The sequence below is a fragment of the Micromonospora sp. NPDC023644 genome, from assembly GCF_040640115.1.
Lineage (GTDB): Bacteria > Actinomycetota > Actinomycetes > Mycobacteriales > Micromonosporaceae > Micromonospora.
Genome location: NZ_JBFABA010000048.1, coordinates 1 through 43,762, shown reverse-complemented (window position 1 = coordinate 43,762; position 43,762 = coordinate 1). Strand labels below are relative to the sequence as shown.

The window sequence follows — 43,762 nt, the reverse complement described above, 5'->3', positions numbered from 1 at the left end:
TCTGCGCTACCCCCCCTCTGTGTGTTCCCCCCCCGCGCCGTCCGGGGCAATCTCCCTGCCCGGGCCCACCCGTACTTCTTTAAAAGAGGTCTGAGGTGAGCGGTCGGGAGCCGGCTCGCCGGCTCCCGACCCCACCCACTAGCTAGCAGTACAGACGACGACATAGGGGACATAGTGCTCGACGTCAACTTCTTCGACGAGCTGCGCATCGGCCTCGCCACCGCTGACGACATCCGTCAGTGGTCGCACGGTGAGGTCAAGAAGCCTGAGACGATCAACTACCGCACCCTGAAGCCGGAAAAGGACGGGCTCTTCTGCGAGAAGATCTTCGGTCCGCAGCGGGACTGGGAGTGCTACTGCGGTAAGTACAAGCGGGTCCGGTTCAAGGGCATCATCTGTGAGCGCTGCGGCGTCGAGGTGACCCGGTCGAAGGTCCGTCGTGAGCGGATGGGGCACATCGAGCTCGCCGCTCCCGTGACCCACATCTGGTACTTCAAGGGCGTGCCGAGCCGGCTGGGCTACCTGCTGGACCTCGCCCCCAAGGACCTCGAAAAGATCATCTACTTCGCCTCGTACGTCGTGACCAGCGTGGACGCCGAGTCGCGTCACCGTGACCTCTCGACGATCGAGAACGAGATCCTGGCCGAGAAGCGGCAGGCCGAGAACAGCCGCGACTCGGAGATCGAGAAGCGGGCCACCAAGCTCGAGGCCGACCTGGCCGAGCTGGAGGCCGAGGGTGCCAAGGCGGACGTCCGGCGCAAGGTCAAGGAGGGCGGAGAGCGCGAGATGCGCCAGATCCGCGACCGGGCCCAGCGCGAGATCGACCGCCTGGACGAGGTGCTGGACACCTTCCGCAAGCTGGAGCCGAAGCAGCTCGTCACCGACGAACTGCTCTACCGTGAGCTGCGGGACCGGTTCGGCGAGTACTTCACCGGCGGCATGGGCGCCGAGGCGATCAAGGCGCTGGTCCAGAACATGGACCTCGACGCCGAGGCCGAGAACCTGCGCGAGACCATCCGCTCCGGCAAGGGCCAGCGGAAGATCCGGGCGCTCAAGCGGCTCAAGGTCGTCGCGGCGTTCCTGAACACCCGCAACTCGCCGCTCGGCATGGTGCTCGACTGCGTGCCGGTCATCCCGCCGGACCTGCGCCCGATGGTGCAGCTCGACGGTGGCCGCTTCGCGACCTCCGACCTGAACGACCTGTACCGCCGCGTCATCAACCGGAACAACCGCCTCAAGCGGCTGATCGACCTCGGCGCGCCCGAGATCATCGTCAACAACGAGAAGCGGATGCTCCAGGAGGCCGTCGACGCGCTGTTCGACAACGGCCGTCGCGGCCGGCCGGTCACCGGGCCGGGCAACCGCCCGCTGAAGTCGCTCTCCGACATGCTCAAGGGCAAGCAGGGCCGGTTCCGGCAGAACCTGCTGGGCAAGCGCGTCGACTACTCCGGCCGTTCGGTCATCGTCGTCGGCCCGAAGCTCAAGCTGCACCAGTGCGGCCTGCCCAAGCAGATGGCGCTGGAGCTGTTCAAGCCGTTCGTGATGAAGCGGCTGGTCGACCTCAACCACGCGCAGAACATCAAGTCCGCCAAGCGGATGGTCGAGCGGCAGCGGCCGGTCGTGTGGGACGTGCTGGAAGAGGTCATCGGCGAGCACCCGGTCCTGCTGAACCGGGCGCCGACCCTGCACCGCCTGGGCATCCAGGCCTTCGAGCCGCAGCTCGTCGAGGGCAAGGCCATCCAGATCCACCCGCTGGTCTGCACCGCGTTCAACGCCGACTTCGACGGTGACCAGATGGCGGTGCACGTGCCGCTGTCCGCCGAGGCCCAGGCCGAGGCGCGGATCCTGATGCTGTCGTCGAACAACATCCTCAAGCCCGCCGACGGCAAGCCCGTCACCATGCCCACCCAGGACATGGTCATCGGCCTCTACCACCTCACCCACCTCACGGCGGGCGAGAAGGGCGAGGGCCGGGCGTTCAGCTCGGACGCCGAGGCGCGGATGGCGTACGACAACGGCGAGCTGCACCTCCAGGCCCCGGTGAAGATCCGCCTGCGTGGCGTGGTCGGGGTCGACAACGGTGCCGGCGCCGAGGCGTGGACCGCCCCGGAGGGCTGGGTCGAGGGCGAGCCGCTGACCGTGGAGACGACCCTCGGCCGGGTGCTGTTCAACGAGACGCTGCCGCAGGGCTACCGCTTCGTGAACTACGAGATCCGCAAGGGTCAGCTCTCCGCGATCGTCAACGACCTCGCCGAGCGCTTCCCCAAGGTGGCGCTGGCCGCCACCCTGGACGGGCTCAAGGAGGCCGGCTTCCACTGGGCCACCTGGTCCGGCGTGACGATCGGCATGGAGGACGTCATCGCCCCGCCGCGCAAGCGGGAGATCCTGGAGCGGTACGAGAAGGAAGCCGACCAGATCGACAAGCAGTACCAGCGCGGTCTGATGACCCCGGAGGAGCGTCGCGGCGAGCTCATCCAGATCTGGACCAAGGCGACGAACGAGGTCGCCAAGGAGATGGACACCGCCCTGCCGCAGGAGAACCCGCTGTGGAAGATGATCAACTCGGGCGCCCGCGGTAACCTCCTCCAGCTCCGGCAGATCGCGGCGATCCGTGGTCTGGTGGCCAACCCGAAGGGCGAGATCATCCCGCGGCCGATCAAGGCCAGCTACCGGGAGGGTCTGTCCGTGCTGGAGTACTTCATCTCCACGCACGGTGCCCGCAAGGGTCTCGCGGACACCGCCCTGCGTACCGCCGACTCGGGTTACCTGACCCGTCGTCTGGTGGACGTCTCGCAGGACGTCATCATCCGCGAGGAGGACTGCGGCACCGACCGCGCCATCCCGATGCAGATCGGCGAGCGGCTCGACGGGAAGCTGGTCGTGCACGAGCACGCCGAGACCAGCGTGCACGCGCGGACGCTGGCCGACGACATCAAGGGGCCGGACGGCGTCGTCGTCGCCGAGCGCGGCCAGGACATCAACTCGATCCTGGTCGACAAGATCGTCGCCGCCGGGGTGGAGACGGTCCGGGTGCGCAGCGTGCTCACCTGCGAGTCGAAGTTGGGCGTCTGCGGTGCGTGCTACGGCCGTTCGCTGCCGACCGGCAAGACCGTGGACGTCGGCGAGGCGGTCGGCATCATCGCCGCCCAGTCGATCGGTGAGCCGGGTACGCAGCTGACGATGCGTACCTTCCACACCGGTGGTGTCGCGGGTGAGGACATCACCCAGGGTCTGCCCCGTGTGCAGGAGATCTTCGAGGCCCGGGTCCCGAAGGGCAAGGCGCCCATCGCCGACACCCCGGGTCGGATCCGGATCGAGGACGGCGAGCGCTCCCGGAAGATCATCGTGGTGCCGGACGACGGCAGCGACGAGATCGTCTACGACAAGATCTCCAAGCGGGTCCGGCTGCGGACCCACGACGGCGGTCACGTCGCGGTCGGCGAGAAGCTGACCGAGGGCACCATCGACCCGCACGAGCTGCTGCGGATCATGGGCCCGCGGGCGGTCCAGGTCCACCTGACCAGTGAGGTCCAGGAGGTCTACCGCTCGCAGGGTGTGCTCATCCACGACAAGCACATCGAGATCATCATCCGCCAGATGCTCAAGCGGGTGACGGTCATCGACTCCGGCTCGACCGAGTTCCTGCCGGGCGTGCTGGTCGACCGGGCGCTGTTCGAGTCGGAGAACCGCCGACTCGTCTCCGAGGGCGGCGAGCCCGCCGCCGGTCGTCCGGTGCTGATGGGTATCACCAAGGCCTCGCTGGCCACCGACTCCTGGCTCTCGGCGGCCTCCTTCCAGGAGACCACCCGGGTGCTGACCGACGCGGCGATCAACTCGCGCAGCGACTCGCTCGTCGGCCTCAAGGAGAACGTGATCATCGGTAAGCTCATCCCGGCCGGTACGGGCATCAGCAAGTACCGCAACGTCCGGGTCGAGCCGACCGAGGAGGCGAAGGCCAAGGTCTACTCGATGACCGGCTACCCGGAGACCGACTACGGCTTCGGGCCGGCCAGCGGCCAGGCGGTTCCGCTGGACGACTTCGACTTCGGGTCGTACCGCTAAGCAGCACGATCGACGAGGCCCCCGGCACCCGCCGGGGGCCTCGTCGCGTCCCGGGACCGGGGTGGCCCGTGCGGGCGCCGCGGCGGACCGGGCCGGGGCATGATGGGGACATGACGACCGCACCCGGGCAGGCGCCCGTCGCCCAGCCGGGGCTGCCCCGCCATCCGCTCGACCCGGACCCGGCCCGGGCCACCAAGGCGCGGGCGGTCTTCGCACTGGGCCTGATCGGGGCGCTGACCGGCCTGTTCGTCGGCGGCGTGGTGCCGGCAACGGTGGCGCTCCAGCTCGCCCGCCAGGCGCGTCGGGAGGCGTACGCCTCGGGGGGTTTCCTGACCGGTGCCGCCTGGCTGCGTCGGGGGGAGCGGCTGGCCTGGGCGGGCCTGGTGCTGGCCGCCGTCAGCGTGGTGGCCGCGGTGGTGCTCGGGGTGGTCCGCCTCGCCGACACGCCCTACGGGCAGGACTTCGCACCGAACGTGGACTGACCGACCGCCCGGAGGTGCCGGGTCGCGCCGGGCGCGGGCCGTCGGGCCGGCGGCGGTAGCCTGGCCCGGTGTCCGTCGCGCGGCGGTGGACGCCGAGACGTCGACAGGAGGACCCGTGACGGAACCGGCGCGCTACCCGGGCAGCGATCCCGTGGCGCCCCCCGCCGCGAATTCCGACGCCCCGCCCGGCGGGACGCAGTGGGCGCGGCCAGACGCGGGCCAGGGCGCCCCGTCCGTCGCGCCGGGGTACCCGCCGCCGGCGTCGCCCTGGGGCGCCCCGTCCGGGGGTGGGGACCCGCGCCCCTCGTCGGTGTCCCCCTGGGGGGCCTCGTCCGGGGCGGTGGCCCCGTCGCCGGCCGGAGGCTGGGGCCCGGCCCCGATGCCCCCGCCGCCGCGCGAGGCCGCCCGGCCGCCGAAGCGGGTCGACCCGGTCGCGGGTACGCCGTTCGGCGTGGTGCACCTCGACGTGCCGCCGGTCACCTCCGGCCTGGCCGTGGGCTCGCTCGTCGCCGGGATCGCCTCGACCCTGGTCGCGCTGCTGGTGATCTGCGTCGGCGCGGTCGGCGGTGTGGACGGCGGTGTGGACGGCGCCTGGGCGGCCGGCGCCTTCACGGTGCTGGGTGTCTTGGCCGGCGCGGGCGCCGTCGTGGCCGGCCTGCTGGGGATGCGGCAGATCCGACGCCCGGCGGCCCCGCCGGCGGTCCGGTTCACCGGGCGGGGCCTGGCGGTGGCCGGGGTCGGCTGCGGCGGGGCGGGGCTGCTGCTGAGCCTGCTCGGCCTGGGGTTGGCGTTGCTGCTGGCGCTCGGGTGACGCCCGCGCCCCGCCGGGAGGCGTGACCACGGCCGTGACGGGGTCGACGGGCCGGTCGCCGGGGAAGCCGGTACACTTGGATCCGTAGGTGCCCACCACGGGCGGGTAGGCGTGACGGGTTCGATCGGCGGGCGGTGGACGCCCTGCCAGCCGCTCCGTTTTGACCTGTGCGGTTGTGGTAGGTACTCTTTCCCCTTGTGCCCGGGCAAGCCCGGGCAACTCGTGCGTGCGCTGGATCCGGTGAGCCGGAGATCGCGTGGGAGCACGACAAAGAGCCAAAGACCCGGCGCGCGGCCTGCCGTGCGCCGGTGCAAGACCCGGTCGACATGCGCGAGCGTCGGCGCCGGGGCCGTGAGCTGGGCGACACGCCCGACCGCGGGTGCCGGGACCACCGCGAGGTGGCCCTGGTCGGAATGTAGGAGAGTCGGCCATCAGGTCGGCTACGGCAGACGGTGCGGCCGCCACCAGGCGGTCGAAGGGAGCGGAGAAACCCGGTGCCCACGATCCAGCAGCTGGTCCGAAAGGGCCGCCAGGCGAAGACGAGTAAGACCAAGACCCCGGCGCTGAAGGGTTCCCCTCAGCGGCGCGGCGTGTGCACCCGCGTGTACACCACCACCCCGAAGAAGCCGAACTCGGCGCTGCGCAAGGTCGCTCGTGTCAAGCTCAGCAGCCAGATCGAGGTGACCGCCTACATCCCGGGCGTCGGCCACAACCTGCAGGAGCACTCGATCGTGCTCGTCCGTGGCGGCCGTGTGAAGGACCTCCCCGGCGTGCGTTACAAGATCGTCCGCGGTTCGCTGGACACCCAGGGTGTCCGCAACCGCAAGCAGGCTCGCAGCCGTTACGGCGCGAAGAAGGAGAAGAGCTGACATGCCGCGCAAGGGACCCGCTCCGCGGAAGCCGCTGGTCGCTGACCCGGTGTACAACTCGCCGCTGGTCACCCAGCTGGTGAACAAGATCCTCCTGCGCGGTAAGCGTCAGCTCGCCGAGCGCATCGTCTACGCCGCCCTCGAGGGCTGCCGTGAGAAGTCCGGCACCGACCCGGTCGTCACCCTCAAGCGGGCGATGGACAACGTCAAGCCGACCCTCGAGGTGCGCAGCCGCCGCGTCGGTGGCGCCACCTACCAGGTCCCGGTCGAGGTCCGCCCCGCCCGGGCGACCACCCTGGGCCTGCGCTGGCTGGTCACCTACTCCCGCGCCCGTCGCGAGAAGACCATGATCGAGCGGCTGATGAACGAGCTGCTGGACGCGAGCAACGGCCTCGGTGCCGCCGTCAAGCGGCGCGAGGACACCCACAAGATGGCCGAGTCCAACAAGGCCTTCGCGCACTACCGCTGGTAACACCCTGGTTCCGGCGCCCTCGTGGCGCCGGAACCGCCACCAGTTGTGTCGAGACGACGATAAGTAGGGATTGAAGTGGCCGCCGCAGACGCGCTCGCCAACGTACGCAACATCGGCATCATGGCCCACATCGATGCCGGTAAGACCACCACCACCGAGCGGATCCTCTTCTACACCGGCATCACGTACAAGATCGGTGAGGTCCACGAGGGCGGTGCCGTCATGGACTGGATGGAGCAGGAGCAGGAGCGTGGTATCACCATCACCTCCGCTGCTACCAAGTGTGAGTGGAAGGGCCACACGATCCAGATCATCGACACGCCCGGCCACGTCGACTTCACGGTCGAGGTCGAGCGGTCGCTGCGGGTGCTGGACGGCGCGGTCGCGGTCTACGACGGCGTCGCCGGCGTGGAGCCGCAGACGGAGAACGTCTGGCGGCAGGCGGACAAGTACAACGTCCCCCGGATGTGCTTCGTCAACAAGCTCGACCGGACCGGTGCCGACTTCTTCCGCTGCGTGCAGATGATGATCGACCGGCTCAACGCCACCCCGCTGGTCCTCCAGATCCCGATCGGCGCCGAGTCCGACTTCATCGGCGTGGTCGACCTGGTCGAGATGCGGGCCCTCACCTGGCGCGGCGAGACGCAGAAGGGTGAGGACTACGCGATCGAGGACATCCCGGCCGACCTCGCCGACTCCGCCGCGGAGTGGCGCGAGAAGCTGATGGAGACCCTGGCCGACGTCGACGACGCGGTGATGGAGAAGTACCTGGAGGGCGAGGAGATCTCCGTCGAGGAGATCAAGGCCGCCATCCGTCGGGCCACCATCGACGGCAAGGCCAACCCGGTCCTCACCGGCACCGCCTTCAAGAACAAGGGCATCCAGCCGATGCTCGACGCGGTCGTCGCGTACCTGCCGTCGCCGCTGGACATCCCGGCGATCGAGGGTACGGCCACCGACGGCGAGACCCCGATGCAGCGGAAGCCGTCGAAGTCGGAGCCCTTCTCGGGCCTCGCCTTCAAGATCCAGACGGACAAGCACCTCGGCAAGCTCACCTACGTCCGGATCTACTCCGGCACGCTCGAGTCCGGCTCCCAGGTGGTCAACTCCACCAAGGACCGCAAGGAGCGGATCGGCAAGATCTACCAGATGCACGCCAACAAGCGGGAAGAGCGCAGCTCGGCCCAGGCTGGCGACATCATCGCGGTGCAGGGTCTCAAGCAGACCACCACCGGTGACACGCTGTGCGACCCGGCGAACCCGGTCATCCTGGAGTCGATGACCTTCCCGGAGCCGGTCATCGAGGTCGCCATCGAGCCGAAGACCAAGGCCGACCAGGAGAAGCTCAGCACCGCCATCCAGCGGCTGGCCGAGGAGGACCCGACCTTCCGCGTCAAGCTGGACGACCAGACCGGTCAGACGGTCATCTCCGGCATGGGCGAGCTGCACCTGGACATCCTGGTCGACCGGATGCGCCGCGAGTTCAACGTCGAGGCCAACATCGGCAAGCCGCAGGTGGCGTACCGCGAGACCATCCGCCGCAAGGTGGAGAAGGTCGAGTACACCCACAAGAAGCAGACCGGTGGTTCCGGCCAGTACGCCCGGGTGATCATCAGCCTGGAGCCGCTGCCGCTGGGCAACGACGCCCCGACCTACGAGTTCGCCAACGCGGTGACCGGTGGCCGTATCCCCCGGGAGTTCATCCCGTCGGTGGACGCGGGCGCGCAGGACGCCATGCAGTACGGCATCCTCGCCGGCTTCCCGCTGGTGGGTGTCAAGCTGACGCTGGTGGACGGCCAGTACCACGAGGTCGACTCGTCGGAAATGGCATTCAAGATCGCCGGCTCGATGGCGATGAAGGAGGCGGCCCGCAAGGCCGATCCCGCGCTGCTCGAGCCGATGATGGCCGTTGAGGTCACCACTCCTGAGGAGAACATGGGTGACGTCATCGGCGACCTCAACTCCCGCCGCGGCATCATCCAGGCGATGGAGGAGCGCAGCGGCGCCCGCGTCGTCCGGGCTCTGGTGCCGTTGTCGGAGATGTTCGGCTACGTCGGCGACCTGCGGTCGAAGACCCAGGGCCGGGCTAGCTACAGCATGCAGTTCGACTCCTACGCCGAGGTTCCGGCCTCGGTCGCCAAGGAGATCATCGCCAAGGCGACGGGTGAGTGACCCTCACCTGAAGTGATCGATGATCCGGGGCGGTCGCGGGAGGGTGTTCCCGCCCGCGGCCACCTCGGTCGGGATGCGTGAGACCGGGCCTGTAGGCTTCATCGCCGCAGAACCCACCAAAGCTCTCCGGCCGCCAGGCCGGAAAGGCTGTCGACAGAGTCCTAAGCGCCGACCGGCGCGCCGGGGCGAACGAACCAAGAAGTCCACAGGAGGACCCAGTGGCGAAGGCGAAGTTCGAGCGGACTAAGCCGCACGTCAACATCGGCACCATTGGTCACATCGACCACGGTAAGACGACGCTGACGGCGGCCATCACCAAGGTCCTGCACGACCAGTACCCGGACCTGAACCCGTACACGCCGTTCGACGAGATCGACAAGGCGCCGGAGGAGAAGGCCCGCGGCATCACGATCTCCATCGCGCACGTCGAGTACCAGACCGAGGCGCGGCACTACGCGCACGTCGACTGCCCCGGTCACGCCGACTACATCAAGAACATGATCACCGGTGCCGCGCAGATGGACGGCGCGATCCTGGTGGTCGCGGCGACCGACGGCCCGATGCCGCAGACCCGCGAGCACGTGCTGCTGGCCCGCCAGGTCGGCGTGCCGTACATCGTCGTGGCGCTCAACAAGAGCGACATGGTCGACGACGAGGAGCTCCTGGAGCTCGTCGAGCTCGAGGTTCGTGAGCTGCTGTCGAACCAGGACTACCCGGGTGACGACCTGCCGGTCGTCCGGGTCTCCGCGCTGAAGGCCCTCGAGGGTGACCCCGAGTGGACCGGCAAGCTGCTGGACCTGATGACCGCGGTCGACACCGCGATCCCGCAGCCGGAGCGTGAGACCGAGAAGCCGTTCCTCATGCCGATCGAGGACGTCTTCACGATCACCGGTCGTGGCACGGTCGTCACCGGTCGCGCGGAGCGCGGCGTGCTCAAGCCGAACGAGGAGGTGGAGATCGTCGGCATCCGCGAGAAGTCGATGAAGACCACCTGCACCGGCATCGAGATGTTCCGCAAGCTGCTCGACGAGGCCCGCGCGGGCGAGAACGTCGGTCTGCTGCTGCGTGGCATCAAGCGCGAGGACGTCGAGCGCGGCATGGTCGTCATCAAGCCGGGCACCACGACCCCGCACACGGAGTTCGAGGCGACGGTCTACATCCTCTCCAAGGAGGAGGGCGGCCGGCACACCCCGTTCTTCCAGAACTACCGTCCGCAGTTCTACTTCCGGACCACGGACGTCACCGGTGTCGTCACGCTCCCCGAGGGCACCGAGATGGTCATGCCGGGTGACAACACCACCATGACGGTGAAGCTGATCCAGCCCATCGCCATGGAGGAGAACCTCAAGTTCGCGATCCGCGAGGGTGGCCGCACCGTCGGCGCCGGGTTCGTCACCAAGATCATCAAGTGAGCTAGGTAACCCCGATTAGACCCGCCGCCGGTCGTGCGGCATACTAGTCAGGTTGCGTAACGACAGTTCGCTGCCTGTGTTCGGCTTTCGCTGAACCTCCGGGTGGCAGGACGGTCGAGCGTAGGGTGGTTGGCGGCCCGTCCGCCAACCACCCTCGCACGGCGTTCAGGTCGCGGTAGTGCGATCGACGCCTTGACCCACCGCGCGGTCAGAGTCGCTCCGGAGTCCCGGGGCGGAGTCTGGCCCGAGGGCGCGACACGCCCGACCGCGGGGGTCGGCGAAGTGGGCCTGTGCCAGCCGGTACAGGCGCCCGCAACACAGCGGCATCGAGAGAAGGAACAGAAGCCACCATGGCGGGACAGAAGATCCGCATCCGGCTCAAGGCCTATGACCACGAGGTCGTCGACTCCTCGGCTCGGAAGATCGTCGAGACGGTGACGCGTACCGGGGCGCAGGTCGCGGGCCCGGTGCCGCTGCCCACGGAGATCAACCGTTTCTGCGTTATCCGCTCGCCGCACAAGTACAAGGACTCGCGCGAGCACTTCGAGATGCGCACGCACAAGCGGCTGATCGACATCATCGACCCGACCCCGAAGACGGTCGACTCGCTCATGCGCCTCGACCTGCCGGCTGGCGTCGACATCGAGATCAAGCTGTAGGGACCGGACAAATGGACAGGCAAGTCAAGGGGATCCTGGGCGCAAAGCTCGGCATGACCCAGGTCTGGGACAACAACCGTGTTGTCCCGGTGACCGTGGTCGAGGCCGGCCCGTGCGTCATCAGCCAGGTTCGTAGCGCCGAAAAGGACGGTTACTCCGCGGTCCAGCTGGCGTACGGCACGATCGACCCGCGCAAGGTCAAGAAGCCGATCAGCGGGCACTACGCGAAGGCCGACGTCGCGCCGCGTCGCCACATCGTCGAGCTGCGCACCGCCGACGCGGCGGACTACACGCTCGGCCAGGAGATCACGGTCGAGGAGTTCCCGGCCGGCGTCTCGATCGACGTGACCGGCAAGACCAAGGGCAAGGGCTACGCCGGCCCGATGAAGCGGCACGGCTTCCACGGTCTGCGCGCCAGCCACGGTGTCGAGCGCAAGCACCGCTCGCCGGGCTCCATCGGCGCCTGCGCCACCCCGGGTCGTGTCTTCAAGGGCACCCGGATGGCCGGCCGGATGGGTGGCGTGCGCTACACCGTCCAGAACCTGACCGTCCAGGCGGTCGACACCGAGAACAACCTCCTGCTCGTCCGCGGCGCCATTCCCGGCCCCAAGGGCGCGCTGGTCCTGGTCCGTACCGCGGCCAAGACCAAGGCGAAGAAGGGCGGTGCGGCCAAGTGACCACCGTTGACGTCCTCACCGTCGAAGGCTCCAAGAGCGGCTCCGTCGAGCTGCCCGCCGACATCTTCGACGTCCAGGCCAACGTCGCGCTGATGCACCAGGTCGTGGTGGCTCAGCTCGCGGCGGCCCGGCAGGGCACGCACAAGGTCAAGACCCGCGGCGAGGTCGCCGGTGGCGGCAAGAAGCCGTACAAGCAGAAGGGCACCGGTCGCGCCCGGCAGGGCTCGATCCGCGCGCCGCAGTTCGCCGGCGGTGGCGTCGTGCACGGCCCCGTGCCGCGCGACTACAGCCAGCGGACCCCGAAGAAGATGAAGGCCGCCGCCCTGCGTGGCGCCCTCTCCGACCGGGCCCGCGCCGGGCAGGTGCACGTCGTCGAGGCGTTCGTCTCGGGCGAGAAGCCGTCGACGAAGGCCGCCCTGGCCACGCTGGCGAAGCTGACCGAGTCCCGCCGGGTCCTGGTCGTGCTGAGCAGCACCGACGAGCTGAACTGGGTGTCGCTGCGCAACGAGCCGCGGGTGCACCTGATCGAGGCCGGCCAGCTCAACACGTACGACGTGCTGGTGGCCGACGACGTGGTCTTCACCAAGGACGCCCTGGACGAGTTCCTGGGTGTTCCCGCCGAGACCACCGAGGAGGGTGGCAAGTGAGCACGATCGCCGACCCGCGCGACATCATCGTGGCGCCGGTCGTCTCGGAGAAGAGCTACAGCGAGCTGAACCGCAACTGGTACACCTTCCTGGTGCACCCGGACGCGAACAAGACCGAGATCAAGATCGCGATCCAGCAGATCTTCGACGTCCGCGTCCTGACGGTCAACACGCTCAACCGCCAGGGCAAGCGCAAGCGGACCAAGACCGGTTTCGGGCAGCGTAAGGCCACCAAGCGGGCGATCGTGAAGCTGGCTGACGGTGACCGTATCGAGGCCTTCGGCGGCCCGGTCAGCTGAGGGGTGTAGACAATGGCTATCCGTAAGTACAAGCCGACGACGCCGGGCCGGCGTGGCTCCAGCGTCGCCGACTTCGCTGAGATCACCCGGTCGACGCCCGAGAAGTCGCTGCTGGCTCCGCTGCCGAAGAAGGGCGGGCGTAACGCCCACGGCCGGATCACCGCGCGGCACCACGGTGGCGGTCACAAGCGCCAGTACCGTCTGATCGACTTCAAGCGGGTCGACAAGGACGGCGTGCCGGCGAAGGTCGCCCACATCGAGTACGACCCGAACCGCACCGCGCGCATCGCGCTGCTGCACTACGCCGACGGCGAGAAGCGCTACATCCTCGCGCCGAAGGACATGAAGCAGGGCGACCGCGTCGAGTCGGGTCCGGGCGCGGACATCAAGCCGGGCAACAACCTGCCGCTGCGCAACATCCCGGTCGGTACCACGATCCACAACGTGGAGCTGCGTCCGGGCGGCGGCGCCAAGCTGGCCCGCTCGGCCGGCGTCGGCATCCAGCTGCTCGGCCGTGAGGGCGTGTACGCGACCCTGCGCATGCCGTCCGGCGAGATCCGGCGGGTCGACGTCCGCTGCCGCGCCAGCATCGGCGAGATCGGCAACGCCGACCAGTCGAACATCAACTGGGGCAAGGCCGGCCGCATGCGGTGGAAGGGCAAGCGCCCGACCGTCCGTGGTGTCGCCATGAACCCGGTCGACCACCCGCACGGTGGTGGTGAGGGTAAGACCTCCGGTGGTCGCCACCCGGTCAACCCGCAGGGTAAGCCCGAGGGCCGCACCCGTCGTAAGGGCCAGCCGAGTGACCGGCTGATCGTCCGCCGCCGCTACGCCACGCGTAAGCGCGGCTGAGGGAGATAAGACATGCCTCGCAGCCTGAAGAAGGGCCCGTTCATCGACGACCACCTGCTCAAGAAGGTGGAGACGCAGAACGACAAGGGCTCGAAGAACGTCATCAAGACCTGGTCGCGGCGCTCGACGATCATCCCGGAGATGCTGGGTCACACGATCGCCGTGCACGACGGACGCAAGCACGTCCCGGTGTTCGTGACTGAGGCGATGGTCGGGCACAAGCTCGGCGAGTTCGCGCTGACCCGCACGTTCAAGGGTCACGAGAAGGACGACCGGAAGAGCCGTCGGCGCTGACGCCGCGGGCATACGGATAGAGGAACAAGGGGTTACAGCGATGCCAGGAAAGGGCGACGCTCCGGTGCTTCCGGGCGCGCGGGCGGTTGCGCGGCACGTGCGCATCTCGCCGATGAAGGCGCGCCGGGTGGTCAACCTCGTCCGCGGCCTGCCCGCGAAGGAGGCGCTCACGGTGCTGCAGTTCGCGCCGCAGGCTGCGAGCGAGCAGGTGTACAAGGTGCTCGCTAGCGCGATCGCCAACGCGGAGAACAACGAGCGGCTGGACCCCGACGCGCTGCTCGTCAGCGAGGCGTACGTGGACGAGGGCCCGACCATGAAGCGGTTCCAGCCGCGGGCCCAGGGCCGGGCGTACCGGATCCGCAAGCGCACCTGCCACATCACCGTCGCGGTCGAGGCGGTGGCGCCGGCCGCGCCGAAGAAGGCGGCCGCGAAGAAGGCGGCCCCGGCGAAGCAGGCGGAGCCGGCCGAGACGCAGAGCAAGACGGAGGGCGCCGAGTAATGGGTCAGAAGGTTCACCCGCACGGGTTCCGGCTCGGCATCTCGACCGACTGGAAGTCCCGCTGGTTCGCGGACAAGCTCTACAAGGACTACATCGGCGAGGACGTCAAGATCCGCCGCATGATGTCCAAGGGCCTCGAGCGCGCCGGCATCTCCAAGGTCGACATCGAGCGCACCCGCGACCGGGTCCGCGTCGACATCCACACCGCCCGGCCGGGCATCGTCATCGGCCGTAAGGGTGCGGAGGCCGACCGGATCCGCGGCGAGCTCGAGAAGCTGACCGGCAAGCAGGTCCAGCTGAACATCATCGAGGTGAAGAACCCCGAGTCGGACGCGCAGCTCGTCGCACAGGGTGTGGCCGAGCAGCTCTCCAGCCGGGTCAGCTTCCGTCGGGCGATGCGCAAGGCCATGCAGTCCGCGATGAAGAACCCGGTCTGCAAGGGCATCCGGGTCCAGGTCTCGGGTCGTCTCGGCGGCGCCGAGATGAGCCGGACCGAGTTCTACCGCGAGGGCCGGGTCCCGCTGCACACGCTGCGGGCCAACATCGAGTACGGCTTCTTCGAGGCCCGTACGAGCTTCGGCCGGATCGGCGTCAAGGTCTGGATCTACAAGGGCGACGCGGTGCCGGGTCGGGAGACCCCGGCCGAGGCGCCGGCACGCCCGCGCCGTGACCGTGGCGACCGTCCGGAGCGGCCGCGCCGTGGCCGGTCCGGCTCGTCCGGCACGACCGCCGGCGGCACCGAGGCCGGCAGGGCCGCCGCCGCGACGACCATCGCGCAGCAGGCCGAGACGCCGAGTGGTGACGCGGTGGATCCCGCCGCCGTCGCCGCCGCGGCAGAAACGCAGCAGGAGGGCTGACAGATGCTGATGCCGCGCAAGCCCCCGAAGGGCTTCCGCAAGCCGCACCACCCGGACCGCAGTGGCGCGTCCAAGGGTGGTAACCGGGTGGTGTTCGGCGAGTTCGGGATCCAGGCTCTCGAGCCGGCGTACGTGACCAACCGCCAGATCGAGTCGGCGCGTATCGCGATGACCCGCCACATCAAGCGTGGTGGCAAGGTCTGGATCACGATCTTCCCGGACCAGGCGCTCACCAAGAAGCCGGCGGAAACCCGGATGGGTTCCGGTAAGGGTTCGCCCGAGTGGTGGGTCGCCAACGTCAAGCCGGGGCGGGTTCTCTTCGAGATGTCCTTCCCCAACGAGCAGATCGCGCGAGAGGCGATGCGTCGCGCGATCCACAAGCTCCCGATGAAGTGCCGCATTGTTACGCGCGAAGTGGGTGAATCCTGATGGCAGCGGGCGTTAAGGCCTCCGAGCTGCGTGAGCTCTCCGAGGAGGAGCTGGTCACGAAGCTGCGCGAGGCCAAGGCGGAGCTGTTCAACCTCCGCGTGCAGGCCGCGACCGGCCAGCTGGACAACAACCGGCGGCTGCAGGTCATCCGTCGGGAGATCGCCCGGATCTACACGATCATGCGTGAGCGCGAGCTGGGTCTCTCGGCCGCGCCGACTGAGGTGACTGCATCATGAGCGAGAACACCACCGCCGCCGCGCGGGCCCGCCGCAAGGTGCGTGAGGGCCTCGTGGTCAGCGACAAGATGGAAAAGACCGTCGTCGTCGAGGTCGAGGACCGGGTCAAGCACGCGCTGTACGGCAAGATCATGCGCCGTACGCGCAAGTTGAAGGTGCACGACGAGCAGAACACCGCCGGCATCGGCGACCGGGTCATGATCATGGAGACCCGGCCGCTGTCCGCCACGAAGCGGTGGCGGCTCGTGGAGATCCTGGAAAAGGCCAAGTAGCGAAGGCTCGAGCTCGCCCGGCGTCAGTCGGGCGCGGGTTCCGCCAGGCTCCGGCCGCCGTGCGCGGCCGGAGAACCGGCAGACATAGGAGATAGACGTGATTCAGCAGGAGTCGCGACTGCGCGTCGCCGACAACACGGGTGCTCGGGAGATCCTGTGCATCCGGGTTCTCGGTGGCTCCGGTCGGCGCTACGCGAGCATCGGCGACGTCATCGTGGCCACCGTCAAGGACGCGATCCCAGGTGCCGGTGTGAAGAAGGGCGACGTCGTCAAGGCCGTCGTCGTTCGCACCGCCAAGGAGAGGCGGCGGCCGGACGGGTCGTACATCCGCTTCGACGAGAACGCCGCCGTCATCATCAAGGACGGCGGGGACCCGCGCGGTACCCGTATCTTCGGCCCGGTGGGCCGGGAGCTGCGGGACAAGCGGTTCATGAAGATCATCTCTCTCGCGCCGGAGGTGTTGTGACCGTGAAGGTCAAGAAGGGCGACACGGTCGTCGTCATCGCCGGCAAGGACAAGGGTGCCAAGGGCAAGGTCATCGCGGCCTACCCGCGGCAGGACAAGGTCCTGGTCGAGGGCGTGAACCGGGTCAAGAAGCACACCCGCATCAGCACCACCCAGCGTGGCGCCAAGACCGGTGGCATCGTCACCCAGGAGGCCCCGATCCACGTCTCGAACGTGCAGGTCCTGGACTCCGACGGCAAGCCGACCCGCGTCGGTTACCGGATCGACGAAAACGGCCAGAAGGTCCGCATCGCGCGTAGCACCGGTAAGGACCTGTGATGACCACGGCTACCGAAACCAAGACCATGCCGCGCCTCAAGGAGCGGTACCGCAACGAGATCGTGGCGCAGCTGCAGGAGCAGCACAAGTACGGCAACCCGATGCAGGTGCCGCGGCTCGTCAAGATCGTCGTCAACATGGGTGTCGGCGAGGCTGCCCGGGACGCCAAGCTGATCGACGGCGCCGTCCGGGACCTGGCCACCATCACCGGCCAGAAGCCGCAGGTGCGGCGGGCGACCAAGTCCATCGCGCAGTTCAAGCTCCGCGAGGGCATGCCGATCGGTGCGAAGGTGACCCTTCGCGGCGACCGGATGTGGGAGTTCCTGGACCGGCTGCTGTCGATCGCGCTGCCGCGTATCCGTGACTTCCGGGGCCTGGACGGACGCAAGCTCGACGGGCACGGCAACTACACGTTCGGTCTGACCGAGCAGTCGGTGTTCCACGAGATCGACCAGGACAAGATCGATCGGCAGCGGGGCATGGACATCACGGTGGTCACGACCGCCACGACCGACGACGAGGGCCGGGCGCTGCTCAAGCTCCTGGGCTTCCCGTTCAAGGAGAACTGAGATGGCCAAGAAGGCGCTGATCATCAAGGCGGCCGCGAAGCCGAAGTTCTCGGTTCGCGCGTACACCCGCTGCCAGCGGTGCGGGCGTCCCAAGGCGGTCTACCGCAAGTTCGGTCTCTGCCGGGTCTGCATCCGGGAGATGGCCCACCGCGGTGAGCTGCCGGGCGTGTCCAAGGCTTCCTGGTAAGGGCGACCGCGTCCCGGCCTTCGGGCCGGGACCCCTTGCACCGATCACGTATTGCTCTTCGCCGTAGGCCCGGGCGCATCGCCTCGGGAACCCCGGCGAGAAAGGCTGACGAAATCCATGACGATGACCGACCCGATCGCAGACATGCTCACGCGTCTGCGTAACGCCAACCAGGCGTACCACGACCGGGTGACGATGCCCTACTCGAAGATCAAGGCGAACATCGCCGAGGTCCTCAAGGCCGAGGGCTACATCGCCACCTGGTCGGTCGAGGAGCCCGAGGAGGGCGCCGTCGGCAAGCGACTGGTCGTCGAGCTGAAGTACGGCCAGAACCGGGAGCGGAGCCTGGCCGGCATCAAGCGAGTGTCCAAGCCCGGTCTGCGGGTTTACGCCAAGTCGGACGGGCTCCCGCGGGTGCTCGGCGGGCTGGGCGTGGCGATCATTTCGACGTCCCAGGGGCTGCTCACCGACCGGCAGGCCCGCAAGCGGAGCGTTGGCGGGGAAGTCCTCGCCTTCGTCTGGTAACGGGAGACAGGTAGAAATGTCGCGTATTGGACGTAAGTCGATCCCGGTGCCAGCCGGCGTCGACATCACGATCGACGGGCAGACCGTCAAGGTCAAGGGCCCGAAGGGCGAGCTCTCGCACACCCTGGCCGAGCCGATCACGATCGACCGGGCCGAGGACGGGCAGCTGAACGTCAACCGCCCGAACGACGAGCGCAAGGCCAAGGAGCTGCACGGCCTCAGCCGTACCCTGGTCGCCAACATGATCGTCGGCGTCACCGAGGGCTACCGCAAGAGCCTGGAGATCGCCGGCACCGGTTACCGCGTGACCGCCAAGGGCCAGGACCTGGAGTTCGCGCTCGGGTTCTCGCACCCGGTGCACGTGGCAGCGCCCGCCGGCATCACCTTCACGGTGGAGAAGCCGACGCTGTTCCACGTGGCCGGCATCGACAAGCAGCTTGTCGGTGAGGTTGCCGCCAACATCCGGAAGATCCGCCCGCCGGAGCCCTACAAGGGCAAGGGCGTGAAGTACCAGGGCGAGGTCATCCGCCGCAAGGCTGGAAAGGCAGGTAAGAAGTGAGCGCCACGCTGCTCAAGCGCCGCCGCGGCGTCGCCGCCAAGCGTGCCGTCGGGCGTGCGCGCCGGCACTTCCGGGTCCGCAAGAACGTCAGCGGCACCGCCGAGCGTCCCCGCCTCGTGGTCACCCGCTCCCTGCGGCACATCGTCGCCCAGATCGTGGACGACACCAAGGGTCACACCCTGGCGTCGGCCTCGACCCTGGACGCCTCGCTGCGCGGCGCGGAGGGCGACAAGAGCGCCCTGGCCGGCAAGGTCGGCGCCCTGCTCGCCGAGCGGGCCAAGGCCGCCGGCGTCTCCAAGGTCGTCTTCGACCGCGGTGGCAACCGGTACGCGGGGCGGGTAGCCGCGCTTGCCGACGCCGCCCGCGAAGCCGGGCTCGAGTTCTAGAAACCCCGTCACGAGAGAGAAGGAAGGCTGCTGATGCCAGGTCAACAGCGCCGTGGCGGCGGGTCCGGTGGCAACGAGGGTGGTCGCCGCGACAACCGCCGTGAGGGCGGCCGCGGAAACGCGCCCGTCGAGAAGACCCCGCACCTCGAGCGGGTCGTCGCGATCAACCGCGTCGCCAAGGTCGTGAAGGGTGGTCGTCGCTTCAGCTTCACCGCCCTGGTGATCGTGGGCGACGGCGACGGCACCGTCGGTGTGGGCTACGGAAAGGCCAAGGAGGTGCCCGCGGCCATCGCCAAGGGCGTCGAGGAGGCCAAGAAGCACTTCTTCAAGGTGCCGCGGATCGCCTCCTCGATCCCGCACCCGGTGACGGGTGAGGCCGCGGCCGGTGTGGTGCTGCTCAAGCCGGCTTCCGCCGGTACGGGTGTCATCGCCGGCGGTCCGGTGCGTGCCGTGCTGGAGTGCGCGGGTATCCACGACGTGCTCTCCAAGAGCCTCGGTTCGTCGAACCCGATCAACATCGTGCACGCCACCGTGGCGGCGCTGAAGGGGCTCGAGTCCCCCGAGGCCGTCGCCGCCCGTCGTGGCCTGCCGGTCGAGGACGTCGCGCCGGCCGCCATGCTGGCGTCGCGGGCGGGGGTGGCTTCCTGATGGCTCGCCTGAAGGTCACCCAGGTCCGGTCCGGGATCGGGACCAAGCAGAACCAGCGTGACTCGCTGCGTTCGCTCGGTCTCAAGCGGATCAACGACGTGGTGGTCAAGGAGGACCGTCCGGAGATCCGCGGCATGATCTTCACGGTCAACCACCTCGTGAAGGTCGAGGAGGTCGAGTAATGACGATCAAGGTCCACCACCTGCGCCCGGCGCCCGGTGCCAAGACCGCGAAGACCCGCGTGGGTCGCGGTGAGGGCTCCAAGGGCAAGACCGCCGGTCGCGGTACCAAGGGTTCCAAGGCCCGCAAGAACATCTCGGCGGCGTTCGAGGGTGGGCAGATGCCCATCCACATGCGCCTGCCGAAGATGAAGGGCTTCAAGAACAAGTTCAAGGTGGTCTTCCAGGTGGTCAACCTGGACCGGCTCGCCGAGCTGTTCCCGAACGGCGGCCAGGTCGGCCCGCTCGAGCTGGTCGAGGCCGGCGCGGTCCGCAAGGGCCACCCGGTCAAGGTCCTCGGCACCGGGGACCTCGGCGGGGTCGCCCTCCAGGTGTCGGCGCACGCGTTCAGCGCGTCGGCCAAGGAGAAGATCACCGCCGCCGGTGGCTCCGTCACCGAGCTGTAAGGGCTGTACGACCATGGCGCCCGCTCAGTTGTCGCAACTGGGCGGGCGCCATGGTCTGCCTGGCACGTGTGCGCCGGGTAACATCGGATTCGGTTTATGTAGCCGGGCACATCTGCCCGGACCGGGATCGGGCTGTTAGAGTCCCTTCCCAGCCATGGATATCGGGCACTCGCCCGGCACCCGACCCGCTCCGCCAGGGATCACCGGCGGCCCGCCTCGCGCAGGAGGAAGAAGTTGCTGTCCGCCTTTCTCAGTGCGTTCCGTACGCCTGACCTGCGCAAGAAGCTGCTGTTCACAGTAGGCATCATCGCGGTCTACCGGCTCGGGGCGACGCTGCCCAGCCCGGGCGTCTCGTACGGCAACGTCCAGAAGTGCATCGACGCCATGGAGAACGGCTCCACGGGCGTGATGAACCTGCTCAACCTCTTCTCCGGCGGCGCGCTGCTGCAGCTCTCGGTCTTCGCGCTGGGCATCATGCCCTACATCACAGCGTCGATCATCCTGCAGCTGCTGACCGTGGTGATCCCGCGGCTGGAGCAGCTCCGCAAGGAGGGCCAGTCCGGCCAGGCGAAGATCACCCAGTACACCCGCTACCTGACCCTGGGCCTGGGTGTCCTCCAGGCGTCGGCGTTCGTGGCGCTGGCCCGCTCCGGGCAGCTCTTCAACAACCAGTGCGACCAGTTCCCGATCATCCCCGAGGGGACCGGAATCCCGGACTGGCTGACGCTGAGCCTCCTGGTCATGACGATGACCGCCGGCACCGGCGTGGTGATGTGGCTCGGTGAGCTGATCACCGACCGGGGCGTCGGCAACGGCATGTCCGTCCTGATCTTCACCTCGATCGCCGCCCGGCTCCCCAGCGAGGGCTGGCAGATCAAGCAGACCGGCGGCTGGGGCAAGTTCCTGCTCGTCATCGCGCTGGTCCTGGTGGTCATCACCGCGGTCACCTTCATCGAGCAGGCGCAGCGCCGGATCCCGGTGCAGTACGCCAAGCGCATGATCGGCCGGCGGATGTACGGCGGCACCTCGACCTACATCCCGCTGAAGGTCAACCAGGCGGGTGTCATCCCGGTCATCTTCGGCTCGTCGCTGCTCTACCTGCCGCAGCTGGCGCTGCAGTTCTTCGACCAGAACAACCCGGGCAAGACCCAGGCGTGGATCCAGAACAACCTGGTCGACCCGACCAGCCCGATCTACATCGCGGTCTACTTCCTGCTGATCATCTTCTTCACGTACTTCTACGTCTCGATCACGTTCAACCCGACCGAGGTCGCGGACAACATGAAGAAGTACGGCGGCTTCGTGCCGGGCATCCGCCCCGGCAAGCCGACCGCCGACTACCTCGACTTCATCCTCAGCCGGATCACGCTGCCGGGCGCCCTCTACCTGGGCATCATCTCGATCCTGCCGAACTTCTTCTTCATCTGGCTGGACAAGCAGCAGTACCTGAACTTCCCGTTCGGCGGCACCGCTGTGCTGATCATGGTTGGCGTCGGTCTGGAGACCACGAAGCAGATCGAGAGCCAACTGATGCAGCGGAACTACGAAGGGTTCCTGCGGTAGATGAGACTCGTTCTGGTTGGCCCGCCGGGTGCGGGCAAGGGCACGCAGGCCGAGTTCATCGCCGCGCACCTCTCGGTCCCGAAGATCTCCACCGGCGACATCTTCCGGTCGAACGTCTCGCAGGGCACCCCGCTCGGCGTCGAGGCGAAGCGCTACATGGACGCCGGCGAGCTGGTGCCCGACGAGGTCACGATCAACATGGTGCGGGACCGGCTCGCCGAGCCGGACGCCTCCGAGGGCTTCCTGCTCGACGGCTTCCCGCGCACCACGCCGCAGGCCGCCGCGCTGGACAAGCTCCTCGCGGACCTGGGCACCGCGCTGGACCTGGTGCTGGAGCTGGTCGTCGACGACGACGAGGTGATCCGGCGGCTCTCCGGTCGGCGCACCTGCCGGGGCTGCGGCAAGATCTGGCACGTCGAGTTCGACGCCACCTCGCGTGAGGGCATCTGCGACCGGTGCGGCGCCGAGCTGTTCCAGCGCGACGACGACAAGCCGGAAACCATCGCCACCCGCCTGCGGGAGTACGCGGACAAGACCGCGCCGCTGGTCGACTACTACGGCGCCCAGGGCAAGCTGGTGGGCATCGACGCCACAGGCCCGGTGGAGGACGTCACCGTCCGCGCCATCGACGCCCTGCGGTCCTACGGCGGCTGACGTCCCGCCGGGCTCCGGCGGATAGAGTGCGAGGAGCGGGGTACGTCCGACGTGCCCCGCTCTTCGGCATCGGCAACGAAAGGTAACGGCTCCATGCGTCGTCCCCAGCTGGACATCCAGCTGAAGACCCCTGACCAGATCGAGAAGATGCGCGCCGCCGGGCTGGTGGTCGCCGCCGCGCTGCGTCGGATGCGGGAGGCGGTCGCCCCCGGGGTCACCACCGCCGACCTGGACGCCATCGCCGAGTCGACCATCCGCGAGGCCGGTGCCGTCCCCTCCTTCAAGGGCTACCACGGCTTTCCCGCGTCGATCTGCTCGTCCGTCAACGAACAGGTCGTGCACGCCATCCCGTCGGCGCAGCAGGTGCTCCGCGACGGCGACCTGATCTCCATCGACTGCGGCGCGGTGCTCGACGGCTGGCACGGCGACGCCGCCATCACCGTCGGCGTGGGCGAGGTCGACCCGGCGCTGCTGAAGATGGCCGCGGTGGCCGAGGACGCCATGTGGGCGGGCATCGCCGCCGCCGCCCGTGGTGCGGCCAGCGGCAAGGGCCGGCTCACCGACATCTCGCACGCCGTGGAGGACGCGGTCCGCAAGGGCGGGCGGTACGGCATCGTCGACGGCTACGGCGGGCACGGCATCGGCACCGAGATGCACCAGGACCCGCACGTGCTCAACCACGGGCGGCCGGGCAAGGGCCCGCGCCTGGTGCCGGGCATGGCGCTGGCGATCGAGCCGATGATCACGATGGGTTCGCCCCGGACGGTCGAGCTCTCCGACGGCTGGACCGTGATCACCCGGGACCGGTCGATGGCGGTGCACGTCGAGCACACGATGGCGCTGCTCCCGGACGGCGTCTGGGTGCTCACCGCGCCGGACGGCGGGCGCGCCCGCCTGGGCGAGCTGGTCACCTCCCGCCAGCCCGCGGACTCGCCGGCCCGCTGAGCCCGCAGCGGCGTCCCGCCGGCCCCGCGTCCCACCCACCCTCCCGCCCGCTGAGGCCCGCGCCGCCCGCCCCAGAGGCCCGCACCGCGACCCGCACCCGGGGTTCGAGGCGCCGGGGCCCTGGGCGCGATTCCGGCCCCGGCTCCCGCCGGCTCGTGTCCGGCCCAGGTGGCGTCCGGCTCCGGGCGGCGCCCGCCCCGGCTCGTCACCGGGTTCCGGTGACGCCCGCCCCGGGTGCCGCCCGGCTCCCGCCCCACCCCGCCTCCGCCCGCCGGGTGCGGTCGCGGCCCGGCGGGAGAGGGCGGGCGTTGGTGGGGCGGTGGCATGCTTGCGGGCATGGAGGGACGCGACGGGATGCGGGCCGCCGACACCGACCGTCAGGCGGTGGCCGAGCGGCTGCGGGTCGCCGTCGACGAGGGCCGGCTGGACCTGCACGAGTACGACGAGCGGTTGCGGCGGGCGTACGCCTCGCGCACGTACGGCGAGCTGGACGTGCTGGTGGCCGACCTGCCGGGGCCGGCGGCTCCGGCGGCGTCGGAGCTCGCCACGCGGCCGGGCGCCGGCCCGCCGACGTCGAAAGGTGTCCGGTCGGCGGCGACCTCGTCGGTGACCGCCCGTTGGCTGGCCGAGGTCTGGCTCCCGTACCTGCGGGTGGTCGCGATCGTGGTGACCGTCTGGGCGGTGACGTCCGTGCTCTCCACGGACCTGCTCTACTTCTGGCCCGTCTGGGTGGCCGGGCCGTGGGGCGGGGTGCTCCTGGTGCGCACGGTCGCCGGCCTCGTCGGCGGGGAGCCGCAACAGCAGGCCGCGCAGCGGGAGCGTCGGCGTGAGCGCCGCCGAGCGAAGCGGGCACGTAAGCGGGAACTGGCCGCCGGCGACGAGCCCCAAGGGCCGGAGCGGGAACTGCCGTCCGCCGGGGATGAGCCCCAACGGTCGGAGCGGGAACTGCCGTCGGCCGGGGATGAGTCCCAACGGTCGGAGCGGCGGGAACTGCCGTCGGTCGGAGATGAGCGTCGGAACCCGGAGCGGGGGCTGCCGGCCGCCCGGCGGGAACGTCCGCGTGGCGGGGCCGACGCCGCGGTCTGAATGGCCCGTTCTGTCCGGTCCGACGCACCGATTCCCGGCCGGTTTGGCGACGGCCCGCAGGCGGGCGTACACTTTCTGATCGGCGCACAGCGTCCACTCCGGCATGCCCACCCTGCGCTTCGGTGGGAGCCGGAGCCGCGGCTGGCGCGGGCAAACCGATCTTGATCGGTGGCCCGTGTAAGACGTTGTGGGCCGTCCGGAGTAACCGACGTCAGGACAGCGGAGGACATGCCGAAAAAAGACGGAGCCATCGAGATCGAGGGTCGGGTCATCGAGCCCCTGCCGAACGCCATGTTCCGGGTGGAGCTCGCGAACGGTCACAAGGTGCTGGCTCACATCAGTGGCAAGATGCGGCAGCACTACATCCGCATCCTGCCGGAGGACCGGGTCGTCGTCGAACTCTCGCCGTACGACCTGACCCGCGGGCGCATCGTCTACCGCTACAAGTAAGCCTGACGGCGGCCGGGACGTCCCCGTGTCCGTCTTCGACGTCCGGTGTCGCGCCTCGGCGCGTCGTCGGGCCAGATGGGAAGTAAGGCAACCGTGAAGGTCAAGCCGAGCGTCAAGAGGATCTGCAACAAGTGCCGGGTCATCCGCCGGCACGGCCGGGTCATGGTCATCTGCACCGACCCGCGCCACAAGCAGCGCCAGGGCTGAACCAGTTCCGGCCGGCCGTGTGACAACGGTCGGTCGAAATCGGTCCGGGCCGCAGATCCAGACACCGAATCACATGCTCGTTCCAGCCGCGAGCGGTGCGCAGCGCGTACCTCATCGTGGTTGACCCCCGGTCGGAGGCCGGGGCCCGCTCGGGCAGCGACCGACCCCGGTCGCCGGCGCACGTCGCCGGAAGGACAGGGGCGGCCGGTAGCGGGGTGGGACGGGTCCACACCTCCGCCACACATCACGAGGAGTACGCCCGCACATGGCACGTCTAGTCGGCGTCGACCTCCCCCGCGAGAAGCGGATGGAGATCGCGCTCACCTACATCTTCGGCGTGGGTCGCACCCGGGCCCTGGAGACGCTCTCTGCCACCGGCATCTCGCCGGACAAGCGCGTCCGGGACCTCACGGACGAGGAGCTGGTCCAGCTCCGCAACCACATCGAGGGCAACTACAAGGTTGAAGGCGACCTGCGCCGCGAGGTCGCCGCTGACATCCGCCGCAAGGTCGAGATCGGCTGCTACGCCGGCATCCGGCACCGCCGGGGCCTGCCCGTGCGTGGCCAGCGGACCAAGACCAACGCGCGGACCCGCAAGGGCCCGAAGCGGACCGTCGCCGGCAAGAAGAAGCCCGGCAAGAAGTAATAGGAGCGCACAGACTTATGCCACCGAAGGCTCGTGCCGGAGCCGCCGTCAAGAAGGTCCGGCGCAAGGAACGCAAGAACGTCGCCCACGGGCAGGCGCACATCAAGAGCACCTTCAACAACACCATCGTGTCCATCACGGACCCGACCGGTGCGGTCATCTCCTGGGCCTCCTCCGGCCAGGTGGGCTTCAAGGGCTCCCGCAAGTCGACCCCGTTCGCCGCGCAGCTGGCCGCCGAGGCCGCCGCGCGTCGGGCGATGGAGCACGGCATGCGCAAGGTCGACGTGTTCGTCAAGGGCCCCGGCTCCGGCCGGGAGACCGCCATCCGTTCGCTGCAGGCCGCCGGTCTCGAGGTCGGACAGATCTCCGACGTCACCCCGCAGCCGCACAACGGGTGCCGTCCGCCCAAGCGTCGTCGGGTCTGAGAGGTAGAGAGAGATGGCTCGTTACACCGGTGCTGACTGCCGCCGTTGCCGGCGGGAGAAGATGAAGCTGTTCCTCAAGGGCAGCAAGTGCGATGGCCCGAAGTGCCCGTTCGAGTCCCGGCCGTTCCCGCCCGGGCAGCACGGCCGCGGCCGCACGAAGGAGACGGAGTACCTGCTTCAGCTCCGTGAGAAGCAGAAGGCCCGCCGCGTCTACGGCGTGCTGGAGAAGCAGTTCCGCGGCTACTACGAAGAGGCCGTGGGCAAGAAGGCCAAGACCGGCGAGGTTCTCCTGCAGATCCTCGAGTCGCGGCTGGACAACGTGGTCTACCGGGCCGGCTACGCCAAGTCCCGGGACATGGCCCGTCAGCTGGTCAAGCACGGTCACTTCACGGTGAACGGCAAGAAGGTCGACATCCCGTCGTACCGCGTCAAGGAGCACGACATCATCGAGGTCCGGGGCAAGAGCAAGGAGCTCACCCCGTTCATCGTGGCGCAGGCCGAGGCCGGCTCGAAGTCGGTTCCGGCGTGGCTGGAGGCTATCCCCAGCCAGATGAAGGTGCTCGTGCACTCGCTCCCGGCCCGTCAGGTCATCGACACGCAGGTCCAGGAGCAGCTGATCGTCGAGCTCTACTCCAAGTAGTCGGAGCTCGTTGCGGTGGCCCGCCCTTCCGGGGCGGGCCACCGGAACAGTTTGTCGTGGGCGTCATATGGCGGGCGCCCCGGAAGAGAAGAGAAGACATGCTCATCAGCCAGCGACCGACTCTCTCCGAGGAGTCGATCAACGAGACCCGGTCCCGGTTCACCATCGAGCCGCTGGAGCCGGGCTTCGGCTACACCCTGGGCAACTCGCTGCGGCGTACGCTGCTGTCGTCGATCCCGGGTGCGGCGGTCACCTCGATCAAGATCGACGGCGTGCTGCACGAGTTCACCACGATCCCCGGTGTCAAGGAGGACGTGGTCGAGCTCGTCATGAACATCAAGGAGCTCTGCGTCAGCTCCGAGCACGACGAGCCGGTCAGCATGTACCTGCGCAAGCAGGGCCCGGGCGACGTGACGGCGGGCGACATCCAGCCGCCGGCCGGCGTCTCGGTGCACAACCCGGACCTGAAGCTCGCCACCCTCAACGGCAAGGGCCGGCTCGACATGGAGCTGACCGTCGAGCGGGGTCGTGGCTACGTCACGGCGGCGCAGAACAAGCAGGCCGGCGCCGAGATCGGCCGGATCCCGGTCGACTCGATCTACTCGCCGGTGCTGAAGGTGACGTACCGCGTCGAGGCGACCCGTGTCGAGCAGCGGACCGACTTCGACCGGCTCATCATCGACGTCGAGACCAAGCCGTCGATGGGCCCGCGCACCGCGCTGGCCTCCGCCGGCTCGACGCTGGTGGAGCTGTTCGGCCTGGCCCGGGAGCTGGACGAGACCGCCGAGGGCATCGACATCGGGCCGTCCCCGCAGGACGCCCAGCTCGCGGCCGACCTGGCGCTGCCGATCGAGGAGCTGGACCTGACCGTCCGCTCCTACAACTGCCTCAAGCGCGAGGGCATCAACTCCGTTGGTGAGCTCATCGGGCGTACCGAGGCCGACCTCCTCGACATCCGCAACTTCGGTCAGAAGTCGATCGACGAGGTCAAGATGAAGCTCGCCGGGATGGGTCTGGGGCTGAAGGACTCGGCCCCGAACTTCGACCCGGCGCACGTCGTGGACGCCTTCGGCGAGGCCGACTACGACACCGACGACTATCGCGAGACCGAGCAGCTCTAGTCCGCGCTGCCGCCACACCTGAGGAGCACCAAGCATGCCCACGCCCACCAAGGGCCCCCGCCTCGGCGGCAGCCCCGCGCACGAGCGGCTCATGCTGGCCAACCTGGCCACTGCGCTGTTCCAGCACGGCAAGATCCAGACCACCGAGACGAAGGCCCGGCGGCTGCGTCCGCTGGCCGAGCAGCTCATCACCAAGGCCAAGCGCGGCGACCTGGCGTCCCGCCGGCGGGTGCTGGGCGTCGTCAAGGACAAGGACGTGGTCTACGCCCTGTTCGACCAGATCGCGCCCCGGTTCGCCAACCGCAACGGTGGCTACACCCGGATCGTGAAGACCGGTCCCCGCAAGGGTGACGCCGCCCCGATGGCGATCATCGAGCTGGTCGAGGAGCTTCAGGTCGCCGAGCCGAAGGCGAACAAGAAGACCGCCGCCCGCAAGGCCGCGCAGCAGGACAAGGTCGAGGCGCTCGCCCCGGCCGACGAGGCCCCGAAGTCGAACTCGGGCGACCAGGACGCCGAGCCGCCCGTGTCGGCGTCCGGCGACACCGCCGCCGCCCGCGAGGACAGCGACGAGGCCGGCGAGAACGACAAGGCCTGATCCAGGCCACCGTCGGGCCCGGCACCCCTTCGTGGGGTGCCGGGCCCGACCCCGTGAGGCGGAGGTACGAGTGGACGAGCGCACCCGGCTGCGGCTGGACGTCGCGTACGACGGGTCGGGCTTCTCCGGCTGGGCCGCCCAGCCGACGCGGCGCACGGTCGCCGGGGTGCTCGTGGAGGCCCTCGACCTGGTGCTCGGCGCGGGCACGGCGACCGGGCTGACCGTGGCGGGCCGCACCGACGCGGGGGTGCACGCCGCCGGGCAGGTCTGCCACGTCGACCTGCCGACCGCCGTGTGGCGGGAGCACGAGGGGCGGCTGCTGCGCCGGCTGGCCCGGCTGCTCCCCACCGACGTCCGGGTGCGCGCGATGGCCGAGGTGCCGGCGGACTTCGACGCCCGGTTCTCGGCCACCTTCCGCCGCTACGAGTACCGCGTCACCGACGCGCCCTGGGGCGCCGAGCCGCTGCGCCGGCACGAGATCCTGGCCTGGCCGAAGCCGCTGGACCTGGCCGCGCTGAACGCCGCCGCGGCGGGGCTGGTGGGGGAGCACGACTTCGCCGCGTACTGCCGGCGCAAGGAGAACGCCACCACGCTGCGCGAGGTGACCCGGCTGGACTGGCGGCGGGACCCGGACGGGATCCTCGTGGCCACCGTGCAGGCCGACGCGTTCTGCCAGGCGATGGTGCGCAGCCTCGTCGGCGCGATGCTGGTCGCCGGGGACGGGCGTCGGCCGGTCGAGTGGCCGGGCAGCCTGCTGGCCCACCGGGAACGCTCCAGCGAGGTGACCGTGGCGCCGGCGCACGGGCTCACCCTGGTCACCGTCGGCTACCCCGAGGACCCGGCCGAGTACGCCCGCCGCGCCGAGGCGACCCGCCGGCTGCGCGTACCCGTGGAGGGCTGACCGTCCGGGGCTCGCCTCGCCGGCTGCCGGATCGGCGGACCGGGCTCGCCTCGCCGGCTGCCGGCAGTCGGCCGCCGGAGCGGGGGACCGGCGGTCCGGGGGCGGGGCCGGGGTGGTCGCCCAGCGGGGGGCCGCGCGCCCGTCCGCCGCAGAGCATCATCGACCGTCAGGGGAGTGGAAGCCGTGCAGGAACCTCGCCGTGGCCGGGACCTCGGCATCGTCGTCGGGACGCTGCCGACGGGACCGCTGAACGCCGTCACCGACGTGCCCGGCGTACGGGTGGGCCACACCACGTTGGTCGACGGGGACAGCATCCGGAGCGGGGTGACGGCGATCGTCCCGGACCAGCTGACCGACCGCCGGTCGCTGCCGGCGGGGCTGTTCGTGGGCAACGGGCACGGCAAGATGGTCGGTTCGACCCAGGTAGCCGAGCTGGGCGAGATCGAGACCCCCGTGGTGCTGACCGCGACGCTGTCGACGTTCCGGGCGGCGGACGCGCTGGTCACCTACATGCTCCGCCAGCCGGGCCGGGAAGCGGTCGAGTCGCTGAACCCGGTGGTGGCGGAGACCAACGACGGGTTCCTGTCCGACATCCGGGCGCGGCCGGTGCGGGCGGAGCACGTCCTCGGCGCCTTGGCGGAGGCCCGCGGCGGGCTGCCCGCGGAGGGCGCGGTCGGCGCCGGTACGGGCACCGCGGCCCTCGGTTTCAAGGCCGGCATCGGGACGTCCTCGCGGCTCGCCACGACGTCCCGCGGCACGGTCACCGTCGGTGTGCTGGTGCAGGCCAACTTCTCGGGCGTGCTGCGGGTGTGCGGGGTGCCGATCCGGCCCGAGCAGGTGGGCGTGCCGACCCCGCCGCCCCCGGGCCGGCCCGAGCAGCCGGGGAACTCCTGCGTGATCGTGGTCGCCACGGACGGGCGGCTCGACGCGCGGCAGTTGGGTCGTGTCGCCCGCCGGGCCATCTTCGCCATGGCACTGGTCGGTTCGGACTTCGCCGGCGGCAGCGGCGACTACGCCCTGGCGTTCTCCACCGCCGACCCGCGGACACCGACGGTGCCGGAGTCCGACCTGGAGCCGGTCTTCGCGGCGGTGCTGGAGGCCGTGGAGGAGGCGCTGCTGAACTCGCTGTTCATGGCGCGCACCACCGTCGGCGTCAAGGGGCGGGTCAGGTACGCGGTCCCGCACGACCGGATGCTCGACCTGCTACGGGAGCACCGGGTCGCACTCCGGGCGTGAGAGGCCGGTGGCGACACGCGAAACGGGTGCGCGGCCGTGGCCCACGCACCCGTCCCCGTCGCGATCCGGTCACTCGCCCCCGTCCTGGGTGCCGGTGTCGCCCGCGCCCTCGTCGGTCGGCTGGCCGGCCGTACCGCCGTCCGCCCGGCGCTCCAGCACGCCCCGGTTGAGGTGCAGCTCGATCGTGTCGAAGAGGATCTCCCGGGCCTTCGTGTCGCCGGACCTGATGCTCTCCCCGTCACTGCGGACGACCACCGCGTACGCGAGGTAGTGGCCGCGCACCTGCCAGCCGACGCGGGCCGGCGCGGTGGCGATCGCCGCGCTGTCCGCGTCGGCCGCCATGCCCCGGAACCGGCCCTCCCGCTCGTCGAGCAGCAGCCGGATCCGGTCCCGGGCGCGCTCGGCGTTGGCCCGGTCGGTCAGGTTGAACAACCCGGTGGTGACGAGGTGGTCGCCGTCGGGCGTCCGCAGCGTGGCCCGGACCACCTGGGTGCAGCCGAGGCGGACCAGCAGGTCGGCGACCTCGCCGGTGGCGGCCACCGCGCAGCTGGCGCTGGACTGGCTCTTCAACACCCGGTAGGCGGGCTCCCCGTCGGCGACGACGAGCTGCTTGCCGGGGAAGAGCTCCTTGGCGGTCAGCGGCGCCTGGTCGGTCTCCCGGGAGTCGAGGGCCTGCGCCTCGACCTCGGCGGACCCGGGCTGGGCGGTGGGGGTGGCCTGTGGGGTCCTGTCGCGCTCGGCCAGCAGGGCGGCGGCGCCGAGGCCGCAGAGCGCGAGCAGCGCGAGGACGGCCGCGCCGCCGACCACGACCTGCCACAGCCGACCGCCGCCACCGCGCGGCGACCGCCCGGCCGGCAGGGGCGGCTCGACCGGCGACAGCGGCTGGACCGGCGGGGGCGGCTCGACCGGCGGCAGGGGGGCCGGGGGCTGCTCCTCGGCGGGCGCGCGCAGCTGGGCGGGCGGCGGCGACACCTGCGCCGCGGCGCGGACCGGCGCCGGCGCGGCGGAGGGCAGCGCGACCGTGTTGGCGCGGGGCAGCGACGGCGTCGGGAAGCGGGAGGGGGAGGGGCCGGCCGGGGGAGGCGGACCGGCACCGAGCACCGACCGGTCGGACCCGGGCTCCGGGTACTCCATGAATGCGTCCTCATCGGACTCGTACCGATACACCATGTCGCCCAGAGTAGGAGGCATTGTCCCTTTAGGCGTGAATAATGGGAAATTGGCGCGGGGTCGTTCCGCCTCGTGTTGCGCACCCGCGCCGCCGCGCCGGGCCCCGTGCCGCCGGGCCGCGGACGCTGTGCCGCCGCGCCGGGTCCTGTGCTGCCGGGCCACGGCCGCTGTGCTGCCGGGCGGGCCCTGTGCCGCCGTGCCGGGCCCGCGGCGTCGTGCCGGGCGGCGGTGCGAGAATTGCCGGCGTGACCGGCGAACACTACTTCACCGCTGAACCCACGACCGCCGCCAACCCGCGCGAGGTCGAGTTCTCCGTCGCCGGCCGCGACTACGCCCTGGCCTCCTCCGCCGGCGTCTTCTCCGCCGCCCGCCTCGACCCCGGCACGGCGGTGCTGCTGCGCAAGGCCGACCTGCCGTCCGCCGGGACCACCGGTGCCCTGCTCGACCTTGGCTGCGGCTTCGGGCCGATCACCTGCGTGCTCGCCAACTCGGCGCCCTCGGCCACCGTGTGGGCCGTCGACGTCAACGAACGGGCCCGGGAACTCACCGCGGCCAACGCCGCGCGGGTCGGCGCGGCCGACCGGGTACGCGTCGCCGCGCCGGACGACGTACCCGCCGACCTGTCCTTCGCCCAGCTCTGGTCCAACCCCCCGATCCACGTCGGCAAGGACGAACTGCACGGGATCCTGCTGCGCTGGCTGCCCCGGCTCGCCCCGGACGGCGTCGCCTGGCTGGTGGTGGCCCGCTACCTCGGCGGGGACTCGTTGCAGCGCTGGCTGGTCGAGCAGGGCTGGCAGGTGGGGCGGCACGCCAGCCAGAAGGGCTACCGGGTGCTGCGGGTCACCCGGTAAATGGTTGGGCCGTCGGGCCCGTGCTCGGGCAGGATGCCGACGTGGGATACGTGGACGTGGCAGCGGTCGGGCACATCCTTCCCGACGGTCGGGAGCTCTTCGCCGACGTGTCGTTCCGGGTCGGGGAGGGCGCCAAGGTGGCCCTGGTCGGGCCCAACGGCGCCGGCAAGACGACGCTGCTGCGGATGGTCGCCGGCGACCTGCCGGTGAAGACCGGCGCGGTCGCGCGCTCCGGCGGGCTGGGCGTGATGCGCCAGTTCATCGGGATGATCGGCGACGAGTCCACGCTGGCCGACCTGGCCCTGTCGCTGGCCCCGCCGGCGCTGCGCGACGCCGGCCGCCGCCTGGTCGAGACCGAGGGGGCCATGCGCGCCGCCGAGGTCCGCGGCAAGTACAGCACCGCCGCCGGCAAGGCCCAGCTGGCGTACGCGGACGCGCTCGCGGCCTGGGGCGAGGTCGGCGGCTACGACGCCGAGGTGCTCTTCGACACGGTCGCCACCATCGTGCTCGGCCTGCCCTGGGACAGCGCCCGGGAACGGCCCGTCCGGACGCTCTCCGGCGGCCAGCAGAAGCGCTTCGCCCTCGAGCTGCTGCTCCGCGGCCCCGACGAGGTGCTGCTCCTCGACGAGCCGGACAACTTCCTCGACGTGCCGGGCAAGCGCTGGCTGGAGGGGCGGCTGCGCGAGTCCGGCAAGTCGGTGCTCTACGTCTCGCACGACCGGGAGCTGCTCGCCCACACCGCCGACCGGGTGGTCGCCGTGGAGGGTGGCAGCGCGTGGGTGCACCCGGGCGGCTTCGCGAGCTGGCACGAGGCTCGGGTGGCCCGGCACGCGCGCCTCGACGAGCTGCGCAAGCGGTGGGACGAGGAGCACCAGAAGCTGCGCGAGCTGATGCTGATGTACAAGCAGAAGGCCGCGTACAACGACGGGATGGCGTCGCGCTACCAGGCGGCGCAGACCCGGCTGCGCAAGTTCGAGGAGGCCGGGCCGCCGCCCGTACCGCCGAAGGACCAGGACATCCGGATGAAACTGACCGGTGGGCGGACCGGCAAGCGCGCGGTGGTCTGCGAGCAGCTGGAGCTCGACGGCCTGACCTTCCCATTCGACCTGGAGATCTGGTACGGCGACCGGGTCGCGGTGCTCGGCGCCAACGGCACGGGGAAGTCGCACTTCCTGCGGCTGCTGGCCCGGGGCGGCACCGACCCCGACCCCGCCAACGGCCCGGTCGACGGCGCCCTCGCGCTCGCGCCGGTGGCCCACGACGGGGTGGCCCGGCTCGGCGCGCGGGTGCGCCCGGGGCACTTCTCGCAGACCCACGACCGGCCGGAGCTGATGGGGAAGACCCTCGTCGAGATCCTCTGGCGGGGCGACGAGCACCGGGCCGGCATGGACCGGCACGCCGCGATGGCGGCGCTGAGCCGGTACGAGCTGGCGGGGCAGGGCGACCAGCGCTTCGGCACCCTCTCGGGCGGTCAGCAGGCACGCTTCCTGGTGCTGCTGCTGGAGCTGTCCGGCGCGACGTTGCTGCTGCTCGACGAGCCCACCGACAACCTCGACCTGGCGTCGGCGGAGGCGCTGGAGGCCGGGCTGACCGCGTTCGAGGGGACCGTGGTGGCGGTGACCCACGACCGCTGGTTCACCCGCTCCTTCGACCGGTTCGTGCTCTTCCGGGGCGACAACGAGGTGGTGGAGACCCCGGAGCCGGTCTGGGACGTGGCGTGATCCCCGCCGGCCTGGCCGACCGCCTCTGCACGGTCGGCGGGGTCGTCGCCGTCGCCCTCGGCGGCAGCCGGGCCCGGGGCGAGCACCGGCCCGACTCCGACTGGGACCTCGGCCTCTACACCCGCTCGGTTTCTATTCGTCCGCGTACGCCGGCGAGGTGGCGCTCTGCCGGGTGCTCGGCGACCCGACCGGTGAGCTGACCGCGTTGCGCGAGGAGACCCGCGCGTACCCGCCGGCCCTGGCCGACGCCCTGACGGCCGGCGGGTGGGAGGCCCGGTTCCTGGTCGACGGCGCGGCCAAGGCGGTCGCGGCCGGCGACGGCGGGTACGTGGCCGGCTGCCTGTTCCGGGCGGTCGGCGTACTCGCCCAGGTGCTGCACGCCCGGGCCGGACGGTGGCTGGTCAACGAGAAGGGCACGCTCGCCGCCGCCGGGCGGCTGCCGGGCGCGCCACCCGACTTCGCCCGGCGGGCGCAGGAGCTGCTCGGCGCGGTCGGACACACGCCGGACGAGCTGGCCGGCACGCTCGCCGCCGCCCGGCGGCTCGTCGCCGACGTGCTCGACTGACCGTTCGCGACGTACGCCGGATGGGCTTCGTGGTCTGCGGGGCCTGGTTCGGCTTCGCGGTCCGTGCGTGTGGTGGGCTTCGTGGTCCACGGCGTGGCGCGGCCGGGCGGCATAGGGTGGATCTCGTGACTGAGATGACCTACCGCCGGTTGGGCGACTCCGGGCTCGTGGTGTCCGTGGTCGGCATCGGCTGCAACAACTTCGGCCGCAAGCTCGACCTCGACGGCACCCGGGCGGTGGTCGACGCCGCGCTCGACGCCGGAATCAACTTCTTCGACACCGCCGACATCTACGGCGAGCCGCAGGGCGGCTCCGAGGAACTGCTGGGCCAGGCGCTCAAGGGCCGGCGCGACGACGTGGTGGTGGCCACCAAGTTCGGCATGGACATGAACGGCATGAACGGCCCCGACTTCGGCGCCCGGGGCGCGCGTCGCTACATCGCCCGGGCGGTCGAGGCGTCGCTGCGCCGCCTCGGCACCGACCACATCGACCTGTACCAGATGCACGAGCCCGACCCGGGCACCCCGATCGACGAGACGCTCGCCGTGCTCGACGACCTCGTCCGCGCCGGCAAGGTCCGCTACCTGGGCAACTCCAACTTCGCCGGCTGGCAGATCGCCGACGCGGACTGGGTGGCGTCGTCGAACGGCCGGTCCCGGTTCATCAGCGCCCAGAACCACTACAGCCTGCTGGAGCGCGGCGTCGAGGCCGAGGTGGTGCCGGCGTGCGAGCGGTTCGGCCTCGGGCTGCTGCCGTTCTTCCCGCTGGCCAACGGGCTGCTCACCGGCAAGTACAAGCGCAACGAGGCCCCGCCGGCCGGCAGCCGCCTCGCCGGTGGCGGCCGGTACGCCCAGCGACTCGCCGCCGCCGACTGGGACACCATCGAGGCGATCGAGGCGTACGCCGCCGAGCGGGGCCTGTCGATGCTCCAGGTGGCGATCGGCGGGCTGGCCGCCCAGCCGGCGGTGACCTCGGTGATCGCCGGCGCCACCACGCCCGAGCAGGTACGCGCCAACGCGGAGGCGGGCACCTGGCAGCCCACCGACGAGGACCTGGACGCCCTGCGCGCTGTCCTCTGACGAGGGTGCGCCCGGCGGGCTATGTCCCGTTCGGGGCAGGGCCCCGGCTTCCACGGGTGGAACGCCAGGTACGTTTCCCACACCGGGAGGCAGCCCTGGTGTTCCACCCGTCCGGTCGGCCTTCCGCGGGTGGTCGTCCGTGGATGCGTGTCGGGCGGACTGGCCGCCGCGTCACCTGCCGGCGCGTTCATGCAGAGCGGCGGTGACCAGGCGTACCGTCCGGGTCCGGTACCGGAGCACGTCGTCGGCGGTGAAGCGGAGGACGACCCAGCCGGCCGCGCGTAACGCGTTCAGCCGGGCGACGTCCTGCCGGAAGTGGGCGCGCTCGCGGTGGTGGTCGCCGTCGTACTCGACCGCGACGCGCAGCTCCGGCCACGCCAGGTCGACCCGACCGACGAACCGTCCCGTGGCGTCGCGCACGTCGTGCTGTGCCGTGGGTGGGGGGAGCCCGGCGTCGAGCAGGAGCAGCCGCAACCGGCTCTCCATCGGAGATTCACTCAGGGGCTCGGCCAGCGCCAGCACCTCCCGCAGCAGCGGCAGTCCGGGCCAGCGGGGTTGAGCGTCGGCGTACGCCCGCAGGGCCGGCAGCTTGACCACCCGGCGGTGCAGCAATGCGTCGACGGCGACCAAGGCCTCGGCGCGCGGTCTCTGCCGTCCGAGGTCGAACGCCGTCCGCAGCGGTGTGGTGACCGGTAGGCCACCGAAGCTGGTCAGGTCGCTTTCCGGCAGCGTCGAACGGGTGACGGAAAGCCGCGGGTGCGGCCGCAGCCTTGCCGACCGCGGCAGTAGGACGCTGACCGGCGCATCCCGGACCAGCAGGTCGACGCCCCACAGGTACGCGGCGCTCGCCCCGGCGATGGCGGCACCGGCGGGCAGGAGCAGGGCGGCCGCGTCGCACCAGAGCCGATGATCGGATGCGCTCTGAGCGTTCCGGTGCACGTATACGTCGGGGAAGAGGCGTTGCCAGGTCGACCCGCGCAGCATGGCGCGGGTCAGCAGCCCTTCGGCGACGGCGGTGCTGCCCCGGAACGGCAGGAAGGCGAGCCGGGGCGGTACCCGGGCGGCGGAGGGCATCCGGACAGCATGGCGTGACGGTACGGTCACGCGCCGCCCCGGCCGTCGGGATCGGGCGGTCGGTGTGAAATCCGCATCCCGACCTTGGCGGATCCGGCGATCCGTCGTACGGTGACACCCGCAAGTGACCCACGGGAGCCCGGTGGACCGGGCTGAGAGGGGGGCTGTGAGCCCCCGACCGTCGAACCTGATCCGGGTAATGCCGGCGCAGGGAGGAGTGTTGCCGTGCCGTCCCTCGGGCGACTGCATCTCATCACCGACACCCGACCCGGGCGGGATCCGCTCGCCGTGCTGCGGGCCGCCCTTCCGGTGGCCCGCGCGGAACTGGTCGTGCAGGTCCGGGTGACCGACGACGCCACCGACCGGGAGGCGTACGACCTGGCCCGCCGGGCGGTCGCGCTCTGCGGCCGGTACGACGCCACCTGCCTGGTGAACGACCGGCTGCACGTGGCGCTGGCCGTGGGCGCCGCCGGTGGGCACGTCGGCGCGGACGACCTGCCCGTCGGCGCGGCCCGCCGGGTGCTCGGCGCGACCGCCGTGCTCGGCGCCACCGCGCGCGATCCGGGGACGGCCGCCGAGGCGGTCGCCGCCGGGGCCAGCTACCTGGGCGTGGGCCCCTGCCACGCCACCAGCACCAAGGCGGGGCTGCCGGCGCCGATCGGCCCGGCGGGGGTACGCGCCGTCGCCGACGCCGTGGACGTGCCGGTCGTCGCGATCGGCGGGGTGACCGCCGCCAGGGTGCCCGCGCTGGTGGCCGCGGGGGCGTACGGGGTGGCGGTGGTGGGGGCGCTATCCGGGGCGGCCGACCCGGCCCGGGCGACGGCGGAGCTGCTGGGAGCGCTGGGGTGCTGACCCGACCGGACGTCGCCGTGGTGGGGGCGGGACCGGTCGGGCTGGCGATCGCCTGGCGCTGCGCGGCGCGCGGGCTCCGGGTCGTCGTGCACGACCCCGCCCCGGGCTCCGGCGCGTCCCACGTCGCCGCCGGGATGCTCGCGCCGGTCGCCGAGGCGTACTTCGGCGAGCACGAGCTGACCGGGCTGCTGACCGCCTCCGCCGCCCGCTGGCCGGCGTTCGCCGCCGAACTGACCGCCGCCAGCGGTGTGGACGTCGGCTACCGGACCGAGGGCACGCTGATGGTCGGGCTCACCGCCGACGACCTGGCCGAGGCGCGCCGGCTGTGGGCGTACCAGCAGGGGATCGGACTGCCGGTGACGCCGCTGCGCCCCTCGGCGCTGCGGGACCGCGAGCCGGCGCTGGCGCCCCGGGTGCGCGGCGGCGCGCTCGCCGCCACCGACCACCAGGTCGACCCGCGCCGGCTCGTGCCCGCGCTGCGCACGGCCGCCGAGCGGGCCGGCGCCACGCTGGTCCCCGCCGCCGTGCGCACCCTGTCCGACGTGGACGCCGGGGTCACGGTGGTCGCGGCCGGCTGCGGCGCGGCGGCCCTGACGGGGCTGCCGGTGCGGCCGGTGAAGGGGCAGGTGGTCCGGCTCCGCGCGCCCGGCGGCGGCGCGCCGGGCTTCCGGCACGTCGTCCGGGGGTACGCCGACGGCGAGCACGTCTACCTCGTCCCCCGCGCGGACGGGGAGGTGGTGGTGGGTGCGACCGTCGAGGAGCGCTCCGACACCGACGTCTCCGCCGGGGCGGTGCTGCGCCTGCTCCGCGCCGCCGTCGACCTGCTGCCCGAGCTGGCCGAGTACGACCTGGTCGAGACCCTCGCCGGCCTGCGCCCCGGCACCCCCGACAATGCCCCCATCCTCGGCCCGCTGCCCGGCCGGCCCGGCGTGCTCGCCGCGACCGGGCACCACCGGCACGGCATCGTGCTCACCCCGGTCACCGCCGACCTGATCGCCGACCTGGTCGGCACGGGTGTGGCGGACCCGATGCTCGCCCCCTTCACCCCGGCCCGCTTCGCGCCGGCCGCGACCGCCGGACCCACCGCCCGCCCGCCCGCATCCGAGAAGGAGCACACGTGGAACTGACCGTGAACGGCGCCGGGCGCAGCCTGCCCGGCGGCTCGACCGTGGCGGACCTGGTCCGCGCGGTCACCGACCAGCAGCGCGGCCTCGCCGTCGCGGTCAACGGGGAGGTGGTGCCGCGTACGGGCTGGCCGGCGACCCCGCTGCGCGACGGCGACCGCGTCGAGGTGCTCAGCGCCGCCCAGGGCGGGTGACGCGGTGAGCTTCGACCTGGGGGGCGTGCGCCTCACGTCCCGGCTGATCCTCGGCACCGGCGGCGCGGCCAACCTGCGCGTGCTGGAGGACGCGATCCGCGCCTCCGGCACCGAACTGGTCACCCTGGCCCTGCGCCGGGTCGACACCGCCCCCGGCACCGCCGGCGGGCTGCTGGACCTGCTGGACCGCTGCGGCGTGAAGCTGCTGCCGAACACCGCCGGCTGCTACACGGCGGGCGAAGCGGTCAAGGTGGCGCACCTGGCCCGGGAGGCGTTCGGCACGGACTGGGTGAAGCTGGAGGTGATCGGCGACGAGCGCACGCTGCTGCCCGACGGGGTGGAGCTGCTGCGCGCCGCCGAGGAACTCGTCGCGGACGGGTTCGTCGTGCTGCCGTACACGTCGGACGATCCGATCCTGGCACGCCGGCTGGCCGACGTCGGCTGCGCCGCGGTGATGCCGGCGGGCGCGCCGATCGGCTCCGGCCTGGGCGTGTCGAACCCGCACCACATCCGGCTGATCCGGCAGGGCGTCGACGTGCCGGTGATCCTGGACGCCGGCATCGGCACCGCCTCGGACGCCGCGCTGGCCATGGAGCTGGGCTGCGACGCGGTGCTGCTCGCCAGCGCGGTCACCCGCGCCGCCGACCCGGTGGCGATGGCGACGGCGATGCGGTACGCGGTCGAGGCGGGCCGGCTCGCGTACCGGGCGGGCCGGATCGCGCGGCGCTTCCACGCGCTCGCCTCCACCCCGGACGAGGGGCGGCCCGACCTGTGACCGGGCCCGCTCTCGCTTCTGCGGATCTTGGTACGAGAGGGCCCCTCCAGGGGCCGTTTCCCACCAAGATCTCGGGCGGGCCGGCCGGCGTCCTGCTGCTGACCGATCGGCGGCAGGCTCGACGGCCGCTGGTCGACGTCGTTGCCGGGGCGGTGGCCGGGGGAGTGCGGTGGGTGGTGCTGCGGGAGAAGGACCTGCCCCGGGCCGAGCGCGCCGCCCTCGCCGTCGAGCTGCGCGCGATCCTCGCCGAGGCGGGCGGCACCCTCATCGTCGCCGGCCCCGACCCGCTCGGCGGCGACGCCGTCCACCTGCCCGCCGCCGGCCCGTACCCGCCGCCGAGGCTCGGCCTGGTGGGCCGCTCCTGCCACGACCGGGCGGAGCTGGCCAGGCTCACCACGGAGGACTACGCCACCCTCTCGCCCGTCTACCCGACCAGCACCAAACCCGGCTACGGCCCGCCGCTGCGCCCCGACGGGCTCAGCGCGCTGATCCCGGTCAGCCCCGTGCCGGTCCTGGCGCTCGGCGGAGTGGAAACCCCGGAGCAGGTGCACGCCTGCGTCGAGGCGGGTGCCGTGGGAGTGGCGGTGCTGGGTGCCGTCATGCGCGCCGACGACCCCGAGGAGGCAGCCGCCACCCTCACCGCAGCCGCAGGAGGGGAGCAGTGACCCCGACGACCGTGCTCACCATCGCCGGGTCGGACTCCGGCGCGGGCGCCGGCATCCAGGCCGACCTGAAGGTCTTCGCGGCCCTCGGCGCGTACGGCACCAGCGTGCTCACCGCGGTCACCGCGCAGAACACGAGGGGCGTCGACGCCGTCCTGCCGCTGCCGCCGCGCACGGTCACCGAGCAGCTCGACAGCGTGCTCGCCGACTTCACCGTCCGCGCCGTCAAGACGGGCATGCTCGGCACCCCGGCGGTCGCCGACGTGGTGGCCGCCGCCGCGAAGGACGGCCGGCTGCCGCACCTCGTCGTCGACCCGGTGCTCGTCGCCACCAGCGGGCACCGGCTGGGCGTGGTCGCCGCCGTCGAGCGGCTGCTGCCGTACGCGCAGGTGGCGACGCCGAACTGCGCGGAGGCCGCGGCCATCACCGGACGGCCGGTGACGACGGTCGAGGAGATGGTCGCCGCCGCCGAGGCGCTCGCGGCGGGCGGCCCGGCGCACGTCGTGGTGACCGGCGGCGACGTGGACGCCGACGGCGAGGCGGTCGACGTGCTGCACGGCGGCGGCGTCACCACCCTGCTGCGCGCGCCCCGGGTCGACACCCGGCACAACCACGGCACCGGCTGCTCGTTCTCGGCGGCGATCGCCGTCCGGCTGGCGCTCGGCGACCCGGTGCCGACGGCGGTCGCCGCCGCCAAGGAGTACGTCCTCCGCGCGCTGACCGGCGCGCGGGGCTGGGAGCTGGGCGCGGGACGCGGCCCGCTGGACCACTTCGGCTGGTCCGCTTGATCACCAGGGAGGCTGTCATGCAGGCACGTCGCAAGGTGTACGTGGAGGGGTCCCGGCCGGACGTGCGGGTGCCGTTCGCCGAGGTGGAACTGACCGGTGACAACCCGCCGCTGCGGCTCTACGACACCTCCGGACCCGGCTCCGACCCGGAGGTCGGGCTGCCGCCGCTGCGCGGAGCGTGGATCGCCGAGCGCGGCGACGTCGCCCCGGTGCGGGGCGCGGGCACCCCGCTCGCCGGCGCCGACGGCCGGCGCCCCACCCAGCTCGCGTACGCGCGGGCCGGCGTGGTGACCCCGGAGATGGAGTTCGTGGCGATCCGGGAGGGCATGGCGCCCGAGTTCGTCCGGGACGAGATCGCCGCCGGGCGGGCTGTGCTGCCGCTCAACGTCAACCACCCCGAGTGCGAGCCGGCGATCATCGGCAAGGCGTTCCTGGTGAAGGTGAACGCCAACATCGGCACCTCGGCGGTCAGCTCGTCGGTCGCCGAGGAGGTGGAGAAGCTGACCTGGGCCACCCGGTGGGGCGCGGACACGGTGATGGACCTGTCGACCGGCAGGCGGATCCACGAGACGCGCGAGGCGATCGTCCGGAACTCGCCCGTGCCGATCGGCACCGTGCCGATCTACCAGGCGCTGGAGAAGGTCGGCGGCGACCCGGTGAAGCTGAGCTGGGAGGTGTTCCGGGAGACCGTCGTCGAGCAGGCCGAGCAGGGCGTCGACTACATGACGGTGCACGCCGGGGTGCTGCTGCCGTACGTGCCGCTGGCGGTGGACCGGGTGACCGGGATCGTGTCGCGGGGCGGCTCGATCATGGCGGCCTGGTGCCTGGCGCACCACGAGGAGAACTTCCTCTACACGAACTTCGCCGAGCTGTGCGAGATCCTGGCCCGCTACGACGTGACGTTCTCGCTCGGGGACGGGCTGCGCCCCGGCTCGATCGCGGACGCCAACGACGAGGCGCAGTTCGCCGAGCTGCGCACCCTGGGCGAGCTGACGAAGGTCGCCTGGGAGCACGACGTGCAGGTGATGATCGAAGGGCCCGGCCACGTGCCGATGCACAAGATCAAGGAGAACGTGGACCTCCAGCAGGAGTGGTGCCACGAGGCGCCGTTCTACACCCTCGGCCCGCTGACCACGGACATCGCCCCCGCGTACGACCACATCACGTCGGCGATCGGCGCCGCGATGATCGGCATGTTCGGCACCGCCATGCTCTGCTACGTGACTCCGAAGGAGCACCTGGGGCTGCCGGACCGCGACGACGTGAAGGCCGGCGTGATCGCGTACAAGATCGCGGCCCATGCGGCGGACCTGGCCAAGGGACACCCCGGCGCGCAGGCGTGGGACGACGCGCTCTCCAAGGCCCGGTTCGAGTTCCGCTGGGAGGATCAGTTCAACCTCTCGCTGGACCCGGAGACCGCGCGGTCGTACCACGACGCGACGCTGCCGGCGGCACCGGCGAAGACCGCGCACTTCTGCTCGATGTGCGGCCCGAAGTTCTGCTCCATGAAGATCACCCAGGAGCTGAAGGAGTACGCGGCGCGCGGCATGCGGGACAAGTCGGAGGAGTTCCTCTCCTCGGGCGGCCGGGTCTACCTGCCGCTCGCCTGAGCCCGCCGCGGCTGCCCGCCGGGGAGACGGGCGTCCGCCCCGCTTCGGGCGCCGGCCCGGGGCGGGTCGGTCGTCCCGGGTGGGTCAGTCGCGGTGGTGTCGGCCGGTGGAGCGCAACGACCGCCGGCCGCTCTCCTGCTCGGGCTCGTTGTCCGGGACCGGCTTGCTCAGCCCGGTGACCCAGTCCACGTACTCCTCTTCCTGCGCCGGCAGCGGCTCGGTCTCCCGGTCGGCCGGGGCGGCGTCCTCGGCCGACCGGGACCGGTTGCGGCGGAACAGGCCCAGCCGGCCCCGGCCCCGCCCGGCGGGCTGCTCGGCCTCGGCGGGCGACGCGGATCCGGGCGGTGACGCCTCGGCCCCGGCGGCGGGGGCGCCGTTCGCCGGCGCGGCGTCGACGGACGCCGGGGCGGGGCCGCTCCGGCGCGCGGTGGCGAGGGCCTCCCAGTTCGCGGCCCGGGCCAGGTCGGGCATCGGGGCCCGGTGGCGGGGCCGGGGCGCCGACTCGGGCGCGGGATCCGTGGCCGGCTGCGCCGCCTCGGCGGCGG

Annotated in this window: 54 protein-coding genes, 2 pseudogenes and 1 riboswitch; of the genes and pseudogenes, 53 read left to right on the top strand and 3 right to left on the bottom strand. The window is 71.3% G+C overall.

All coding sequences use genetic code 11. The annotated features are described in order from the left end of the window. Window positions 1-174: 174 nt before the first annotated feature. The 41 genes and pseudogenes from AB0G08_RS25025 to AB0G08_RS24825 all read left to right on the top strand — a co-directional run bounded on the left by AB0G08_RS25025 (window position 175) and on the right by AB0G08_RS24825 (window position 30,752). The gene (locus AB0G08_RS25025) at window positions 175-4,062 is read left to right on the top strand and encodes a DNA-directed RNA polymerase subunit beta' (protein WP_358091973.1); all 3,888 of its coding nucleotides are present in this window, start codon (window positions 175-177) and stop codon (window positions 4,060-4,062) included. 110 nt (window positions 4,063-4,172) lie between these two features. After that, on the top strand, window positions 4,173-4,544 hold the full coding sequence (locus AB0G08_RS25020) for a hypothetical protein (protein ID WP_358091971.1): 372 nt from the start codon (window positions 4,173-4,175) through the stop codon (window positions 4,542-4,544). A gap of 379 nt (window positions 4,545-4,923) precedes the next feature. Beyond that, window positions 4,924-5,355 (top strand): hypothetical protein, encoded by a 432-nt coding sequence (locus AB0G08_RS25015; protein ID WP_358091969.1) that lies wholly within the window; start codon window positions 4,924-4,926, stop codon window positions 5,353-5,355. Between the two features lie 494 nt (window positions 5,356-5,849). After that, entirely contained in the window at window positions 5,850-6,224 is a 375-nt protein-coding gene (rpsL, locus tag AB0G08_RS25010) for a 30S ribosomal protein S12 (protein ID WP_014440718.1), read from the top strand. A gap of 1 nt (window position 6,225) precedes the next feature. Next, complete coding sequence (gene rpsG / locus AB0G08_RS25005) at window positions 6,226-6,696, top strand: 30S ribosomal protein S7 (protein WP_077938296.1); 471 nt, start codon at window positions 6,226-6,228, stop codon at window positions 6,694-6,696. A gap of 75 nt (window positions 6,697-6,771) precedes the next feature. After that, window positions 6,772-8,868 carry an elongation factor G gene (fusA, locus tag AB0G08_RS25000; RefSeq protein ID WP_358091967.1) on the top strand — a complete coding sequence of 699 codons (2,097 nt, stop codon included), beginning with the start codon at window positions 6,772-6,774 and terminating at the stop codon, window positions 8,866-8,868. A 218-nt stretch (window positions 8,869-9,086) separates the two neighbouring features. After that, window positions 9,087-10,280: an elongation factor Tu gene (gene tuf / locus AB0G08_RS24995; protein WP_088998349.1), complete on the top strand. Its 1,194-nt coding sequence runs from the start codon at window positions 9,087-9,089 to the stop codon at window positions 10,278-10,280. 350 nt (window positions 10,281-10,630) lie between these two features. Continuing rightward, window positions 10,631-10,939 carry a 30S ribosomal protein S10 gene (gene rpsJ, locus AB0G08_RS24990; RefSeq protein ID WP_007073037.1) on the top strand — a complete coding sequence of 103 codons (309 nt, stop codon included), beginning with the start codon at window positions 10,631-10,633 and terminating at the stop codon, window positions 10,937-10,939. Between the two features lie 11 nt (window positions 10,940-10,950). Then, on the top strand, window positions 10,951-11,616 hold the full coding sequence (gene rplC, locus AB0G08_RS24985; protein ID WP_357872457.1) for a 50S ribosomal protein L3: 666 nt from the start codon (window positions 10,951-10,953) through the stop codon (window positions 11,614-11,616). Beyond that, window positions 11,613-12,263 carry a 50S ribosomal protein L4 gene (gene rplD / locus AB0G08_RS24980; protein WP_358091965.1) on the top strand — a complete coding sequence of 217 codons (651 nt, stop codon included), beginning with the start codon at window positions 11,613-11,615 and terminating at the stop codon, window positions 12,261-12,263. Before rplC ends, rplD begins: the two co-directional genes overlap by 4 nt. Further along, the gene (gene rplW / locus AB0G08_RS24975) at window positions 12,260-12,562 is read left to right on the top strand and encodes a 50S ribosomal protein L23 (protein WP_088998352.1); all 303 of its coding nucleotides are present in this window, start codon (window positions 12,260-12,262) and stop codon (window positions 12,560-12,562) included. Before rplD ends, rplW begins: the two co-directional genes overlap by 4 nt. A 12-nt stretch (window positions 12,563-12,574) precedes the next feature. Then, entirely contained in the window at window positions 12,575-13,414 is an 840-nt protein-coding gene (gene rplB, locus AB0G08_RS24970) for a 50S ribosomal protein L2 (protein ID WP_091627702.1), read from the top strand. A 12-nt stretch (window positions 13,415-13,426) separates the two neighbouring features. Then, window positions 13,427-13,708, top strand: a complete 282-nt coding sequence (gene rpsS / locus AB0G08_RS24965) for a 30S ribosomal protein S19 (protein WP_088647003.1) — start codon at window positions 13,427-13,429, stop codon at window positions 13,706-13,708. Between the two features lie 40 nt (window positions 13,709-13,748). Next, the gene (rplV, locus tag AB0G08_RS24960) at window positions 13,749-14,207 is read left to right on the top strand and encodes a 50S ribosomal protein L22 (protein WP_091102565.1); all 459 of its coding nucleotides are present in this window, start codon (window positions 13,749-13,751) and stop codon (window positions 14,205-14,207) included. Continuing rightward, window positions 14,207-15,064 carry a 30S ribosomal protein S3 gene (rpsC, locus tag AB0G08_RS24955; protein WP_357872461.1) on the top strand — a complete coding sequence of 286 codons (858 nt, stop codon included), beginning with the start codon at window positions 14,207-14,209 and terminating at the stop codon, window positions 15,062-15,064. The genes rplV and rpsC overlap by 1 nt, the downstream gene beginning before the upstream one ends. A 3-nt stretch (window positions 15,065-15,067) precedes the next feature. Next, window positions 15,068-15,493 (top strand): 50S ribosomal protein L16, encoded by a 426-nt coding sequence (rplP, locus tag AB0G08_RS24950; protein ID WP_007465292.1) that lies wholly within the window; start codon window positions 15,068-15,070, stop codon window positions 15,491-15,493. Beyond that, window positions 15,493-15,729, top strand: a complete 237-nt coding sequence (gene rpmC, locus AB0G08_RS24945) for a 50S ribosomal protein L29 (RefSeq protein WP_007073028.1) — start codon at window positions 15,493-15,495, stop codon at window positions 15,727-15,729. The genes rplP and rpmC overlap by 1 nt, the downstream gene beginning before the upstream one ends. Next, window positions 15,726-16,001 (top strand): 30S ribosomal protein S17, encoded by a 276-nt coding sequence (rpsQ, locus tag AB0G08_RS24940; protein ID WP_121399889.1) that lies wholly within the window; start codon window positions 15,726-15,728, stop codon window positions 15,999-16,001. Before rpmC ends, rpsQ begins: the two co-directional genes overlap by 4 nt. A gap of 97 nt (window positions 16,002-16,098) precedes the next feature. After that, the gene (gene rplN / locus AB0G08_RS24935; RefSeq protein ID WP_007465279.1) at window positions 16,099-16,467 is read left to right on the top strand and encodes a 50S ribosomal protein L14; all 369 of its coding nucleotides are present in this window, start codon (window positions 16,099-16,101) and stop codon (window positions 16,465-16,467) included. Then, entirely contained in the window at window positions 16,464-16,784 is a 321-nt protein-coding gene (gene rplX / locus AB0G08_RS24930; RefSeq protein ID WP_172896341.1) for a 50S ribosomal protein L24, read from the top strand. The genes rplN and rplX overlap by 4 nt, the downstream gene beginning before the upstream one ends. Then, window positions 16,784-17,353 (top strand): 50S ribosomal protein L5, encoded by a 570-nt coding sequence (rplE, locus tag AB0G08_RS24925; protein ID WP_350681992.1) that lies wholly within the window; start codon window positions 16,784-16,786, stop codon window positions 17,351-17,353. The genes rplX and rplE overlap by 1 nt, the downstream gene beginning before the upstream one ends. Before the next feature lies 1 nt (window position 17,354). After that, the gene (locus AB0G08_RS24920) at window positions 17,355-17,540 is read left to right on the top strand and encodes a type Z 30S ribosomal protein S14 (RefSeq protein ID WP_007465272.1); all 186 of its coding nucleotides are present in this window, start codon (window positions 17,355-17,357) and stop codon (window positions 17,538-17,540) included. 117 nt (window positions 17,541-17,657) lie between these two features. After that, window positions 17,658-18,065, top strand: a complete 408-nt coding sequence (rpsH, locus tag AB0G08_RS24915) for a 30S ribosomal protein S8 (RefSeq protein ID WP_013288624.1) — start codon at window positions 17,658-17,660, stop codon at window positions 18,063-18,065. A 16-nt stretch (window positions 18,066-18,081) separates the two neighbouring features. Next, on the top strand, window positions 18,082-18,624 hold the full coding sequence (gene rplF, locus AB0G08_RS24910) for a 50S ribosomal protein L6 (RefSeq protein WP_121399887.1): 543 nt from the start codon (window positions 18,082-18,084) through the stop codon (window positions 18,622-18,624). Window positions 18,625-18,632: 8 nt separating this feature from the next. Next, entirely contained in the window at window positions 18,633-19,010 is a 378-nt protein-coding gene (gene rplR / locus AB0G08_RS24905; protein ID WP_172894548.1) for a 50S ribosomal protein L18, read from the top strand. Between the two features lie 33 nt (window positions 19,011-19,043). Continuing rightward, complete coding sequence (rpsE, locus tag AB0G08_RS24900) at window positions 19,044-19,658, top strand: 30S ribosomal protein S5 (protein WP_007073019.1); 615 nt, start codon at window positions 19,044-19,046, stop codon at window positions 19,656-19,658. After that, window positions 19,658-19,840 carry a 50S ribosomal protein L30 gene (rpmD, locus tag AB0G08_RS24895; RefSeq protein WP_074314584.1) on the top strand — a complete coding sequence of 61 codons (183 nt, stop codon included), beginning with the start codon at window positions 19,658-19,660 and terminating at the stop codon, window positions 19,838-19,840. Before rpsE ends, rpmD begins: the two co-directional genes overlap by 1 nt. Beyond that, complete coding sequence (gene rplO / locus AB0G08_RS24890) at window positions 19,840-20,283, top strand: 50S ribosomal protein L15 (RefSeq protein ID WP_121399885.1); 444 nt, start codon at window positions 19,840-19,842, stop codon at window positions 20,281-20,283. The genes rpmD and rplO overlap by 1 nt, the downstream gene beginning before the upstream one ends. Window positions 20,284-20,517: 234 nt before the next feature. Next, window positions 20,518-21,846: a preprotein translocase subunit SecY gene (gene secY, locus AB0G08_RS24885; protein ID WP_132230908.1), complete on the top strand. Its 1,329-nt coding sequence runs from the start codon at window positions 20,518-20,520 to the stop codon at window positions 21,844-21,846. Then, on the top strand, window positions 21,847-22,500 hold the full coding sequence (locus AB0G08_RS24880) for an adenylate kinase (RefSeq protein ID WP_091627746.1): 654 nt from the start codon (window positions 21,847-21,849) through the stop codon (window positions 22,498-22,500). It abuts the gene before it with no gap. Between the two features lie 93 nt (window positions 22,501-22,593). Continuing rightward, window positions 22,594-23,445 carry a type I methionyl aminopeptidase gene (map, locus tag AB0G08_RS24875; RefSeq protein ID WP_357872470.1) on the top strand — a complete coding sequence of 284 codons (852 nt, stop codon included), beginning with the start codon at window positions 22,594-22,596 and terminating at the stop codon, window positions 23,443-23,445. A gap of 336 nt (window positions 23,446-23,781) precedes the next feature. Further along, a pseudogene (locus AB0G08_RS24870) lies at window positions 23,782-24,291 on the top strand (DUF1707 domain-containing protein); the annotation flags it as partial. A gap of 468 nt (window positions 24,292-24,759) precedes the next feature. Continuing rightward, window positions 24,760-24,981: a translation initiation factor IF-1 gene (gene infA / locus AB0G08_RS24865; protein WP_007073013.1), complete on the top strand. Its 222-nt coding sequence runs from the start codon at window positions 24,760-24,762 to the stop codon at window positions 24,979-24,981. Between the two features lie 93 nt (window positions 24,982-25,074). Continuing rightward, window positions 25,075-25,188 (top strand): 50S ribosomal protein L36, encoded by a 114-nt coding sequence (gene rpmJ / locus AB0G08_RS24860; RefSeq protein ID WP_012184307.1) that lies wholly within the window; start codon window positions 25,075-25,077, stop codon window positions 25,186-25,188. 265 nt (window positions 25,189-25,453) lie between these two features. Next, window positions 25,454-25,834 (top strand): 30S ribosomal protein S13, encoded by a 381-nt coding sequence (rpsM, locus tag AB0G08_RS24855; protein WP_088998365.1) that lies wholly within the window; start codon window positions 25,454-25,456, stop codon window positions 25,832-25,834. 17 nt (window positions 25,835-25,851) lie between these two features. Then, complete coding sequence (rpsK, locus tag AB0G08_RS24850; RefSeq protein ID WP_014440747.1) at window positions 25,852-26,259, top strand: 30S ribosomal protein S11; 408 nt, start codon at window positions 25,852-25,854, stop codon at window positions 26,257-26,259. A 13-nt stretch (window positions 26,260-26,272) separates the two neighbouring features. Continuing rightward, on the top strand, window positions 26,273-26,899 hold the full coding sequence (gene rpsD, locus AB0G08_RS24845; protein ID WP_088998366.1) for a 30S ribosomal protein S4: 627 nt from the start codon (window positions 26,273-26,275) through the stop codon (window positions 26,897-26,899). Between the two features lie 98 nt (window positions 26,900-26,997). Next, entirely contained in the window at window positions 26,998-28,020 is a 1,023-nt protein-coding gene (locus AB0G08_RS24840) for a DNA-directed RNA polymerase subunit alpha (protein WP_013735931.1), read from the top strand. 34 nt (window positions 28,021-28,054) lie between these two features. Beyond that, window positions 28,055-28,615: a 50S ribosomal protein L17 gene (gene rplQ, locus AB0G08_RS24835; protein WP_358091962.1), complete on the top strand. Its 561-nt coding sequence runs from the start codon at window positions 28,055-28,057 to the stop codon at window positions 28,613-28,615. 70 nt (window positions 28,616-28,685) lie between these two features. Beyond that, window positions 28,686-29,516 (top strand): tRNA pseudouridine(38-40) synthase TruA, encoded by an 831-nt coding sequence (gene truA, locus AB0G08_RS24830; protein WP_358091960.1) that lies wholly within the window; start codon window positions 28,686-28,688, stop codon window positions 29,514-29,516. A 183-nt stretch (window positions 29,517-29,699) separates the two neighbouring features. After that, window positions 29,700-30,752 carry a P1 family peptidase gene (locus AB0G08_RS24825; RefSeq protein WP_358091958.1) on the top strand — a complete coding sequence of 351 codons (1,053 nt, stop codon included), beginning with the start codon at window positions 29,700-29,702 and terminating at the stop codon, window positions 30,750-30,752. 69 nt (window positions 30,753-30,821) lie between these two features. Here the strand turns inward: AB0G08_RS24825 and AB0G08_RS24820 are convergent, their stop codons facing one another. After that, window positions 30,822-31,922: a hypothetical protein gene (locus AB0G08_RS24820; RefSeq protein WP_358091956.1), complete on the bottom strand. Its 1,101-nt coding sequence runs from the start codon at window positions 31,920-31,922 to the stop codon at window positions 30,822-30,824. A gap of 245 nt (window positions 31,923-32,167) precedes the next feature. On the opposite strand from AB0G08_RS24820, the gene AB0G08_RS24815 reads away from it, so the two are divergent. The 5 genes from AB0G08_RS24815 to AB0G08_RS24795 all read left to right on the top strand — a co-directional run bounded on the left by AB0G08_RS24815 (window position 32,168) and on the right by AB0G08_RS24795 (window position 36,138). After that, a complete protein-coding gene (locus AB0G08_RS24815; RefSeq protein WP_358091954.1) occupies window positions 32,168-32,773 on the top strand; it encodes a methyltransferase in 606 nt (201 codons plus the stop codon). A gap of 41 nt (window positions 32,774-32,814) precedes the next feature. Beyond that, window positions 32,815-34,494, top strand: a complete 1,680-nt coding sequence (locus AB0G08_RS24810; RefSeq protein ID WP_358091952.1) for an ATP-binding cassette domain-containing protein — start codon at window positions 32,815-32,817, stop codon at window positions 34,492-34,494. After that, complete coding sequence (locus AB0G08_RS24805) at window positions 34,491-34,694, top strand: nucleotidyltransferase domain-containing protein (protein ID WP_358091950.1); 204 nt, start codon at window positions 34,491-34,493, stop codon at window positions 34,692-34,694. The genes AB0G08_RS24810 and AB0G08_RS24805 overlap by 4 nt, the downstream gene beginning before the upstream one ends. Continuing rightward, on the top strand, window positions 34,652-35,059 hold the full coding sequence (locus AB0G08_RS24800) for a hypothetical protein (RefSeq protein WP_358091948.1): 408 nt from the start codon (window positions 34,652-34,654) through the stop codon (window positions 35,057-35,059). The genes AB0G08_RS24805 and AB0G08_RS24800 overlap by 43 nt, the downstream gene beginning before the upstream one ends. 116 nt (window positions 35,060-35,175) lie before the next feature. Further along, complete coding sequence (locus AB0G08_RS24795) at window positions 35,176-36,138, top strand: aldo/keto reductase (RefSeq protein WP_358091946.1); 963 nt, start codon at window positions 35,176-35,178, stop codon at window positions 36,136-36,138. A 171-nt stretch (window positions 36,139-36,309) separates the two neighbouring features. Here AB0G08_RS24795 and AB0G08_RS24790 read toward each other — a convergent pair whose 3' ends face one another. After that, window positions 36,310-37,212 carry a DUF559 domain-containing protein gene (locus AB0G08_RS24790; protein WP_358091944.1) on the bottom strand — a complete coding sequence of 301 codons (903 nt, stop codon included), beginning with the start codon at window positions 37,210-37,212 and terminating at the stop codon, window positions 36,310-36,312. A 122-nt stretch (window positions 37,213-37,334) separates the two neighbouring features. After that, window positions 37,335-37,443: riboswitch (TPP riboswitch) on the top strand. On the opposite strand from AB0G08_RS24790, the gene thiE reads away from it, so the two are divergent. The 7 genes from thiE to thiC all read left to right on the top strand — a co-directional run bounded on the left by thiE (window position 37,438) and on the right by thiC (window position 43,217). Further along, window positions 37,438-38,064: a thiamine phosphate synthase gene (gene thiE, locus AB0G08_RS24785; protein ID WP_358091942.1), complete on the top strand. Its 627-nt coding sequence runs from the start codon at window positions 37,438-37,440 to the stop codon at window positions 38,062-38,064. (Overlaps the previous riboswitch by 6 nt.) Beyond that, window positions 38,058-39,191, top strand: coding sequence for a glycine oxidase ThiO (gene thiO / locus AB0G08_RS24780; RefSeq protein WP_358091940.1), 1,134 nt, complete (start codon window positions 38,058-38,060; stop codon window positions 39,189-39,191). Before thiE ends, thiO begins: the two co-directional genes overlap by 7 nt. Then, a complete protein-coding gene (thiS, locus tag AB0G08_RS24775; protein ID WP_358091938.1) occupies window positions 39,182-39,382 on the top strand; it encodes a sulfur carrier protein ThiS in 201 nt (66 codons plus the stop codon). Before thiO ends, thiS begins: the two co-directional genes overlap by 10 nt. A 4-nt stretch (window positions 39,383-39,386) precedes the next feature. Then, the gene (locus AB0G08_RS24770) at window positions 39,387-40,157 is read left to right on the top strand and encodes a thiazole synthase (RefSeq protein ID WP_357880864.1); all 771 of its coding nucleotides are present in this window, start codon (window positions 39,387-39,389) and stop codon (window positions 40,155-40,157) included. A 68-nt stretch (window positions 40,158-40,225) separates the two neighbouring features. Further along, window positions 40,226-40,822 (top strand): thiamine phosphate synthase, encoded by a 597-nt coding sequence (locus AB0G08_RS24765; protein ID WP_358091975.1) that lies wholly within the window; start codon window positions 40,226-40,228, stop codon window positions 40,820-40,822. Then, window positions 40,819-41,607, top strand: a complete 789-nt coding sequence (gene thiD, locus AB0G08_RS24760) for a bifunctional hydroxymethylpyrimidine kinase/phosphomethylpyrimidine kinase (protein WP_358091936.1) — start codon at window positions 40,819-40,821, stop codon at window positions 41,605-41,607. Before AB0G08_RS24765 ends, thiD begins: the two co-directional genes overlap by 4 nt. Window positions 41,608-41,624: 17 nt before the next feature. Next, window positions 41,625-43,217, top strand: coding sequence for a phosphomethylpyrimidine synthase ThiC (gene thiC, locus AB0G08_RS24755; protein ID WP_358091934.1), 1,593 nt, complete (start codon window positions 41,625-41,627; stop codon window positions 43,215-43,217). Between the two features lie 84 nt (window positions 43,218-43,301). On the opposite strand, the pseudogene AB0G08_RS24750 reads toward thiC, so the two are convergent. After that, window positions 43,302-43,762: pseudogene (locus AB0G08_RS24750) on the bottom strand (hypothetical protein); the annotation flags it as partial.

What these genes read in the sequence shown, in the direction of transcription:
- rpsG (WP_077938296.1), top strand. Translation starts at nt 6,226, where the DNA reads ATGCCGCGCAAGGGACCCGCTCCGCGGAAGCCGCTGGTCGCTGACCCG.
- AB0G08_RS25020 (WP_358091971.1), top strand. Translation starts at nt 4,173, where the DNA reads ATGACGACCGCACCCGGGCAGGCGCCCGTCGCCCAGCCGGGGCTGCCC.
- thiC (WP_358091934.1), top strand. Translation starts at nt 41,625, where the DNA reads ATGCAGGCACGTCGCAAGGTGTACGTGGAGGGGTCCCGGCCGGACGTG.
- rpsJ (WP_007073037.1), top strand. Translation starts at nt 10,631, where the DNA reads ATGGCGGGACAGAAGATCCGCATCCGGCTCAAGGCCTATGACCACGAG.
- rplB (WP_091627702.1), top strand. Translation starts at nt 12,575, where the DNA reads ATGGCTATCCGTAAGTACAAGCCGACGACGCCGGGCCGGCGTGGCTCC.
- AB0G08_RS25015 (WP_358091969.1), top strand. Translation starts at nt 4,924, where the DNA reads ATGCCCCCGCCGCCGCGCGAGGCCGCCCGGCCGCCGAAGCGGGTCGAC.
- rpsH (WP_013288624.1), top strand. Translation starts at nt 17,658, where the DNA reads ATGACGATGACCGACCCGATCGCAGACATGCTCACGCGTCTGCGTAAC.
- rplE (WP_350681992.1), top strand. Translation starts at nt 16,784, where the DNA reads ATGACCACGGCTACCGAAACCAAGACCATGCCGCGCCTCAAGGAGCGG.
- rpsD (WP_088998366.1), top strand. Translation starts at nt 26,273, where the DNA reads ATGGCTCGTTACACCGGTGCTGACTGCCGCCGTTGCCGGCGGGAGAAG.
- AB0G08_RS24920 (WP_007465272.1), top strand. Translation starts at nt 17,355, where the DNA reads ATGGCCAAGAAGGCGCTGATCATCAAGGCGGCCGCGAAGCCGAAGTTC.
- AB0G08_RS24790 (WP_358091944.1), bottom strand. Translation starts at nt 37,212, where the DNA reads ATGCCCTCCGCCGCCCGGGTACCGCCCCGGCTCGCCTTCCTGCCGTTC.
- rpsE (WP_007073019.1), top strand. Translation starts at nt 19,044, where the DNA reads ATGCCAGGTCAACAGCGCCGTGGCGGCGGGTCCGGTGGCAACGAGGGT.
- rplF (WP_121399887.1), top strand. Translation starts at nt 18,082, where the DNA reads ATGTCGCGTATTGGACGTAAGTCGATCCCGGTGCCAGCCGGCGTCGAC.
- rplV (WP_091102565.1), top strand. Translation starts at nt 13,749, where the DNA reads ATGCCAGGAAAGGGCGACGCTCCGGTGCTTCCGGGCGCGCGGGCGGTT.
- rplO (WP_121399885.1), top strand. Translation starts at nt 19,840, where the DNA reads ATGACGATCAAGGTCCACCACCTGCGCCCGGCGCCCGGTGCCAAGACC.
- map (WP_357872470.1), top strand. Translation starts at nt 22,594, where the DNA reads ATGCGTCGTCCCCAGCTGGACATCCAGCTGAAGACCCCTGACCAGATC.
- infA (WP_007073013.1), top strand. Translation starts at nt 24,760, where the DNA reads ATGCCGAAAAAAGACGGAGCCATCGAGATCGAGGGTCGGGTCATCGAG.
- rpsM (WP_088998365.1), top strand. Translation starts at nt 25,454, where the DNA reads ATGGCACGTCTAGTCGGCGTCGACCTCCCCCGCGAGAAGCGGATGGAG.
- rpsS (WP_088647003.1), top strand. Translation starts at nt 13,427, where the DNA reads ATGCCTCGCAGCCTGAAGAAGGGCCCGTTCATCGACGACCACCTGCTC.
- rplP (WP_007465292.1), top strand. Translation starts at nt 15,068, where the DNA reads ATGCTGATGCCGCGCAAGCCCCCGAAGGGCTTCCGCAAGCCGCACCAC.
- AB0G08_RS24820 (WP_358091956.1), bottom strand. Translation starts at nt 31,922, where the DNA reads ATGGTGTATCGGTACGAGTCCGATGAGGACGCATTCATGGAGTACCCG.
- rplQ (WP_358091962.1), top strand. Translation starts at nt 28,055, where the DNA reads ATGCCCACGCCCACCAAGGGCCCCCGCCTCGGCGGCAGCCCCGCGCAC.
- AB0G08_RS24880 (WP_091627746.1), top strand. Translation starts at nt 21,847, where the DNA reads ATGAGACTCGTTCTGGTTGGCCCGCCGGGTGCGGGCAAGGGCACGCAG.
- AB0G08_RS24840 (WP_013735931.1), top strand. Translation starts at nt 26,998, where the DNA reads ATGCTCATCAGCCAGCGACCGACTCTCTCCGAGGAGTCGATCAACGAG.
- rpsK (WP_014440747.1), top strand. Translation starts at nt 25,852, where the DNA reads ATGCCACCGAAGGCTCGTGCCGGAGCCGCCGTCAAGAAGGTCCGGCGC.
- rpmC (WP_007073028.1), top strand. Translation starts at nt 15,493, where the DNA reads ATGGCAGCGGGCGTTAAGGCCTCCGAGCTGCGTGAGCTCTCCGAGGAG.
- rpsC (WP_357872461.1), top strand. Translation starts at nt 14,207, where the DNA reads ATGGGTCAGAAGGTTCACCCGCACGGGTTCCGGCTCGGCATCTCGACC.
- rpmD (WP_074314584.1), top strand. Translation starts at nt 19,658, where the DNA reads ATGGCTCGCCTGAAGGTCACCCAGGTCCGGTCCGGGATCGGGACCAAG.
- rpsQ (WP_121399889.1), top strand. Translation starts at nt 15,726, where the DNA reads ATGAGCGAGAACACCACCGCCGCCGCGCGGGCCCGCCGCAAGGTGCGT.
- rplC (WP_357872457.1), top strand. Translation starts at nt 10,951, where the DNA reads ATGGACAGGCAAGTCAAGGGGATCCTGGGCGCAAAGCTCGGCATGACC.